The following is a 55,325-nucleotide window of genomic DNA, read 5'->3' as shown; positions in this document are numbered from 1 at the left end:
CTGACGCCTCCGCGCGACAGCACGTGAGTCGCACGAAAGCCCTTTCGGCCGAGATCAAGAATTCGCCCTTCCATCTGTGCCTTTCGCCTAGATGACTGTCTGAAGCCTGCAACGAGGAATGCGACAACGCCCACCGGTATCACGATCCACAGAAACAATTCCATTTACGTAAGCTCCCTCAAAACGGATTCCTATTCGTCAACGTTAACGGCAGGCACGGGCAGACCCTTGAATTTGAACGTCTACTCGATGTCGGCATGCCGCTTGTCCGTCCACGAGCCGGAAGCGATGTGATTCCAGTGATAGAGGTCAACCACGCCGATCCGCATCGCCCATCCTGAGTATCGGCCGTAGGCCGGATGCTCGGGGGTGGTCCACTCCCATTCGTTCGTCGTGACATGGACGCCGAGCCGATTTTTGGCCTCGCGATGCTCGTCGTACCCCGTGTGGATCAGCGGGAAGTCATCAGGGAGGTTAGCGAGTGCCGCGCGTAACTCACCGACCGTGCGCGCGTAGGTGCTCTGCCAGTAGCGGCGCGCTAGCTCTTGCTCCTGCGATAGCGGACGAGGCACACCAAAGAATCGGTAGATGCTGGCTCGGGATTCGAACGTGCAAAACTCCAAGTGACCGGGGAGTTTGCACCGCTCGACAGCGGGTTGGACGTTGAATGCGACCAAAGACTTGTCGCCGCGAATCAGGTCGGCGGCGGCCCGATAGTCGCCTTCGTAGCTTGCCGTCACCAGATACGGCAAGTCTTGCCCGCCGACTTCGTGATCGGCGTCTGTGTCGTAGATCTCTATTAACTTGATCGGTGAAGGATTCATAGCTGCATTCATGTCTTTAAATCCACAGTGGTCATCACCGGTTACCGGCTGCCGAAAGCAAAATCCGCATTACATGGTTGATATCGACCGCGAAAAACGGATGTACCCGAAAATTCGATCGCGTCTAGTGAGACTGCGCCACTTCGACACGAACAACGTCGCCTGCCGCAAGCCGAGCCTTGATCGTTTCCTCCGCTATGCGGATATCGGCCTGCGTTGCGCTTTCTACCTGCTGATCGTGAACTTCCAGCGCAGCACCGATCGCGCGATACATTTCCTCATCGACATGCCATCGGACACCACGTCGCCCCTCGGCACCCATGCGCACGAGGCATTCTTGTGCCCGATGAATGCAAGATTCCTGCTCGGGTCCAAATCCTTGCTCGCACAGCACAAGCGCAAGGTTCAGTGCATAGGCAAGCTGATTCATGCCCGTGTCCGTTCCACGTCCCTTCCTCATTTCCTCAAGAGCAAGGTGGTAGGCCAACCCGACTTTTGTGGCGTGGCCTGCCGGGATCAGGGAGCGATCTCCGAAAAGACGCACGAACGGAGTCGGATCTCGTCTCGTGTGCTGAATTCGATTACCCCGCTTTCGCATGCTCGCCTCCACTCAGTATCGAAGCGCGCGCACGAGCGTCCGTGCAGCGTCACGCGCGAGCCGCTCATGCGCCCAACGCTCCCGCGTCCTGCCTTCTTCGACAAGCGGAGCAACAGGGCCATACACACTGCTGATCTGACTCGACGGACCGAGACCCAACTGCCCCTCCTGAACGGAGCCGACCGAAAGTCGTTGCCCGCCCGGCCGTGGCGTCGGCAGCGCCATCGCCGTCTCTTTCACCTGATCCGGCAACGCCGGAAAGGGATCTACGCCAACGAGCCGCGTCAGCTCCGCGATCGAGATGACCGCATATGCCTCGCCCGCCTGATTGCGCGTGACGTAAGCAGCGGCACCGCGACGCGGGTCGTAGATCGCCTTCCATACATGCGTGGGCACCTCGACGCCTCGGCCGACCGACGCACGCGGGCCAATAAAGGCAGGGCCGGTCACAACATAAAGATCGCCGTCATACTTTGCGAGGGCACGCGTCGCAATCTCGATGCCTTGCCATAGATGCCGATTGTTGTCAGGAGACTGCGGGATCATGTTCGCCAAAGAAAAACTTTCGTATTGCGAACGTTGGTCAGGCATATCGCCACTTGGCGACATGTGCCCCTCATCCCTTCCTGAGCCAAAGTAGTCTTCGCGCTCGGCGCGATCGCGCGGACTGATCGCCGATTCAGCATGGAAAGCATCGACGCGATTTTGCTGATGCGCGGCTTCGACAGAAGCACGCGTCAGATGCTCGCCCGACCAGATTGCGGTTCGACTTACACCTGACTCCACGACGGAGTAGAAACTAAAGCACAGCACATGCCCCCGCTCGGCGAGATCGGCCCGCCGAAGATCCGGGGCCTGCCCGCCCGCGAAAAACTGCGGACACGTCGTAGGCGACGCGCCGGCCGCGCCCGAGACCACCAGCGCAAACAACAGTCCAACCACATTCGCGCGGCGCAGCCTCATTGCGATACCCCGATCGCGCGCGTATCGACGGCCTCCGCGCCGTTGCTTTCATAACGCCATGACAGATAGTCCTCGACGCGATAGAAGCCGGCCGCAGCAGCGTTACGCTCCAGGCTCCACCACGTCTCGCCCGGCTCCAGCATCTGGTGGTACTTCTGATCAAGCCGACCTTTTGCGTCGTCCTCTTCCTCTTGCATCGCCCGGATCTCTGCCTCGATCTCTTCCGGCGTCGGGTAGTGTTCGTTGTTCAGATCGATGTCGAGTTCGAGCGCAAACTCCCTTTCCCACGGCTTGTCTTCCCACACGAAGTGAAGTTGATCTTCTTCGAGATAGAAGAGGTCGCTCCATGCCACCGGATGAATGTCTTCGACTGCCACGCCGAGGATTTTTGCAATTCGCGCCATCTCCTCGCGATCGTGTTCATCACTTTGCCTGGCACACTCTTCCCTTTCGATCATTTCCATGCGCCACTCTTCAGCACGTCGCTCCTGTGCCTCGCGCGCTTGCTGACGCACCGCAGCCCAATCGGGCGGAGGGGGGCAGGAACCGCTTTCGACCAAAGCCGCGTTGATCACAGCAATCAGATCGGGATCTTCGGCCGAAGCCGGTTGCTTTAGGAGCGGATGCGCCGACAGGTCTTCGATGACAGGCGCGATCTCGCGCTTCTGACGCGCCGTGTTTGCCCTTTCGACCAGCCTTTGCTCGTACCACAGTCTGCTGCGGTCACGCTGCCCCTCGCCCTCCATGCTGTAAACGTACTTTTGCAGAAAGAGGTGCAAGTACCGCTGCCGCTCGCACGCCAGCGCAATGGATATATCGTGGTATCGCTGATAGAACGCCTCATCGTGGCCGCAGTCGATACTGTCTCCCTGATGCGCGACCTCATGTTCCGTGAGACTCAACAAGTAGCCGGCGATCTTGATCGGCTCCTTCTTCAGGCTCTTGACCACGTTCACGTTGAACGCGATGTAGGTATCCCCATCAGTCCATGCTTCCATGGTGTTGGATTCGCCCAGGAGAATATGTCGAGCACGCTCTCCGGCATATACACGCCCCGATCTGCTCATCCTGTTCGCACCAGCGCACAATGCGGCATACTGCTCGATACACCATCGCATCGCTACCCACATACGGCGCGTTTCTGCATCGAGCGCCTTCTTCTCGGAGACGATCGCCGATCGCTCGATAAAGGCTTCACGCAGCGTCTTGAAATCTATGAAGTCGGGCACCTTGACCTGATCGATCCACTGCGAACGATCTCCATATGTCGCCTTCCATGCGGTCCGTACAACCTGAAGTATGCGATCGATCGACTCTCGGAAATCATCCGTGCTGTGACAACCAAATCGCGCCAGCGTACAAGGATGGACAATCTGCGCGATCTTCTCACGCGCAATCGCCTCACCTTTTGGAACATCGAAAGCGCTTTCCACCACGCTGACCTGACCACCATGCGTGCGCTCGGTCAAATCAAAAAATCGAGAGAGCGAGATGTGCCGTTTGCCGGGCAGCAACGTGATGACCTCCTCATGGCGATACGTATCGAGGATATTCACGTCGCCTGCGAGCAGGTCATGCGCGGCCTTTTCACGGCGTGCCTCGGTCTTCCTGTGCTCGCCTAACCTCGCAGAGATCTCGCGCGCCATGGAACCAAACTGTTTTGCGATCGGCTTCCATATCTCGCAGGTTTTCCGCAAGATCTCGGTGCGTGAAACGTTCAACGCAATCGCCTTCTTCGATACGATGATGCCGCCTGCGCCCCACTGTTGAGGTGCGTCGTGGCGCACCAGGACACCCTGGTTATAGATGGAAACAGCGCCCTCGACCTTGACGCGATACCACGCGAATTCGTCCTCGTGATCCCATTTTTCCGTTCGCGGATCGCGCGAGATCGCTCGCCCATTGAGTTCGACGCTGACGGGTGTGTAGCGAACGAGATCGCGTATCTCTTGCGTTGCCGAGAGCAATTCGGTGTCCGTCAACGGCTCGTACCACTTGCCGCTGATGTCGCATCCCTGCACACGATCGGCATCCGCGATATTGTCCAGATCGTAGCTGTATCCCATCGAACGGGTATCGACGTTCATCTGCCAGAGATTGGACCTCCAGACGGTGCTTGCATGCGCCATGATCTGACCTCGCCCGAGCCGGAAACGGCCGTAAGTCGCGTCTCCCTCCTGGTGAGGCGTGCCGAATCGCCCGAAGTAGCGCAACACGTCTTCACGGGTGGCAAACCCACGCCCATCGTCCTTGCAGGTGAAGCCCTCTTTCGACATGGATAGCACGACCGAGCGCGCGTCGGCGTCCACCGAATTCATGATCAGTTCGATAACGGCCTTGCCGATCGATCCGGCCTGTGAGTAGATGATGTGATGAATGATTGCGGGATCGAGTTCGAAAGGAAGTCGCATGGCCGGTTCCTGATTGATATTGACCGCTGGTGTGATGGGTACACTGGCTGTTACCGCCGACGCGCGGCGGAAAGGGTCAGTGCGCCTGGTCAATCGCGCTTCGGCGCTGCGCCCATTGAGCAACGGTCCACACACCACCCTTACAGAAAGCCGGATCGCCGCCCCGAATGGAGACGATCCCGTTGGGCGCGCACCTTTCGGCCTCGCCCACGGAGACCGCGCGTCCCTGGCCGGGCGTTGCGAACTCGATCTCCGCGTCGATCCTGCCCACCTTTCCGCCCTTTCGGATCACGTCGAGGTGAACCGGCTCGCCGGACTTCATGAGAATCGTCTGGTCAAGCGCAGCCGTCTGGATATCGGGAAGCTGGACGGTACTACCGCCGATGGTCGCGTCTCGCAGGCTTTCGAGCGAACTGTCTTCAACCTTGAAGCGAACGGCGACTTGCCCGCTCTCGTTGATACGTCCCGGCTCGGCATATACCGACAGACCGGTTTGCAGCGTCGCCGGTCGAATCTCCGGCACCGGAGGCGTGTTATCGACCGACTGGATATACGAGCGGCGGTTGAAATCGCCGTAAGTCACCGCATAGCCTTCCTTTGTCATAAGCCGGACTTCCCGCTTCTCGCCGTCCGCGCCGACCAGCGTCAACTTGATCGAGATCTCCGCACGCGGCTTCGCCGCGACCTCTGGCGGAAACGGCATCGGCAGCGGTTCCGCCACATGTTCAGCCAACCCGGCAGCGCTCGCCGTCGCAGCGCTCATCGCCAAGGCCGACGCTGCCACCATCAATGCAATCACGGTACGTTTGTTCAATGCTTTTCTCCGGTTATGTGAATTCGTATGATACTTATCATACGTAGAAATCAGGCGATGAAAATTGAAGGTCTATTGCACGCAGTCGATTCGCGCCTGGCCCGAGATCTTCACTCCCGACGAGATGGAACAGCGCTCCTGCGCATTGGTTCGCACTGCATTCGCGGCCCAACCGCAGGCAAAGGCCACGATGGAAACGAACACAGCCAACCTGACGGCACTACTCTTTTTCATATGGAAAATCCCCTTCAAAATCGATTTCGTTGACATTGATGCCGCGCTTAATGTCGAAAATTCTGCACCGCTGAAACGGACCCGCAAGGTAGACGACATACAACGTCGCGAGGACGTACCATGGCGACGAGAACGCTGGCCTGTCTCCGCCGAGATCGGTGTACACCTGATAGCGGCCTCTCACAGAAATGCCCTTTCGCTCAGGATCGCGTGCTCAGCCGGCCACGACTGCGTAACACCAGCAGCGCACACAGCCCCGCGAACGTACCCACGATCAACGTCACGAAACGTCCCGCGCACAACAGCGTCCAGCGCATTAGATCCTCCGCCGACATGCTTGACAGTGGAATCGCAGCAAGGCGAACGCGCTCGCTTGCCATCGCCCGCATGGAAGGATCTTCAGACAGTCGAAGCGACGCACGCTCGATCGCGACAACGCGCTCGCGTAATTGACGGGCCTCCCGTCTATTCGGCGACGGGTCGGCCGAGAGCGTCTCTGATACGGCCGCGCGCGCAGCCGCGTTGTGCGCGGCCAGCGCCCGCACCTCGGCGAGTTCCACACCAGATGCGGGCAGTTGATCGCGCAGCCACATAACCGCCGTCAGAACGACAAGCGCGAGCAGAGCTTTTTCCACCATGCCTAACCTGGAAAGTTTTCGCACCGGATAGCTCCTACTGCAACTGGACGTTGTTGAACTTCGAATTCATCGACCCCTTCTTGTCCATATAGACGGCGATGGTCCTCTGCGGGGTAATGAACTTCAAAACGCTCTCATCGATATTCAGCTTCTTGCAGGATGCCGTCCAATAGTAGCTGTCGATGCCGAGAAGAATCTTCGTGCTCACCGTCGTGATCACGCCCTCCGGAAAGTCCGATGGCGTCTGCGCCACACACCAGAGGGCAAGCCCAAACTTCCGCAACTCCTTGGCGATCTTGTTGTAGATACTGTCGGGATTTTCATCGAACACGACTGGTGATTCGTCCAGTCCGATGATTTCCTTGATTTCATACTGCAATCCACCGAGCTTGCGCTTGCGGGCGATGTGCTGCGCGCGGACCTTTGCGAAAACGAACTTGTCTTCTTCATCGAGATTCGTCAGGTCGTAGGACCACACCCTTGCATTCTCATCGAACGGTGGCGGGTTGCCGTTGAAAATTCCGATTGCCTTCAGATTTTTCAGGCGATCAATGACGCCCTTCAGGACTTCCTTGGAGTCGTATTTGATCAGGTCGTCAAACTCGCGCCCTGTCTCGATCGAAGACACATAGTCGTTGACACGCTCAAGGTACTTGCCCTTGGCTACCTCCAACTGCTTTTGCGCCTTCTCCTTGTCCTCGATGTCGATCTTCTTGTTGCTGGTCGTCACGGCACGATTCATCTGCGCCGCAGCACGGTTCATCTCCTCGAGCGCGGCAACCGCACGATTACCTTGCTCGTTCATGTTCAGGCCGCCATACATCGCCTTCAACTTGCGCTCGGCGAGTGCGATTGCATCTTCAAGCGTCGGATAGTAGCGCTGCATATCCGACCACCGACGGCTTGCCCACATCTCGGCACGCATCGTCTCGGTCATCTCCTCACGAGTCCAGGTATCAGGCTCTTCCTCGAAGATCCCGTAAGCCGCATAGACATCGGAAAGGATGTTTCGCATGCACGCTTCCTGTCGGTCCATCAGCTTGCGAGAAGTCTGGTTGATGGTCGAGATCAGGAAGTTGATTTGACGATCGACACCCCCCGACTTCGGATTAGGGTCGAGCACAAGCGGGTTGTAGCCATACCGGGTCGCACGCGAAAATTCGACGCGGGATTCACCGGGCACGATCAGATCGCCATGAACGTCGAGGTTGTGATATCGCTCGAAACCAGGTCCGGCCGTCTTCAGCGCTTCGTCTATGAAACGAAGCAGTTGGTACGATTTCCCGGTGCCTGATTTTCCACACAGGATGAGGTGCGGATTGATGAGCGTTTCCGAGTCCCAATAGACCGGAACGTCCTTGCTTTCCTTCTTGCGGAGGTAGTCGTTATACCCGAGGAAGATCTTCATTCTTCTGCGTAGCGTGCGTTACAGTGACGTGCGCGCGAAGCTGCGCGCCGGGATCTGCGAGTCAGCGTGACCGCTACGATGGCGAAGACCCCAACCATCCATAGCGCACCTATCAGCGCCTGCATCACGCGGTACACCACCGCATCGTCGGCCATGCCACCGTACAAGGCTTCGACCGACTCGCAAATCACAAGAAAATGCGGAAAGTGAATCTGCGCGAGAAACGCGCACAGCGCGCTCCACGCCACAAGCGTCACTGAAATCAACGAGCGCGTAGTCACGCCACCCGCTCTTGTTCCGCCATCGGAACCGAGTGGAGGATTGTCGCGGCAGCGGGCGAAAAGACCGATGCGCCGTCACTGCTGTCGAGTAGGTTAGGGACGGTGCGTGTCAGCAGCCCGTTCGCCGTCGCCCCCTCCTTCATGGCCAGGGTCACGTATTCGATGTTGCCGTGAACCATGCCCGTTTCGAGGACCACTACGCGATCGGCAAACACGTCGCCTTCGACCGTCCCGCCGATCACCGCCGTGCGCGCGCGCAATGTCCCGTGAATACCGCCCGTTTCGGTCAACACCACCTGATGGTCGCCCTCCTGAGTGACGTTACCCCGCACCACGCACCGCAGCACGATGCTTTCTTCGATCGTCAGGTCGCCGTTCAGTTGCGCCGCCGCAGGGATCACCGTGTGAATATCGGTCTCGTTCGCACGAGTGGGCAATCCATCGGGAATCTGCGGCGCAGGGGCGGCCGGAATCGGTCGGGATGGCTGGATCGTTGAGGGTGCCGGTGCCACGCTTTGACGCGGCGCGACGTTAGTCGCTGCCCGCGAGGGCGCAGCGGCATTCCCCGCTTGCGGAGACTGCACCCGTCGAGCCTGGCTTGCCGGCGCGACCGGAGCTTCATTGATGGTCTGCATTCTCACTTCTGGCACGGTTCGACGGACAAGGCCGAGACCGATACCAACACGGGTCAAGAAACGAGATTCGCTCATCGTCTACCTCAATTCGTAACGTTGATGATGCGGCGGTTGGTGACGATCGATCTGCTCTCAGGGTCGATCGCCACGATCGTCTCGCCCTGTTGCAACGATTGCCCAACTGAAAGCTTCTGGTTGCCAATGCCGACGACGCCCTTGCCGAACCCGGTGAGGTTCATGGCTTGGGCCGTGACGGTCTCGATCGGTAGCGACGCAACGTCGATCGACGCAGTAGCCTTCGCGGCATCAGCCGCCTTGTGAACAGCCTTCGCCCCTTCGGCGACTTCATCCCTGGCAGGACGCGGAGGCGTCGGCATCTTCTGGATTGCCTCCACCTTTGCGTCGAGGGACTGCATTGCCGAAGTCAAGTCGGCAAGCTGCTGTCTGCCCGCCTCCGAGACCGCGCGCCATGCAGCAACCTGGATGGCGCGCTCGTGCCGCTCCTTCGAAAGCTCCTGCGACACCTGATCCACGGTAGGAGCACCAGTCGATGCCTGTGAGGGTCGAGGCACTGCGGGCGTGACCGGTCGCGCCGCTGGATGGCTGCCAACCACAGCCCCGTGCGGCCCGCTGGCCTGCCCCTGGTAGTAAGTCCAACCCGCAAACGCGAGTCCGATGGCAACGAGTACCATGACCAGCTTGCCTAACGGCGTCATCTCGACCTTCGAGTCGCCCTGCGCCGCCGAGCCTTGGTCTCCAGGCAATGTGTTTTCCATGTCAATGCTCACCTTGCGATATCCACCTGACTAACGCTCCACGGCGTCGCGCAACGCCTGGAGCGGTTTGATTTTCACGACCTTGCGCGCCGGAACCGGGACAACTTCACCAGTGCGCGGATTGCGCGCTGTCCGAGGCGCTCGCTCGACCAGAGAGAACGAACACAACCGATGGATCTTCGCGTAGCCGTTGCTGCGAATGCTGGCCGTCAAGCCATCAATCACCGCTTCGAGAGCATTCGCGGCCCGAGCCCTTGATGCGCCGGTCCGCTCCGCGATCAGGGCAACCACTTCGTCTTTCGTCATAGCCACCTCTCCTGTTTTCCGTATCGCATCAACGATACGCAATTTACGCCATGTTCGCAATTATTTGCCTGACAGTCAAGAAATTTGGTAGGAGAACAATTGGGGATGGATCGAGCGTCGAGCGCGCGGCCCGAAACGCCCGCGCGGTCCCCGCACTCTTCGGACGGGCCGCACCAGGCGCACTTTGTGCGTCAGCCATAGCGACTCCGTAGGGGACACGCAATGACGAAGGCACGACCTTTTTCGTCACCCACTGGTTGAGGCGCTATGCTTCGAATCGAGTCAACTGACCTGATGCACTCGACACTGCGGCAGCGACCTTTCTCGGATGAAGACTGGCTGTACGAATGGAAGTACGACGGCTTCAGATGCCTGGTGAGGAAGGAAGGCACGCGCGTTGACCTGATCAGCAAGCAGGGAAAACCGTTCAACCGTTCATTTCCCGAGATCGTGGCGGCTGTGTGCGCTCTACCCGGCGATTTTGTTTTGGATGCCGAACTAACTGTCGCGGACGCGAAAGGACCGGCGGCATTCAAGCGTCTTCAGGACCGTGCGCGCCTGTCCGTCCTGAAAAACGTCGTTGCTGCCGCGCGTCGCGACCCCGCGAGGCTCTACCTCTTCGATATGATGGCGTCGGGCGACGCGGATCTTCGCGACCTCCCCCTCGTTGAGCGCAAAGCTCAACTCCGCGACTGCTTTGACAACACCGACATGCTTGTGTATTCGAGCAGCGTCGTCGGCGACGGCGAGCAGGTTTTCTCCCTCGTGCGGCAATACGGCTTTGAGGGAATGGTCGCGAAACGCATTGCATCTCAATATCGCGCCGGCCGCTCGACCGACTGGATCAAAATCAAGGACCGCGACTATGAGCGCCGTGCAGCGCATGGGTGGAGGAAATGAAGGCGTGGATCGACCGCTGTTGAGCCACGACCTACCCCCCGATCGGAAACGGTATAAGCGACACCGTTGTCGGAATGAAGCCCTTGCCACGCGCGAGCGGATGACTCGGATATCCACCATTCGTTAATTTCAACGCATACGGCGTCACGCCTGCTGCGCGCATCAAGGCTGAAACGATCTCCACTCGACCCGGCAGGAGCGTTGCGTTTGCACCCCACGCGCAGACTGTCGTATGTGCATCACTCAGCATCCGTCGAAGGTGCGCATCGTTCTCTGGACCAACCGGATCAGACGCATGACGTAGTTCACCCGGATCGGACGAACGGAATGCCGCAAGATTGCCCACGTCGAGGCGGCCGAACCCGAGATTGCGCGCGATCGCGATCGACTTCGTGATTGTGTGATCGTCGCGCCTGTGATCGGCCCTGCTTGGATTCAACATGAGCAGCAGCATCGTCGGCTTCGATGCGTCCCATTCTCGCCACAGGTAGTAGCGGAACGTGCCGCAAGGCGATAGCACCGCGCCGCGCTCATCGGCAAACAAGGCCATGGTTCGCCCTCTTCTGTTGAGGTTATTTGGTCGCGCCTCGCTTGCTTAGCGAGCCTCCAACTTCACAGAGACTATAGTCGTCGTATCGATGCCACCGATTTCCGCTGTCACGAACCAGTCATGAGGTCCATCGTCCTCGATCCGTTGCCTGGCAGCGGCAGCAGATTCAGCGTCAACGACAACCTCCGCGTAGGTCACGCGCTTCAGTTTGACGCGGAATGTCTTGTCAGCCATGCGATTCCCCTTCTAGATGGTACTTCTCGCCCCACTCATGCGGCAGATCGGCTTGAGGTTATTTGGTCGCGCCTAGATCTGCCAGCGTTGCCGTGCCTCTCTAGCAGAGGACCGTCTCGGTCCCACCGACCGGAACTGCGCCGATACGCTGCCACTGGAATTCGTCTTCCGAAGCAAGCTCGCGAACGCGTTCCTCGAAGTCCTGGCCGGATTCGAATTCCTCACTTGATGCGATGATCCGCACCACCTGGCGGGAGTCGTCCAGCGGCGTCTCCGTCACGAACTCGTGTCCCTCGACCTCGAAGTCTCCATGCAATGCCTCCTGCAACCGGTCGAGCGCGGCTCGCCTATCCGCGCTCGGCTGATGAAAAAACAGCACTTCCAGAATGTCGTACATGAAGTTACTCGCTCAGTTAGTTTTCAATGAGGGCTTTCCGACACTTCGGCAAGCCGCGCAGTGCGTCGTCGTCGCGACGCTTACGGTCAACATTGTTGATCGTGCGGCTGATGTACTCTTCCGAAAAGCCCCACCAGAACGCAAGGGCTTTGTTCGACCATCCCTTGCGTCGCAAAAGCTCCTTCGCCTCGTCAGGCGTCAGAACTGGATACGTCGTCGCCTGTTTCATTGGTCCCTATTGAATCGTCAACAATCAGCGAATGGAGCGCGATGATGCTCTGGCTATAGTTCTGCAATCCCTCGCCCGCTGCGCCGAAGAGAACGGGTAATCTCGCACCCGTCAACGTGTACACAACGGTCTCATCTCCCGGAAAGCGATGCCGAACGACTCCGACCAGCTTCTCACCCGAAAAGACGCCGACTGTCTTCCGATTCGTCAGCATCCTCATCGTCCGGTCGTCAAAGCCTTTGAGTCCAGACACATCGACCGGACCCACGCGATAAAGCGTCACGATTGCTCGTTCTGCCTCAGAAAGCTCGCGAGGAACCGGCCAGTTGATCGGCTCGTTCCTGCCGAACATCGTTACATGATGTCGATTTCCCATCGCAGGTCCGTTCATTCGTCGGTCAGCGTCAGCGTGCCGCCATTCATATCAACGCCGAGTGCTGCCGCTCCCGCTCGGGTCATGCGTGATTGGACGTAGCCATTCACCGCGATCTTTGCCTGCTCCACTTGTTCTTCCATGTGCTCGCTAAACTGGTCAAGCACGAACGGCAGGCTACTATTCAAGCTCGACCGGATGCGCTCCGCCGTTTTCGCAAGTTCGTCACGCTGCTTTTGCGAAAGCTTCGTGTCGGAAATCATTTGCTGTAGTTGGTCGATCGCCTGAAACGCCTCTTTGCAGGCTTGCGCCGCCTCCTCATTGAACTTCTCACGTCGCGGTGTCGGCTTTGGCAGCGACGGCACCATCTTGCCGTCGCGACGCGTGAGCGTACATGGAACTCCATCGCCTATGTTCATGCTCGACACGAACGTCGCCCATTGCGCCTCACTCATCTCGACTTCGATCAGCGTCCGGTCGGAGTGGTAGCGATCATAGGAGAGATCCCGGTGTAGCTCGCTAGTCTGAATAGCAATACGGATGCTTCCTTGATGCGTGAAGTCTGACCCATACAGCACTGCGCCACCATTCACACGATTCGCGCCGATCTGTGCGTAGCAAGGATGCGTAGTGACAGTGCGTCCCTTCAGAGCGCCATCCTCAATCGTTCTCGTTACCGGTTCTTCAATCGTGCGCGGCATGTCATTGCTTCCATGATCGGTTCAGAAACGCCCCGCACGCGCGGGGCATGAAAAGCTCAGCAGCCCATGCGCCGCTCAGCGGCGATTTCGGCCGCCATCTCGCGGCTGAGCCGACGCTCTGCGGCCTCTTCGCGCAGGTACTTCACGTATTCGCGCTTTTCACCAAACGACATGCGCGACACATCGGGCACCTGCACCTTCCCCGTACCCTTGCACGGATCGCAAGCCACGTCGTAGCCACCGCTCATATACGTCTCCTGTTCTTCCGGCGTCCATTCCGCCCACTCGCTCGACGTAATGCCGTTGGAAAATGCCGGGTGCTCGCGCTTGCAGTTACCCGCGCAGGACTCACAAATCACCCACTTCAGATGACGCGTTCTAAACATGACTAGCTCTCCGTATCTTGGTGTACTACAGCGCAAAGCGCTTTTGTGTTCCTACTGCTATGCGTCGCCGTCCGCGCCGCAATAGCGGCAATAGCAACGTCCCTCGCCGAGGTAACTTTCGTCATCACCACCGTAGGCCGTCCCGCTGTAGCCCCAATCGTGCCCGCGCTCCGTTGCGCACTCGAACTGCACAGGCGTCAGTCCCTCGTCATCCCGGATGTAGCGGTGGATCGTCAGTGCGCGCATCGTTGGATGCGACTGACGCAACTGGAGATACTGCGCAGCGACCGCGCCGAATTCGGCCGCCTGAGCAAGCGTTCTGAATGCCATATCACCCCCGTCGTCACAACACACATTGTCAAACCATAACCAGCGCCTAATTATTGATCTATAGATCAACCATCGTCAAGTACTTTTTTGACCTATAGATCAACCAATCTCGGGAACAGTGAGGCACTTGTTACAAGCGATATGTTCGACTCTCGCTGATGCGAACGTGGAACGCGGACCACTCCGTTTCGGCGAGAAGTGTTTGCAGTTCGGTTTCAGTACCATCGAAGTACACGCTGACGATCCCCGACGTAACACGATTTATCTGCACACCGGGCAGAGTCCGCAACTGATCGAGCAGATCATCGGGAACAGAGGTCCGAAGACCGGAGCACAACAAGCAGAACTTTTTCATCCTCATCTCCAATGAGCACCATGCCCACACTCAGACATGGCAACGACATCGGAAAACCGGCAACGCGGTTACAAGTTTCTTTGCGCCGACGCCCAAAATAGAAAAGCCCCGCGCATCGCTTGATGCCGGGGCTTTGGGAGGCGTTACCGTGCTGCGCTACAGAACGACTTCGATATCCGGGTGGAAACGCGCGGACGCCTGTTCGATGTGAGAGTAGCCCACACGGAATGAGGTCGCCGTCAACGGACGGTCGCTGTATGCGGTAATCACAGGATGCGTTACCACATTGATGTGCGAGAACGTCTTCAACTTCAGCAGCCGGGGCAGCAAGTCCGGCCGCCGAGCAACGAAGTCGGTCGGCCGGGACCAGTCGTATGTATTCTCGGCTGATTCCCCTTCGTCTTCCTTGACCCACTTCTTCCAGTGCGCAGCGATCTCGGCAATCAGGCTTTTGGAAACCCGGAACAGATTGAGCACGTCATGCTCTGACACGAGTTCGGGCGGCAGCACCTTGGGATAGATCGGTTGCGTAAACCCGACCAGAAGGTCGATGACTATCATTTCAAGTCGCTTTGCATCGGCGTACTGGCGAGCGTACATCATGCCATCGAGGCGCTGATGCCCCGACAGGCCCGTCGTATAGCCACGTATCGATCGAGACAGCGGCAATGTTACTTCCTGAACGCTGATGCGTGCAGGCACGCTGCCGGGCTTATAGAAGAGCACCACTGTCACGTCGATACCAGGGCGCTTCGTTTTTATCATCACCCCTCCCCTAACTTTCTTTAGCTCTCACGACGCCACGACCCTCGCGATAGTGGGTCGCGAACGCCCGCGCGTTCCGCAACCTCCATCGCAACGCTTTCGAGCACGTTTCGCTTCTTCTTGCCCGACTCCGTGTGCAAGCGGTCCAGCGCCTCCAAGAGGCGTTCAACCGGCTTGCTCACGTTTCCCTGTCCATTTACCCACCGGTACACCGCTGCGGCCTCACGGCCAGTGGCTCCGGCAAAGCACTTCTTGTCCTTCGGGTTGTCCGGATCGTAGCCAAGACTGACCATGCGCTGCCTGATATCGATTACTCGCGTGATCGGCATCGTTTCAGGATGTCGCTCGTACAGAGTGAGAAGCGCACAAACAGTTGCGTCATCAACCTCTTTGTCCGGTCTCTTCTGAAGCTCTGCCCACGTTGCACGCTGCAAACCAAGCAGTTCGCACGCCGCGCTGATGGTCAGGCCGTATTTGGTCCGCCACTTTTCGAGATCAAGTGAACGGATCGGTCCTTCCTTTAATTTTTGACTCATGGTTTCGGCGCAGGCTTGGAAGCCCTGTCTTTCTTGAAGAAGTCGCCCAGGTCATCCCCGTGTGCGTCCGCTTCCAATTCAAATTCCGATTCGTCACTCAGTGCAGCGTCAACGACGACAGACTGCGCGATTTCCTGCGCTGCCTCCCGCTCGATAACACCCTGCTCAATAAGCAGATCGACCGCTCCTGCAACAGCGGGTGACAAAGGTTGGCCTTCCATCGGCGTGTAGTCCGCAGGCACGTTCGAATCCGACGACTGACGGTAGTCAGCCATCGAAACGACATTGGCCGATGGAGGCGAAGATGTGGCCGGCGAGGCGGTCTCAGGCATTGTGTCGGCCGGCTGAGCCGCCACCGCTTCCGCCTTGAACAGGAATTCCGTGTCGAGACCTTGCGCCGCGACCACGACCGCGAGTTCCTCGCGGGTGTACGCTCCGGCTTCCATTGCGCGAGTGCAGATCGTGCCGCGCGCTTTGGCGAGCGCCGCGAGCGCCGTCTCCAGCCGCTTCAACTCGGCAACATGCCCCCGGATTTCACTGTTGGGATCTACGCGATCTGCGATTGCACCGCCACCGTTCTCGAGATCGGCCCGGAACAGCGTCAAGGCCGTTTCCTTATCGATGCCGTATTCGTTCGCAAACGGCTCGATCATTTCCTCGATCTGGCGACGAAGCTCTACGCGAACCTCCCGCATCTGGCGTGTGTCGCCAAAGTTCTGCTGCAAGAGCACGCGAAATGCCTGGCGACGACCAAGCTCAGGCATCGCAAGAGCCGCCTTCAGAGAATTCGGAAGCGTATCGCCGACCGCCACGTTGACCATCTCATCGATGGTCTGCCGGACACGATCCAGACTGGATTCAGGCAATCCGTCGATCACGAGTTCCTGATCTGTCTCGGACATCGCCGGCGACGACTGACCACCCTGCGGCGATACGGCGAAGCCATCTGGACGACTATTGTCTGCCACCGACGAGGCGAAGAACTTGGAGGGGAGGATTGCCCGGCATAAGCGGGCGAAGAACTGCCTGATTGCGGCAATCAGGCGCAGAAACAGACCGTCATCGTCGGAAGCCACGCCAGGCGCGGCTTGCGCCCTAGCGGACAGTGCCGCCTTGTTGACGTGGAGTGCTCCACCCACGAGGGTTGTGATCGGTTTCTGGCTGAAAAATGACGGTGCCGAGGTTGCGCCGCCAGGAATTGGACCTTGTCCCGCAACACTGGAAACCATACGGTACTCCGTTGTGGATTATGTATCGCATTGATTATACGCATCTAAAGGTGCGTTGCACATAATCCGTAAGGAGGTAATTTCCCGCAACAATTCGTCAGACGCGTGTGTGCGCGAGCGCACGAAGGAGCGGGAGCGTTTGCGACCCAATACCCTAGTAGGCCCGCCAGAATTTGACGTCCCCACGCGTGTCGATGTGCGTGAAGTCGCGCAAGTAGATGCCAACACCCCCTTGACGACAGAGACAGGCGAGCCTACCAAGATATTCGCCCGAGACCGAGGGGGAACTGAAATCAATGGCGCGGAACCTCATGCTCAAGTCCGGCAGATGCTGCGAGTCCAACTTACCTTCGTAGCGTTTATTGGTTGCCTTGGTTCTCAAGCCGGAATGAATGTCAAACCGAGCATGCGTTCCATATGCTGCGAGCCACGCCTGCATCCACGACCACAACTGTAGCAGCGACCAGACCGGGGCACCGACCACACCGGCATCCACGTCGCGCAGCATCCACGAGATCGCACGGAATCCCTCTTCGGTTGAATAATCGACCGTTACCTCTTCCTTCCCTCGACGGACCCATAGCAGCGTCGGCACGCCCTGGCCTGCCTGTACGCTCGCCCTCGCGGGCGAAACCAATGGAGCCAGTGTCGCAGCCGCAGCGAACGCCTTGCAAAAGTCCCTTCGACCGATCATCCCTTCACCCTGTTTGCCGACCGACTGATCGTTGCCTCGATGTCGCTGAACATGTTATCCAGATCCGCTTCGGACATCTCGTCCACCGGCTTCGTCCACTTCAGTTGAGCGGAGATCTCGGCCTCGGTGGTCTTCATGGATTCCACCGGGTTTTCGCTGCCGAGAGCCTCTTCGATCTTCACCAACGTTTCGGCCGTTTTCTCGGTGAACCCGATCACAACCTCTTTTGCTTGCCGTTCGCCGACGTTCGCCGCCAGCGCCGAATCCAGATCTGCAACCACCTCCTCCGCAAACGCACCGGCAGGCGGTTGCTCGGCCGCGTGCGTCACCGGTTCGCTCGCCGTCGAATCGGCCACCGTAGAAGCGTCCGCAGCACCATCGACCTCGGGCGACTGGAAGCGCCGCAAGAAGGCATCCAGATCGTCGTCCGCTGCCGGCGCACCACCCATCGGATCGACAGCCGGTTCAATCTTCTTCGAACCGGCCGACGTATCGATCCGCGCCGGCGAGACCGCCTGGGCAGCGTCGTAATCGGGCGGCACAAACGCAGAGGGATCAGCCTGCTTCGCTTCGGACGGTGCCTCGGTAAATTGGCGGACGAGATCTTCGAACGATTCGCCTTCCTTCGCCTTTTCCTGCAATGGCGGATCGTGATAGACCGGATTGCGCGCACCATCCTGCAACGCTGAATCTCCCGCAGCAGGGCGAGCGAAGGCCATCGGTGCGTCTTCTTCACCTTGCACATCCATCGGCGGCGCATCATCAAGCGTCGATGGATCGACCTCGATCGGCTCCCAATATCGCCCTGCCTCGTCCGCCTTGTGCTTGCGCATTGCTGCGACGGCAGCAACGTAATACGCGATACCGCGATTGACTGCGGTTTCGTTCGGATTGTGGGCCTCGATTGCGCGGTAGGTATCGAGCAAAGCATCAACAACCGGATCGATCGTTCCAATGTAGGTAGGCGCTCGCCCGAGCCGGATCTTTTTCATGATCCGGTCGATCGTGGTAAAGCGAGCGTCCGCCTGGTCAATGGGCTTCAGTTTATCGGTCAGATCCTCTCGCTTCGGGCGGTCCACCTGAAGGAAGCGGTTGAGGCGGAAAGGCAGATCCGAGAATTTGGTTGAATGGAACCACGTGAAGCTGCGTGCGCGCGTCACCTGGTCCTTGAAGATCAGGACGCCCTGCATCTCCTTGAGCGCCTTCAACTCCTGCAATTCGATGCGATCGCGCCGCTGGATAGAACCGGTAAGGTTCTGCCTATAGCTAGTAGAAGTGAAGTTGTTCACTGACCCCTCGTAGGAGCCAGTCTCGACGGTAATCGCCTGCCCGGCGACCTTCTTGAAGACATCGAGCGTCTTGTCGGGATCTTCAAGTGCCAACGTGTACTTGATCTTCGTGTTGGCGATCATCGAATCGACTTCTTCCTTATTCTCTCCCTTTGCCATCGCAGCAATATCCTGCCCTGCCGCGATCATCATGAAGCCCAGGCTTCGGGCCTGCGCGAACATGAGCGCAATGCCTTCCGCGAAGTAGTAGCCAAGCTCGTCCATCGTAATGATGTACGGTGCCGGAGACTTCGTGGCTTTCGTGTCGATGATGTCCTTGTATGTTCCTTCGAGCTTGTGCCCGAGGTTCATCGCCATCATCAACCGGATGCTCGACACAACGAGCTTGCCGAGGTTTGCTGCCTCTTGAGACGACTTCTCCAGCGTCGGAATCATGACCACGAGAATGCGCCGGTTCAGCAGCACATCCATCATGTCCACTTCGGAATACTTGTCCTTGAAGATGTACCCGTAGGTGTCCATCAACATCGACAGCGTGCGGGCATACTGGCCGGTCAGGTATCCGTGCTGGTCCCATACCGTCTGGTCCCACTTGTCAGGCTTGTCCGCCTGATCCGGTTTGAAACCCGGCAACCCGGTTTCCAGATAAGCCTTAATCGGCAGGAAAGCAAACTCGGGAATCTCTCCTTTCTTGCCCTTCAGGTACAGTTTCACCAGATTCGGGAGCGCAAGGTACTCTCGGATCACCCCGATCGAAAGCGTGATGTTGCCAACCGCGCGCTCGTAGCACAGCGTCCGAATGAGCGCGTCCATCATGTTGACGGCCTTCTGCTGCCACTGCGCACCATCGCCGCTCGCCTTGGGCAGAAGCGAAGACGAAAGCTGTGACAGAAAGTCCGGCCCACCCTCAAACCATGGATTCGTGCCGTTCGAAGTCTTCTCGGTGGATTTCTTCTTCTTGTACGGGTCCGCTCCGCCCGTCATGAAGTTCAAGACGAGGTAGTCATCCTCGCGCCCGACGCGGCGACACAACGACCAGACTGCGGCGTGCAGACTCGAATCAGCCTTGCCGTCAGAATAGAAAAAGCCCGACCCCCACGCGAGGGCATTGAAACACAGGCTGAGCAAGGTGACCGTTTTGCCCGAGCCGGTGGTTCCCATCAACAGCATATGGGTCCGGGCGTCCGAGTTGGTCACCCATAGCTCTTTGAGATGTTCGGCCCTGTCGATCGAGCGCTGGTTTCCGATGTAGAGGATGCCGTCCGCCTCGTTCCGCTCGACAATCTCACCCTTTCCTTTCGGGTTCGGCTTCTCGACATCCAGCGAAGGATCGATACCACCCAAGTCCTTTGGGTAGCGCATTGGCATCTCGTGCCGCTGCCACGAGAACCAAATCTGCAAGAGCACCATGAAGATGGTGATCGGCAACCAGACGAAGGCCAGAACGCACGCCAACACCGCCATCGAGATCTGGAAGCGCGCATAGGTGCGCGGGTGCGTCAACGATCCGCCAACACGTTCGAGGAACGTGCGCGGATCTAGTGTGATACGCCGTTGCGATAACTCCTGGCGTTGCGAGGTGCCGTATTGTTGTGCCATGCGCCGGTCGATTCGTGTCGGGTGTTCGCGCGGGTTTTACTTCTCGGCAGCTTGCAGACGGATCATCTTGGCCGGTGCCCCTTCCGGGAAGATGAATCCGGTCCCGCTGACAACACGCGGCGTCGAGTTGAAGCCGAGTCGCTCGAACTGCTGCATGTTCGCCTTTACGCCGGTATAGCCAGCGAGACAATCGCTGCCGTCCGGGAACACAACTCCACCAAGCGCGCTGACCCATGCGCCTTGCTGATCCTTGGCGCACAGTGCGTCAGCCGCCGCCTTGCCGTGGTCGTCTCCCTGATATGCAACCGGCAGCACGTAGACGGAAAAGTCCTTTGCCAGATCGGTGATATGCGACTCGAACTGCTTGCAGGCCGGACAGTTCGGGTCCGAATACACATACAGCGTCTTTTCAGGCGGCTGGTTGTCCAATCCGAAGTGAATCGACGCCATCTGCGAGACGGCGGCCACGCCCCCCGACTGCTTTGTATCTGCAACAGGCGCAGGCGCACTCGCCGCGAGCGGCAGCAGTTGCGACATCGCCTGTTGCGAGGTGTTCTGGTTCGCCTGCGTGCCACCCATTGTTCCTGCCGCACGCATGATTGCGTTCAGCGCTTCCAGCGAACCGTTGTGCGAATCGAGGTAGCGCACCATCGCCATCCCTACGGCCAGCACAATAAACGGCACGCCGACATATCTCAGGAGGGTTCGCCAGGCACGTTTGCGCCGCTCGTTCACGACGTATCGGCGCAGCGAACGATGAACCATCGACCATGCCGCCTCCGCATCGTCCTTTGTATGAAAACGCTCCAGGATCACGATCTTTTCGTCCCCGGAAGCTTCGCTGACGAACGTCAGTGCATGCATCGCATCGCTATCTTCGCCATCCTTCGGTTGCGCCGACGACACCATGAAAGCGCCTGTGGCCGCCGCATCACCGCTCGCATACCGGGTCCGCGAAACCGCCTTGATGAAGCCGGTCTGCATGAACGACATAAACACCGTTCCGTCCGGTTCAACCAACACGCAATCCTTCGGCACCGGAGCGCTTCTCTCAAGACTTAGCTTCATTTGGATTCCTCAGTGTGAATTCGTTTTTCGTCGGCGCGTCGAGGATGCCTGTCTCTTCGAGGTACTGCTGAAGACCCTTTATCGCATCATCAACGTGCGGCTCGGTGAGCACGCAGTTGTTGTCCCACGCTACTTCTTCAGCCTGCATCTGGTTGAAGACTCCGGCCGACTCCATGAATGGCACTTTTCGGCCAGCAGTGTTCAACGGATACCAGAGGGCGCGGTCCAGGGGCTTCAGCCAAATGAAGTTTGACGACGGTAGAACGCCCATCTGCCTGGACTCGATAAGCAAGGCCATTAGAAGCGTCCTTGGATACGGATGCTTCATAAGCCATTTCTTCGCCGGCTTCGCACACGCGCAACGCGCGAACGCTTCTCGCGCCAAAGCGAAATTCGGCCTCGATTTCACGTTGATCGCGCTGTAATTGAGCGCATCAATCAATGCCTGCGAAGCCTTCGTGTCTTTGAAAAAGACGCGCAGTCCGAAGATTGCGAATAGCGCTTTCTCGTGCGCTTTCAGCTTCCCGAGCGATGTAACCGGCTTCCCTAGCTGCCTCACCAAAAGATCTCTGGTCCGATCGATCTCCAGCCGCTCGTTGACGATCAATCCGTGCTCTGCGACCCACTCCTCGGGATGCATTGAAGAGGCCCATTCAGGCGATGGGTCATCCGTCAGATCGCGCAGAAGAATCGGCGCGACTGCGGAAAAAGATTTGCTCTGCACTTCGAGCAGGGACTGAACTGTATGGACGCGCGTTGCCAGAACGATCGGATGCCGCAGCGCCTTCCATGCGATCCACGCGCTCATTCCGATCGGTATCACCACATAAAACGCGCCGATCTGCCACCCGAGGATGAAGACCTCCTTGAACGTCATCACCCGCGCGTAGCGAAAATAGAGAACCAGCCGTCCTTTTAGCTCGTCGGCCGTCCCCGAAAGGTACGAAACCGGCAAGACTTCATATGCCTTCCAGATCAGCAGCTTTTGCGTGATCACCTCGTGCTTGAGATGCCACATCAGCACCGTCGCGCATCCTATGATGATGGCCGACAGGATGAAGAGCGGGGCAGAACTGCGGTTGCTTACCTGATCTGGCATCCGAACCTCTCCGCTTCAGCAGCGACTTTTCTCACGTACCGGTTGTGCTCGCCCGGCGTCCGGCTGTGGTAGTTGCCGACGCCCGTCCAGAAGTCACCGGACGCATTGATCTCGTAGCGGATGATGTAGGCGGCACCATTCACGGCAAGGCACGCGTTGTCGGCGAACTGCGTCGCAGAAATGCCGAAGTTCCGCTGGAAATAGTTGGTCCACACGGTGTTGATCTGCGTCACACCATAGTCTTTCGTGCCGTTCCGGTTCGCACGCACGAGACCGGGACTGAGAGCGCCGGACGACTCCGTTTCGTGGACAGCGCGCAGAATGCAGGAGGGAACGGCGTACTTCTGCTCGGCCTGAACTACGCACGCCTCAAACGATTGTTCCTGCACGGGGAAAGGGATGTACGGCATCGCTATTGCCTCGCTTCGATTTCGGCAATGCATGCGAGCACGTTCTCGATCTTCTCGGGGCTGAAGATCATGGCGTACTCACCGCCCTTGCGAATCAGATCGAGCCGTTGATTTGCTTCCGGCAGCGTCTCGATGTGATGTGGCCACTTCAGTTCGATCTCTACTGCTACCGGAATCGCTTCGCTAAACGGGACCAACCGGAAAAAGGTATTCAGTTGCGCGTGACACGCTTCCATCTGGTCGCGATCCATCGCCCTGACAATCTCGACCATACGAACAGCCGCCGACCGGACAGCCTTGCTCGGCTTTGCCGTGTCATAACCATGTGCATCATCAATTCGACGCGCGACCATCCGGCCGACCTCGGAAGTGATCAGGTCGATCAGATCGCTGCGCGGGTTTCCAAGGCCACGGACCATTGTGCTAGGATCGGTTTTGGTGATTGCGTATGATATCGACGATACGCAATCACGTCAATTTTTTGCCTACCAGTCAAGGAGGTTCTGGTGAATGCCCCAATCAAACCCAAGCTGAAGCCTCGTCCAGCCGAGCCAGCCAATACTCCATCGACACCGATCGTCAGGCCGTCCGCAGTTGCTCGAGTCGCTGTGTCCGAACTGGAAAGCGGCGAAACGGAAGGGCTGAATCACCTCGCCACGCTCGGCGGCCTTGGACTCCTTGCCGAGATTGCCCATGCGGGCGAGCACATTGCCGGTTCATCCCGAACCGTCGTGGCCGACACGACCACACAGGCGATCGACCCGCGCGACAAGATCGACCCTCGCAAGCGCTTCATTCCCCGCTAAGTCGCGAAGCCCTGCCTCTTCCCTGCCCTCGTTCCCGAAAAACAACACGCAATACAACGGCCGCGCTCGGAGGCGCGGCCCAATCGGCGCGGGCGTTCGCGCCGTCCTTTAGGCCGGTTTCCCGAACTCGGCCCCTGTGACCTTCCCCTTGTCACTTGGCTATTCATATTCGTTTGACGTATGATCTTCCTTGACATAATGGATCGTATTTCGTAGATTACGTATCGTTGTATCTATACAGAATCTCTGAGCCGCCTCGGGAGCATTGCTCATGTCCGAAACCACTTCACTCGCACGTCAAAGCGTCAATCGCAGCGCCAAGATCATCGACACGTCCACGGAGATCCTCTCCGCAGAACCACGGGACGACGAAAAAGCTTTCGGCGCAAAGTGCCTGGTCTCGGCTTCGCTCCCGTATCGCAATCCCAAGCCCGAGCAGCTTACTAACGGCGCATGGGTTCGCAAGAACGGCGACTACACCCTCTGGATTCAGGGCGACCCTCTCAAGGGCATCCCCTTCGGCACGTACCCGCGCCTGTTTGTTATCTGGCTGACTTCGGAGGCCGTTCGGACAGGCAGCCGACGCATCAGCACAGGTGGAAACTTCGCAGAGTTCTGCCGCAAACTGAATATCGACCGCAGCAGGGGGAAGAACGGGGCCGGCCGCCGACTCATCGACCAGGCAGACCGCCTTCTCAACGCGCGCGCGGCGTTCATCACCGGCGACTTGGACACGGCGAGGATGAAGAAGACGGACCTCCTGCAATTCGCCGAAGATTTCACGCTGTTTTTCGATCAAAACGAGAACGAACGTCAGGATTCGCTTTTCCAGAGCGAGATCACCCTCACCGAGAAGTTTTTCCACGAGATCACCGCTCATTGCATACCGCTGGACCTGCGTGCCGTCCTTGCGCTACAGCAATCGCCTCTCGAACTGGATATCTACCAGTGGCTCGCCTATCGGATGTTCTCGCTGAGAAACGCCTCCCGCCCGACGTGGCAGCAACTCTACAATCAGTTCGGTTCGAGCTACGGGCGACTGCGCGACTTCCGCGCAGATTTCCTCAAGGCGCTCAACTCGGTCAAGGCTGTCTACCCACGACTCAATGTGGACTACAGCGATAGCGGTCTCGTTCTCCTTCCGTCTCCCACCCCGGTCGCGCCCCGCCTCGAAGTCGTCAACGGCTGATTCTCCGGTCAGGCTGTGAGGTTATTTGGTCGCGCCTTGCGCGACTCGTGCCCCATTGTCCGTCTTTTCCGCAGCGCTTCTCGCGCGAGAGCGGGCACTTACCTCCCCTTCCCCCTCCCCACCGCAAGCAAGCACTCACCTCGTTCCGATGAGGTTATTTGGTCGCGCCCATCCCGCATAAGACCAATGACGCAGAATCGACGCACTTTCGACGCACCCGCACTTACCGCGCCATTCGCTGTTTTGAGGTTATCTGGTCGCGCTTTGGCGTCCGGTTTCGAGGTTATTTGGTCGCGCCAGGCGCCGTGAGGTTATTTGGTCGCGCTGGCTTGAGGTTATTTGGTCGCGCAGCAATACTCGCGGGTTATCTGGTCGCGCCTGGGGTGATTTGGTCGCGCTTGAGGTTATCTGGTCGCTCCCTCGCCCGAGGCGGTTCGAGGTTATCTGGTCGCGCGTGTTGCTGTGGATAAACTCTGTGGATAGTCCGATTTATGCAGGGTTATTTGGTCGCGAGATTTAGAGTTATCCGAGGTTAATTAGTCGCGCATCCGGGGTGAACTGGTCGCGGGTATGAGGTTAATTGGTCGCGCCCATGAGGTTAATTGGTCGCGCCAGTTGTTCGCAATCCCTTGCCCGTATTGGGTTTCCGGTGTCCCCAAGTAGTTTACGCCTTTAGGTTTACCCTGTCGGTTTACAAGTATTTATTTCTATTCAACTAATAAGGAGCAGTTTTCCGTGAATAACTCAGTGGTCTGCTGGCCTATGGATTTGTGGACAGCCCTGCTTCGCAGGGTTCCCGCCTAACCGCTACGCGGTTCCCTGTTGACAAGGATGGACAACCCTGTGGGTTGCCCACCCCTTGCCAACAGGTCGGCGGCTGCCCACAAGTCCACAGGCTTCGACTACGAATGAGATAGAAAACCTTGAACACCGATCGCTTGATGACACGAGGGGGCGACTTGAGCGAGCCAACAAAACGGGCTGCATGCCGATGCGGGCGGTCTCTGAATGGCAATGAGCGTCCGACGCCCTCCGAAGCCCGCCTGAGCCGTTCTACGCAGCGTATGGGCGATACGCAACAGCGTGAATTGCTGCGATTTGCTAAATTGGATGTTGCGAGGTCCGAAAATCTTGCGCTATAGTTCAAACCAAGCCGGTTGTTCGGCGCATCGCAGGAGCGAAAAATGGACGCAGTGATTTTTGGTCGGGCACAGGCGGCGCATCGCAGCGCAGAGCAGTGGAAAGCCTACGCCGAAAACCTTGAGCGTCAGCTTCGCATCAGCCAGGCGAACGCGGCCGGATTGGAGGCGTTGAAAGACGCGGCCATCAAGGAACTCGCCCGCGTGGACCCGCGTAACTACCTACTCGTGCAGCAGAACCGTCAACGGATCTTCGACGGTGGTTTCAACCCCGTCGCGAACGGCAAGCGCGCGGCGTAAGCGTCTAGCCCGTTAAGAAGTGAAAAAAGCCCGCTCGCGCGGGCTTTTCGCTTTCTGGCAAGGCGCGAGCGTTACACCTCCATCTTGCCAACAGGCGCAGTGCTTGCCGGTCCAGCAGGCGTGCCCGGCCCGCCTCCGCCGAGCGACGTTCCAAGCCCGCGAGCATTGCTGCCGCCGTGCCCAACGCCCGTACCGAAGAGCCGGTTCACACGATCCTCCAGTTCCGGCATACGCGACGCCATCTGGCCGCCGACCCAAGAGAACACCTGGTCGGGAACGATGTGAATCAGGCTGAACGTGCTGTTGCACAACGTCTGACACATACCGACATAGAGCACGATATAGCCGATGATGCTCACGAGGCCCGTCGTGGAATCATATTGAGCGTTCTGCATTGCAACGCCGAACATCGTGTTCAGCAGTGTGCCAAGCACGACGATGCCGGCTCCTGCGAGGACGAAGCCGATCTCCATGAATACCGGCCGGAACATGACGTTGAGCAGAAAGATATAGCCGTGCGTCGGCCGCTGGCCCATACCCTCCCCTTCACCGTCGAGGTGCGTCATCGCCCAAAGCGGCGACGCAACCATCGACTCGCCGACGACGGCGTACCACGACAAAACGCCGCTGAACCAGATGATGAACGGAAGCATCGGAATGTAGATCGACAGCATCGCGCCGAAGAAGAACAACGTGATGCACATGATCACGACAAACGGAGCCAATGCATCGAGGACGCCCTTTGCTGCGCCCTTGGCGGCACCGAGCATGCCGCCTGTCGCCACGTCGCCGACCACGCCTATCAGCTTTCCAACATTGGAGTCCGAAGCACCCTCCAGACCCTTCCAGACGGCATACGCACCGAGCGCAGTCCAACCAGCGTCGAGGATATAGTCGCCGAGGTTCTTCATGCCGATGAGCGGATTTGTCGAGCCTGCCGGACCTTGCCCGGAATTCAGATTGATAGCCATCTGGACGATCTGCTGACCAGGGAAGATCTTCGAGAGGAAGTTCTTCGGGTCCGTCGTCCCGGTCGTCAGGTTGCTCACCAGGCTTTGCGTGGTTGAAGTCGAGGCGTCCTGTTGATTCTGCTGCGCATACGTCGCGCTGACCTTCCGGTATAGCTGCGGGTACGGCATGTTGTCGGCGTCGGTGCCTGGCACAGCGGCGGCCGTCGCGTTCGCGAGCGTCGTCACCTGCGAGTTCGCCTGCGCAAAAGTCTGATACCACGCGCCCATCATGATCCAGCCGTCGCGTTGAAGGTTCGACTGGATCACACTCGCGAGTCCGCTGATTGCTGTCGAGGAATTGGATATCGCCTGCGAAATCGTAGCCTGGTACTGGAGCGCGGCCTGATTGATAGTGTTCTGCGGATCTGCCGGCTGAGTCTGCCCGTTCACGGATGACACGTAAGCTTGCGCAGCGGCAGACAACGTGGACTGGAGCGTGCTCAATGCGCTCTGATGTGCGCTGAGCATCTGCGAGTAGATCGACCCAGGGTCGAGCGAATAGACGGCCATGCCGTCATACGATGGCAGCGTCGGCGGTTGTGTAATGTCGATCTCTGCTCCGCCGCACGAAAGGCCGCGTTGGTTCATGAGCACGACCTTGTTGCTCGTCGTGATCGCGGTGAAATTCTCGGCCGGATCGACGGACACGCCGCTGTCGTTCGGCATATTGGCGATCGCCGTGTTAGCCGCCTGCGCGCACAGGTTCGCTTCGAAGAGAGCCTTCGCCAGTGTGGTGGCCTGCGGCGAGGCTGGCGTCGCGATCATCGATCCACCGCTGTTGAGCACTGAAACTGCCGCGTCGAGCGAAAGGTTCGCAATGCCCACGCCGAGCATCGTTCCCCACAGCATCACCATCTGCGCGCCGCAATACCCGCCGAAGATCGGCACCAGTCCTGTGAAGCCGACGCCCAGGCGGATGATGAACCAGGGCGAGGACTTCTTTTGTCCCATGAACTCACCGTCCTGCCCGGTCGCGATCATTGCGGAGCCAAAGTGATACATGGCCCAAATCGCACCGACCGCGAGCATGCACGAATTCAGCACAAGGAAAAGTTGCGCAATCATGCCGCCCGACCCACCACCGGCCGCAAGCGGGTTGTGTACCACCGACCCGTAGACCAGTTCCAGCAGCGACATCGACTTGTCGCCACTGCGGTTTGCCGCGTTCTGAATGTCGCCCATGGAAACCGACGACTGAGCAGACGCGGCCATCGAGATCAAAAATAGGCCGAACGCTGCCGCTCTTGACCCCCACCTTCTCGTAAATGGCTTCATTGGTCTTCCTCTTGTGTATCGATACAACGATACGAATATATCAGGACATGAGATTGCCTAGAAAAGGCGGGGATTCAAAATCCGCTTTAGCACGCCGCGCGTGGAAAAAAACTTGCGGAAGCTGCCAAGCGGTTCGTCGGGTGCGACTTTGCCGGTTTCCATCTGCCAAAGGCGGTGCTCGTACTTGATGGCGAGCATCAGGCAGAACACCACAAACAACCCGCCGAGGAACGTGCCAAAGTAGTTCCCTCCGACCGTGCTGCCAAAAAGGAATGCCGCCGAAACGGTTGCAACGGCCAGGAAGAAGCGCTTGTGCCTAACGCTGGACAGTTCGATCGCCTCGAGCGGGAGCGACTCGGGCGTCCGCTTGGCAAGCGCCTCGTTGTACGTTACGACGCGTGGATCTCGGCGTTGCTCTGCCAGTTGCCGGTTCCGATCGGCGAGGGTCTTCGCTCCCAACTGGACGTTCTTCTTCAGCGATGCCGCTGCCTTGTAGATCGGGTAGCCGGGTATGAGCGATAACAGTCCGAAACGGACGACCTTCCCTGCCCGGCTACGTTGTCTCGGATTGCTCATGCTGCACGCTCCGTCGTTTGTGTGTCGAGGTGGTACTTCACGATCAGTTCGTTGGCTACGGTGTCGATGATGTTGTCGTCATCCTTAGCGCCTTGTTCTGCCTGACGTGCTTCCATGTACTGCGCTGCACTTCCGCTCGGAAATTCCTTGGCAAGGATCTTCCGCGCGAGCGCGGGCGGCATGCGCTTATAGAGCCGTCGCCGCAGTCCAACGTCCTTCGCCGTGGTCGAAAAAGCCCACAACTCGATCGCACCAGGTGCGTTGTGCAGCACCTGCGTGACGACTCCCGTCTTCGTTTGGTGCCAGGCGAGGAACTTGCCCGCACCGCGCACGTCGCGCTGCAACGCCGCGATCGCAGAGTCCGACAGGCCGAACATGTCCTTCGCCTCTTTGCGAGACTTCTGACTGCCAGCGTTCATGATGTAGACTGAGAAAGCCGATTCGGTGATGGATTCCCCGTCAGTCTCGAAGTCGCCCATGAACTGAGAAGCGAGCGACACACGGATGCCGTGCTTGCGGCCTTCACGGCGATCGAGCGAAAGCAGACGCCGAATCGATTTCTTCCCCGCCGTCCGGTGAAGCTCGTCCATGCACATCGCCTTCATCTCGTCCTTGATGTCTTCGTACTTCTGCTTGTGCGCCTCGTGATAGATCGAAGGGGCAAGCTCGGAAATGTCCTCCGGCAAGTAGTATTGCCGCGCTGCGATCTGTCGCGCGAAGACATACATGATCTCTGCCCTTCGTTCACCGGTCTCGCCCGAACCTCGTGTCACCTCTTCCAGATCGAGTGCCACCACGCGGGATTGATCGCTCAATTCGAATCGAGTGTGCGACGCGATGATCGGGAAGTCACGGAGCGCCGTGGTAATGACCATTTGCATGGCGTCGAGCAGATCCATTCCGTTTTCGACCTTCGCCTTTGAATCCTCCTTCGGCGAAAAGATGGAACGCACGCTCTCCGCTCCGAGTGCTTCGATAACGTCAGAAAGAACCGGGACGGCGAATCGTTGGGCCAGCCGCGCTTCACGCGTTTTGCCTGCAACGGTCAACGCATCGGTCACATTCCACCACGACGTGTATTCATCGTGACTGAAACCTATCGCTTCGAGCGCAGCATCGACTTCCGTGTCGATCGTCGGTTCATAACGCTTCTCGGAACCGGCAGAACCATATTTCTGATACACCTCATCCACGAGCATGCCGGCCAGTTCCGGTGCGTTCGCGTAAGGCTCTTTCTTGCCGACCGGAGTCGCGAGCGCGGTCAGCAACGACACCAGGTATTCGCGATCCATCTCAGTCGGGAATCGGCAACCCGGCAACGTGTCAAACGGGTTGATCGCGAACTCGGCGTTGTTCCTGAGTCGAATGTAGATGGCTTCATGCTTGCGGTCCTCTGGCAACGCATTTTGCAGAAGCTCGATGAGACCACTCGAACTCACGCCCACGTCGATGATGGTGATCAGCGGCAGGCGGCGCAGGCCGGGCGACAGGATCGCGCCGAGATTCAGCGTGTTGAGCCAAACGGACTTGCCCGACCCCATGATTGCCCAAATCAGATCAATCCATGCGGTCTGCAACGACGAGTTCGGCTGGAACGGATACACCTTTCCGTCGAGGGTTCGAAGCAGGATCGATCCACCCGCATACCACGGCGATGCCGCACGTTGAATAGGCAACAGCCGAACGATGTCCGACAAAGGCGGGATCAGCTTGGGCGCGATCGACTTGTCGGAAAAGCCCGGAATGGTCGATGCGAGACCTTGGATAGGATCGCCGGTATCCGTGCTGATCTGCGCGACGCCCCAACCTTGCATGGCACTAACCAGCGCCGACAGCCGGTCTTCGCACGTCTTCTTGTCCGGCCCCCATGTCGAGGCGGTGATCCGAACCGTGACGATGCATTCGTTGTTTTGACGAGCCTGCTCGATCGCGTCGAACGAACGCTTGATAGCCTTGTTCGTGTTGCCCAGGAACCCGATGACGCTAACCATTACGTTCTTGAACTTGTTCGCTTCGAGGCCACCCGGCTCAATCGCGAACTTGATTCGCCAGGGAATGTCTTTCCCCACGCGATTGAACAACATCATGAAGTCGTGGATCTCTTGCGGGCCGACTTCCATGTATGCCGAGCCGTGGTACTCGCCGTTGATGTATGCGAAGTCGCCGTCGGTGTACATCTTGCCGGAGCACATCTGCTCCTGAAGCTTCGGCAAGTAGTAGCCGCTTGCGGAACCGTTGCGGAGATTCCGAGGCGTGAACTTGTCGCCGGGCAGCACCGGCTTCCATTTGTGATCCGTGCGGCGGCGATCATACGATTGACGGATCGCTCGCGCTGCTTCATGCGTTGAGAGTCTTTCGACGTGAAGCTTCGCATGCAAAAAGTCGCGCTCCATCGCATCGACAAACGTCTCGTGCCGATGCAGCAGTCCCTTCAGGATGGCGGTCACGGACTGCGCCTCAAGCATCGGTTGCACCTTGTTTTCCTTGATGCGCAGCTTGTGCGTCTCCATCTCTCGCTTCAGTTCGTCGGGAGCCATTGAGGACAGGTGCGTGTAAAGCATCACGTAACAGGACTCATGCGAGCACAACGCGGCCACGCGATCGCACCGGTCATCGAGCATGTCCTTCAGGTCTAGGCCGACACGATCGCACGTGTCATAGGCCGGTTGCATCAGGTTCTTCACTTTCGAGCGGATCATGTCCGGGTCGCGCTCGAAAGTGATCTCGACCGAATGCCCCGCTTTCTGGAAGTACGAGGTCATCGCCCGGCGCAGATCGTCTGTGATCTGTTCGAACTCGGCGTCACCAACCACGTCCATCGAACCCGTCAGTTCGAAGACCGTCAGCATCGCGCATTGGCGCGTGATGAGAATGTAAGGGCGCGCCCCTTTCGGGTCCATCGCTGCCATCTGCTTTGCGCGTTGGTCGTCAGGGTCGAGTCCAATCGCCGTTTCAAGCTGACAGTACGACGGAAGATCTGCGCCGAGTGCGTGGCTCGATATCCACGCGATGAGCGACTCAACGTTGTCCAGAATGTTCGATACGATGGTCATGGATTCGATCTCCGACGCATGATTTCATTACGCATGGTGTGAACTGCTTTCGTTTCGGTTAGAACCCTCGCGATATCGGGATCAGCGGTTGCCGATTTGCTGATCACCATCGTCGCGTGCATCGCTCGATCGGACATTGGCAACTCGGCGATCTTGTCCAGCGCGAGCAAGTCTCCTGATCGAATCGCTGCGGCGCACATCACCTCGGCCAGCAGCGCGAAGTCAAGAGGCGCGTTATCCGGTGGCTGCATGAACGTCGTCCTCCTGGATGATTCGGTTGAAATTCGGGCAGACCACCTGATTCTCGACGGCAAATTCCAAGGCGTGCAAAAGCTCCGACCGGAGAAGCCGGACGCGCACTGCCCCGGCAGAGTAGCCAGTGACGGTAAAGCCATGGTCGAGGGCCTTCTTCGCGAGCGAAAAGCACAACGCGCGATCAGCCGCTCGAAGCCATACGGCTCGCGGAGTCAGCGACTTCTTTCTTGTGAGACGGTGGTATTCATCGCTCGCGAGCGAAACCCAATGATTCTCCGCAAGGAGACCAGCGGAGTAAGACAGTTCCATCAACGGATCTTCCGTCAACGTCTGTGGAAGCGCCGTCCGCTCGTGCAGCGCCTTGTACTCGGCGGATCGAAACACGGACTTGATTTCGATCGGCGCAAAACGAGACAACCAGATGAGTTCAGGGTGCGATACCCATTCGCGCAGGACCATGCGGGATGCAACCTTCTGTCCGAATGCGGCCAGCGCAGCGTATTCGGAGTCCGCGCGCGTCATATCCATTACCACCTCAGCAAGGATTGGCGTGTCGTGTTTCAGACAGAAGGCCAGGCGCTCGCGTTGGCCGGTAGGCAGTTTTACTTCGGGTATGTGCTCCCACGCATCGTCAGGAATCGGGCAGGAAAGCACCTTCTTTGCATGAGCCAACCTGTTCATGCGCAGCGTCAGGAACACGGAATTCGGCACGAAGTCCGCGCGCGTGATCGCCGAATCGGTCTGGTACGCGGCACGCAATGCGCGTTCGAGCGCCGGATTGTTCGACGGGTACGTGTCACGCGGAAAGCGCGACTTGATGTTTTCGTGAAGCGAGTCCGCGTTAGCGATCTCGCCGGGCTTCCATTCGTAGCTCGCAGCCGTGAGCTTGAATACGCGCGATGCGACCTCGGACAGAACTGGAGCCGCATCGACGGCGTGTGCTCCTGCCAATTCGTATCCAAGATCGGCAGCGATCTGGTGGACTTGCGTGCGAAGAAAGGTATTACCGCGCAGGTTGTGGACGTTCCGATGGCCGAGCGTGATGAACTGTCCGTAATCGGCGTTCGTGATCCAGATAACGTTGTTTGCAAGGTCGGACGGCTGCCGCACGTGCGTCGGCCTCGAACCGTTGACGGATGCGTGCCCCGAGGTGCATTCCTTCGGGTTGTCGTACAGCATGATGCCGATATCGGGGCAGGCGACAGCAGTGTCTTTTGGGTCCGAGGTCGCGAGAGCACTACCTTGCTGCTCGTGCGCGCTCATGAATTTGACCCCACATCTTTAGAGGAAGTGACTTGTAGCTCTCTTCGATCCACTGACCGATGTACTCCATAAAGCGGACAGGTCGGTACAGCAGTGCCATTCCAGCGAAAGCACTCACACGCTTTTCGAGATCCTCGTCATGAAGCCGCAGTAGTGCGTTCCCGAAGTCCGAAGGGTTCGCACTACCCCATTCCGAGGCGATCAGTTCGGCACGACTGGCGAGGTGTTGCAAGAGCGCGCGCGCGTCGGACTTCTCCTGCTCGCTTCCCATCTCCAGTACCACGGCGATCGTGCGCTGAAGATGATTGACCTCAGCCTGCGGCAAGCCTTCGAGGTTGATGAAGACGCCTTGTCGCTGACTCCCCACCTGACCGATGTGTTGTGTGCCGTGGCACAGCGGATCTGCAATTTCGAGGTTTTCGTCGCGGTTGTCGGCGTGATTATCGTTACAGTGGTGGACTTCCGTGTGCTTCGAACGAAAGCCACAGAAAACACACTTGTTGCCGCCCTTCACCAGAACGGCCGGGCGCTTCTTCTTGTATTCGGCGTTTGCCGACTCCATACCTTCGTCGTCCTGTCGCCAGATCTTCCGCTTGACGGAAAACACAATGTCCTTGTAGCGACGGGTGACGAAGTTTGCCCCGAGATTGGGATCGGGAGCGGCCATGCCTTGCGTTGCTTCCTCCCACGAGACTCCGGCATTGCGCACCGCATCCTCGTCAAGCGTGGCGTACTTACGCGAGTCGATTGGCGTGTTCATGATGTGGGTCTCGTGGGAGGGGGTATTACAGGCCGCCCGGCAGCTTGTTCATGCTGCTTGCGCCGCCGCCCATGGATTCAGCGGCCGAATCCATGATGTAGCCAACCATGCCGAGGGCTGGTCCGCCGAGGCCGTAGCCAAAAATCGAGCCGTTCGTCACCTGTTGGTCACCCTTCGATTTCTTGATGCCGTTGTTGATGCCGACGCCGGTACTCGTGATGCCGAGACCGTAGCAGCCATACACAATCGCGTCGTAGACCGAACCCATATCGTTCTTCAGCGCGGTCGCGATACCGCCGATCGAGGTCGCATCAGCGGGTGCCGCGAACAGCAGGCTCGTTCCGATGAGCGAAGCGAGCGCCGTGAATGCGAGGCGCGCATTCGAGAGCCGCAGGCGCTGAGGCAAGAGGTAGTGCCACGTGAGTGCGATCGCGATCGCAGCAATCGAAATGGCGAGCGGCAGATTCGTGAATGACAGGCGGCCCATGAAAACGGACACGAGAACGCCTGCAAGAACGATATTGGGATGCGTCAGTGCGTAGAGGTGAAGACGCGCGAGTAGTCGTTTCATTGGTGTTGCTCCATTGCGGTTAAGAGGTTAAGCCGATCGTTGCCTTGAAAGCATCCAGTGTGGCGGTGATGTTCACGAGAGCCGCACCGCCAAGGATGTGAATAAAACCTTTCCATGCGTAGTCTTCGTACCCTCCTCCCCCGCCTCCGTTCGAGGCCCTTCGCAACATCGTCCATCCCTTCAGTCCATACCACCAACCGAAGGTAGAGATAATTGTCAGCACGGCATTGACAGCAGGCGCGAACGCTCCAGCGGCGGACGCTCCTGAGTAGGAGACCAAGCCATAGGTCGCGTCACTCTCGCCCATCGATTCAAGCGTGCTGTTCATTGCGCCTGAGAAGTGAACGATCAGTGCTCCGATAAAGAACGCGGCAAAAATACTTTGGCCTGAAATGTCGGCACCCGGCGATGCCGATTTGCGCATCGCGTCTGCTATGGCTTTGCTGCAATAGAAAATGCCGATACCGACAGCGACCGTCTGCGCGAGCGCCTGGAACGCAATGATGTCCTGGGCAATGTTGACGACGATCGTTGTCAGGTCCATTACTGAATGACTCCGGCAGTCGTGTAAATCTTGTAGTTGTCCGCATCGATCCGAGTGACTTCGGCCGCGCCGATCTTGTCGCCCACCGATACGACGGTTTGCTTCCCGCTTCCCTCGTCAACGATCCAGCCTTGGCCGGGGATTACCTGCTTGATGTGATAGCCAAGCTGGATCTCGATGCCGCCGTGCTTGCGCTTGCCCGTATGACGCGTGCGCGCGGGTGCCTTTTTCGAAGGCGCGTCAGTTGCCGCGTCCGCATCGTCGGATGCGCTGGAGTCGGACTGCGCGACGGTCACAGCGGCCGTGCCCGTCGCGCCGCGCGAGCCACGATGCGCCAACGCGTTGCGCGCTTCCTTCAGTTCGCGCTTGAGCTTGCGGATCTCGGCATCCTTCGCATCCGGCGCTGTAGCAGCGGTAGACGATGCCGTTGTCGTGACGGAACTCGCTTCATTCAGAATGCCCCCTGCCACGCCGCTCGATACCCCGGACGCGGGCGTCGCTGCGGTCGCAACTGGCGATGAAGCGGCTGTGGGAACCGTGGTGTTCGCGCTCGCGGCCGGCGATGATGCCCCCATGTCGAGCGGCAGGCCATTGGCCTGCCCGCTCGGCGTGCTGGTAGCCATGGAATTGGGCGCGACGGTCGGAACGGGACCGGTCGGCATGCCCGTATTCGCTTGTGACGGCAGCGGAGTTACGCTGCCTTGCGAAGCATCCGGCACAGCCCCTTGCGGTGGCAGAGCCGAGGTGGGCGACGCCGATGCCGTGTTGGGAGATGACGGAATCATTCCACCGGTATCGGCCGGAAGAGCGGTAACAGGCGCATTGGTGAACTGCGTGTTCGGTTTCGCCTTGAAAAAGTGCTTGTAGCCGAACATGACCGCAATCACGAGCACTGCGCCGCCTACCATCAACACGGGCGTGGGAATCGAGCGTTTTTTCTTCGGCTCGGTATCGAAGGTGTCGATGTCGGCAGCTTCGTCGGTGGCATGGTCCGCGACATGGGGATGCTCATCGACCACCTGCTCATCCAAGTTGGCCGAGAAATGATCGTGTTCGCTCATATGGTCGCTCGTTGTGAAATACGTATCAAATCAATTATACGTAAATTATCGGACATTGAAATGACGACTATTGGATGATCACGTCCTGCTTGAATAGGATCAGGATCGGCGTGTTCATCTGCACGCGTCCGGTAATCGCCGGAATGGCGGAGACTTCCTGCTGAATGACGCCCTGCATCCCTTGAATGCCGCCCGAAACGCCAGCGCCAATGAGTTGTTTGCTGGACGGGTTGGGGTTGTTGACCTGCGTAACACCGCCAATCGCGTTCTGAGTCACGGTTGCTCCCGCGTTGTTGTACACACTCCCTGCCGCGCCGAGCGCGCCAAGAACGCCCGGAATCAGCACGCGCTCCGGTATGTGATGGTCGATGTCTGCGGGAAGTGCATTGCTAAGCGTGTGGTCATTGAGAGCAACTGCGTTGACTGCCACGGTCCTGCCCTGGCACGTCATAGTCGTGAAAGACGCGCTGACACTCTCGTTCGTCAGTTTGCCCGTACCGCGCAGTTCTGAACCCTTGCAAGGGCCTTGGTCGAGGATCGCCAGAACGTCCGAGGGCGCACCCGTGTCGATGCCGTTTTCGAGGTGCGCATAGTACTTCTCGCTGTCCTTGATCACAGGCGTCTTCGTTTGCACCACGGCCGAGGGCGCGCTCGCTGCATCTCGTTGTGCTGCTGTCGCAGCCTGCTCCGCTTGCTTCTGCAAACCGAGCACTTCTTGCGATTGCGGCGGGTTGTCCCATTGATTCGCCAGGATCTGGACTTGCTGGCTTACGCCCGGAGACGGCGCGGGCAGCGGAGGAAGCTGCTGTGTTTGCGCTTGCGGCGACTGCGGAGAGCCGCCCGGATGCTGATAATCGATCCGCTCGGGAGGCGTGTTGTTGTTCCGTTGCTGAAGCTGTTGCTCCAGTTGGTTATTGTCCGAAAGCGCGGGCACGAATGTGCTCCCTGTCTTCTGCGCTTTCGCCAACTCCTCCTGATTCTGCCGATTGAGTGCCTGCGTGTAGTGAGGCGACTCCTGCGAGGGCGTGCCGCCCTGCGAATCAACAGTCGGAATGTCAAATTGCGCCGCCTGATCCTTGCGGTGTTTCATGGCGACGATAGCGACCCCCGTGCAGACGACGGCCAAGACGAAGATTCCGCCAATGAACTTTGCGTTGCGCAAGAAGCCGGGGTGCAGCTTTCGAGAACCATTGCCGGCCATCGTTACTCCAGATCAAGAATGATGTTGCGGGTTGCGCCGTTGGCGCTGACAGTGACGACAGGCGTCTGCGGGATCTCGTAGACGTGCGTGCCATCAGCGGCCGTCAGAATTCCATAGTAGGCGGGGTTGTTCAGCGAAAGACTGGTGCGCAGCACGATGCGATCGCCGATTGCCCACGCCTTCATGTCGGAAGACGCGTTCTCGATGCGAATAGGTTTCGCGCCAGGCGTTTCCACACCATCCAGCAGGGACTGCATGTAGTCCCTGGGCAGATCGATCGCAGCCGTTCCGTGAACGGGCGCGATCGCGTTCGGGCCACGGCGAGGAATGCGCACGTCGAGACGGTAATCGGTCTCCTTCTGCCCGGCGATCATCTTTACGACTACGGGAAACGGGAGATCCTTCAGGAAAACCGCCACGTCGCCTTCAACGTAGTCGCCGTCAGCAGTGATCGTGATCGATGGAATCGACGGAACAGGCTTCAATACCTCGAAGCGACCCTTCGCCATGTTGTTCACTTCAACGATGTCCCACGGCGCGCCAGTGCTATCGATGAAGTTTACCGTCGCACCAAGGTTGCTCACGCGCACGATCGGCGGCGGCGCACCCGGCGAGAGATCCACCGTAATCGATGACGAGACAGGCTTTGAGGGCGTTCTCGCACTGGTGGCCGCAGCGCGCTTCGCCTGATCGATACGCTTTCGCAGGGCCTTGATCTGGTCGCCAGTCAAGGGCGACATCGTGTTGACGGCCGCGTCATAGTTGACGGTCGCTTGATCGACCAGAGGCGGAAGCGGTCTCGGGGCATTGGGGTCCGAATACACGTTCCCTCCCGCGTTTGGGGCCGCACCTGCTGCGCCTGCCGGATACGAGGACTGACCGGTCGGGGGCTGCCCTGCTGCGCCGGAATTGTTGGGTTTCTGGCCAGCTACGCCTGCCCCATACGGGGACTGCCCTGCTGCGCCTACCGCATTCGTCTGCGTCATTTGTGCGCTTGCAAGTTGCGCTGCGCCGACAAGCGCGAGCAAGCACATGGACCTCGTGAGTGCGCTCGTCATCGATTTCGCCTCAGAACGGATTGCCGGTTACCGCCGCGAGCATCTTCCGGTAGTCCATGATGCCCGTGAGCCAATCCTGCGCGCGGCGATTCGGAGCCGTGCGCCACATTTCTTCGAGTTCGGCGCGGGCAGCAATGAAAGGATCGAGCAGGTCGAACACCTGATGCCACTCGGTGCCCTCGACACTTGCCAGCGGGTGAATGCCTTCCTTTTCCTGCGAATCCTGAGCAATGTCGATTGCCGTGGGTAGGGGTTTGAAGCCGTCAGTCATTCCGTCACCTAGTTGTTTGCGCCGTTGCCGAGGAATCGGGTTGCACTTGTTGAAATGCCATCCGGGCTATCGACAGTCGGGACTCTCTCAATATTGGTCTCGATGATGAACGAGTACGATCGTTTCTCCGTCTGACTGACCAACGTGATCGAAATGGGCTGTTGCACAGTCCACTTGTAAATTGGGTCACCACGTTTCGAGGTAGCCGTTACGACGCCAGCACCGGTCGCAACAACAGAGGAGATTTGACGCCGCTCACGAATTTTCGCGATCAGGTCGGAGAACCCTGGATCTGCCATCAGTGCCTGATACCCCTGATCCGTGTAGCACCCTTTGGTGCCGTGGAGTGAGTTCAGGTGCTCTTTGAGATCCTTGTCCACGAAGGTCAGCGTGAACGATCGCGAGATGCAGTCTTGCGCAAACTGCACCACCTTTTCCTGTGAGACGAGCGGTTCATTCAGCGGGACGAGCCGAATAAGACGGCCATCCGGCGTAACTGCAAAATAGACAGGCGGCACTTCACGGTTGTATTGGACCGCGTTCAGGCTGATCGAGACCAGCAACGCGATCGCGAGGATCATGTTGCTGCCGAGCAGCTTCGGCCAACTGAATTTATAGAGAAAAGTCTCTGAGAGCAGTCGCACGGCGGGATGTACTCCCATCCAACCAGGCGCGGATGCCCTCGCTTTCGGAGCAGGCGTCGTTGCCATCAGGCCACCCCTACCTGAAAGCGCGCCGGATACAGCAAATGTATTTCCCGGATGCCCTCGCGCGCGAACTCGGGATGCCTCGCTGCAATCGACATGATGAGTTGTCGGGCGCATTCAAGCATCTCGATCTTGGTGGACTGCGCAGAGGGCTGCGTGGCGCGCGCGCAATCTTGATCCTTCAACACCTTCACCAGACGTTCCGCGATTTCGGGACTCGGAATCGCGCCTTGCTCCAGCCTGGTCAAATACGGACGCGAGATGTCTGCCTTCGTGCAGATCTTGTTCGTGTCGAGGTTGTTGACGATCCGATACGCCTTCAACAGTGTAAGAGGCTTCGAGTCGGTGGCCATGTGGATTGTGTGTATTCTATATCGTTATAACGGTACGCAAATTATTCTCGCCGCCTTATTGCTTGTCAAGCAATTTTCGGTAAGGTCAAGCGCTGTTGCGTTTGGTTACACGAGCGAAGATTGCGGCACATGCAAACTTGCGTGTGCCGCGACTCACTATCGGACAGCCGGTGTGCGGGCGAAGAGCTTGAAAACGACGCAGTTCGACGCCCTTGATGTGTGGATGCGTCAAAAACGACGCATCGTTGCGTCAGTGGCGTGAGGCAAACGAGGCCAGCTTTCCCGCGCCGGCTTCACTCTGTTCGCCGTGGGAAGTAGCGGGCGCTGCGTTTTTGTTGGCGTCGGACATGCGCTGCACCGCGCGAAGCAAACTGCGGATGCTTTCGTTGAGTTGAAGCGCGCGCTCGGCGCGAGTGGCAGCAACGTACAGCAGATTCAGTTCCTCTTCGGGTATCTTATCGGCAGGCAGCAGGATTTCTTTATCGTCAGTTAACTCGAAGAAGTCCTCGGTTAGCAAAACCTGGTCGAATTCCAACCCTTTCGAACTGTGCGCCGTCGTGAAGACAATGCCGCCCTTGAGCGTTTTCGGGGTCACAGCGGCGTCGTGTCGGCTCTTGAGTTCCTCGATCAGTTCGGGGATGCGCTCGCCGTAGGTCTCCGCGATTTTCGCGAGGAATTTTAGTTCGCGATCGTCGGTGTCCTCGGCGGCCGACTTGAGGTCTGCCAGGGTTGTGAACTGCTTTATTGCTGCGTCCTTGATGAGATGGTGTTCGCCCGTCGTCAGGTAGTACGCGTCCATCATCATGTCGAAGCGGTACTTTTCGGTGCCGCCGATGAAGTGATACGGCTTGCCCGATTCCAAGCTGGAAACGGCCGCGTCGAACAGGGCTGCGTTGGTGCGCGAGATCGTGCAATAGGTTTGTGAGCGGTCGATCTCGAACTGCGTCGTTCGATGCTTGCCCAAGCCGGTGATGGGGCGCGGGATCTTGCGGAAGGTGCCCAGGAGCGCAGTAGCGACCGCCGCGACGCCGGACCCGAAGCGGAAGCTAGTCGTAAGGAAATGGCGCTCGTCAACGGGGATCTGCCGCATCGCGTTCGTGGCACCCCGAAACTGATAGATGGCTTGGTTTTCATCGCCGATGACGAGCAGGCCAGTCTTCTGGTTTTTGAGGATATCCAGTACGGTCGGATTCAGATCCTGTGCTTCGTCGCAGATGATCGAGGTGTACTTGCGCGACAAGTCGGGGCTGGTGAGCTGCCAGAGCTTGAGGTAGCCATCGTGCGGAAGAGTGACATCCGCACATTTCGGGTCGCACATTTTCGCGAACAGATCTTTGGCACCCTGCACGACCATCGCGCGCTGGCCGGCTGGCACCTTCAGATCCTTGGGAATGCTCTCGTCGGTGACAGTCTTGTCGGCCGAGCAGAACCACGACTCGAGAGTGGACTTGATCAGCCGTGCCATGCGCGGATTCACTTGCATCGCCTTCGCGATCGCCATCGGACGCATGTCGCCGAGCTTAGCGCCCCACCCTGCTTTTCCGAGATCGGCGAAGAGCCGGGGCACGATCGCACCGTAAGCCAGCGAATGCATGGTGCGGCACTCGACCCATGCAGGGAACTTCGTCTTCGCTTCCTTCGCGATACTGGCGTTGTACGCCATGTACAGGAAGTTCTCCTGCGGGCGTGCTTCCGCGAACTTCACGGCGGTCGTGGTCTTGCCGGTTCCAGCATAAGCGTTTACGCCGACGCGCCGGGCCGTCGTGCCAATCACCTTCGCCTGCTCGGGAGTCGGCTGTGAGGCCGACTTGGTTTCAACGCTCATGGACGCCTCCGTTACGTATCGTACACATGATACGTGCGATATCGGACGGCGGCAATCCGTGTGATGAAGGCGATCTCGGTCAGTTGGGCTTCGGCGTCGGATCATTGGAAACGACGGGTTTGGCGCTCTGCTTGAACTGGAGCCAGGCGGACCGGCGTGGCGCATAGTGTCGGCGCGCCGTTCTCGTTGAACGGTGTCCGAGAAGTGCGGCGACCTCCTCCGGCGAGGCCACGGCTTTCGAATTGGCGGCGAACTGGTGCCTAGCGGAGTACAGCGCGTACCGCTTTGAGGTGTCCCTACCCCAAATGGTCTTGCACGCGCGATTCAATGCCTCGCCACAGCGGTTGTGTATCTGGCTGAACGTCAGGCCCTTGCCTCGTAGCTCGTGCAATGCATCGAGGTGCGCGCGAATGACCGGCAGGTCATCCGCGCGCACGGGAACGGTGCGGCTTGCGCCTGTCGCACGACCATTGGTCGCCTTGGCGTTCTGGACGACGAGTGCCGACTCGTCCTCCGATAGTTGGGCCTTCTGCCATTCGCAAGGACGCAGGCCGGTAGCGAGCGCGGCCATCAGCCAGAGGGCGGCCCGTTTCGCGTAGTCCCCGCCTTGTTTCGGATTCGACAGGTTGGCTACGAGCACATCGTAGTCGCGCTTCGGGATGCCCTTCCTTTTTCGCGATGACGTTCGGCCCGGTTCGCGTTCCGGTTTGCAATCCGAATAAGGCAGTCCCCGGATCTCGTCTGCGGTGGCCTCGAATATCTGGTCGCCGCTGCGTTCGAATTCGATTTGATAGCGGCATACGAGGCTTGCCTGGTACTGCCGGAAGGTAGACCACTTCCACTCTTGTGCGTGCCTCTTCATGTAGGCAACCACATCGCTCGGGGCCGGATAGGCGTCCTCGGGCAACTGCATTTCGTCCGCGATCCTGCTTAGCAGGCTGTCGGCCCGCTTCAGGTAACGGGCCACTGTGTCGTCGGTCCGGGTTTGATGCCGGGCGCGGTCGGTCTTCATTCTTGTTCGCTTCCTTCTTGGTGCGGTCCCGTTGCTGGTTGTCGGCTTCGACGGTATCCCGTCCACTCGATTTCGTCCCTGTCCGTCTGCTGCCCTGTTCGCTTCCGACGGGTGGTGTCCTGCTTGTGGACCGGTGACGGTCGATCGGGTGCGGGCGGTTCGGTTCTCTGCTCGTGTGGTGTCCTACCGGTGTCGTGTCCTGTCGTGGCGAGTTTTCGTTACACGATGAGGTATCACGTAGCGGCTATATTCCATATAGCCGCGTTACACACGCATCTCTGCTGCGGTGTAACCGCCACATAGGGTTCTGTTTCACGCATGATACCTGCAACGGATTGAAAACGGTCGGTGTTCGTGACCGGGTGTTGTTGGGACACGTGCGAGGAAGTTGGCGCGATACGTCGAGGGCGAACGTGCGGCGTGTGCCTGGCGAAGCAGCGACCTTGCTTGACGGGGTGCGACTGGTGGTCTGAGTGACCGGACGAACGCGCGAAACGGATCGAGTGGAGAGCAGTCGGAGAGCGACGGCGAGGTGATTTGGTCGCGGGTTGCGGTGGGTGGTGACGCGACGCGGATATCGGTTGTTACCACGCATACAGCGATGCGTGGTAACAACCGATAGGTCACCTCATGATGTTGAGATTCATCTTGTCCATCAACGACAAATCCACTTTTCGCGTGGGCGGCTTCGTGTCGTGAACAGGCTCGGGCGTGTTGCGCTTTTCGGCTGTTACCACGCGCGAATTCTGTTCGATGGTCGGGGCCTTTGCGGGTGTCGGAGGGAGATCTTTCGGCGCGGGAACCGGTGCTTGTGGAAGCGCGGCGGCGACGACCGGACGCTGCGTGGTAACGGGCAGCGCGCCCTGCTCCACCATCAGTCCGAGCGCCGCAAGCTGCCGCAGCCTGGCCATCCGTTTGTACAGGCTGACTTCCGACAGAGCGTTGTACAGCGCCCTGTCGGTGGCGTCGTTCACCGTGCCGTTGATCCTCAGCGGCTTGCGTTCGACTTCAGCCATTGTTCACCCAGCATTTGGAAGCCGCGGACGTTGGCGAACACGGGATCGGTGCCTACATGCACCTCCAGATTGGGGAATCGGGCCTTCACGGAGTCGAGGTACAGGTGCGTCGCCCCGCCCACGAGGATCACGTTCTCGATATCGACCACGCCCTTTGCGCCGCTGATGAGCTTGTTGACCGCGCCATCGGCCTGCTGACGTACCAGCGGGCGGTACTTTTCGAGATCGACCTGTTTGCCGTAGACCCGCAACGGGCGGCCCGTGCGCAGCGATTCATCGATGCGCATGATGTCGCCCGGATCGCATTTGAGGTCGGCCTCGATGGCTTCTCGCACCGAGGCAAGGATCGTGGACGCGCCGGCGTCGTTGACGGCCGCCGAACGCGAATCGATTGGGCGATCGCCCTCCGAAGTGACCCAATCCAGCGTGTAGAAACCGGGGTCGATGATGAGGTTTCGTTCATCGAAAGCGTTGCTCATGCCGTTCTGGACGACGTAATCATAGAAGCCGCCCATCGGTTGAGGAACTACCGTAACCTTTTGAATCGTTACGGTTTTTTCGCCGAACGTGTGCTCGCCACAAACGAACTCTTCGAGTTGTCGGCGCTTCGCTTCGTAGGTCGTCAGAGGCAGGCCGAGGACGAGGCACGCGATATCGTCCACCTTCATGTACGCCAGCGAGGCCCGGACCAACGCCAGGTAGCGGTTCGAAAGGCAGAAGTTCTCGTCGAGCACGCGGTCATGGCTGCCACCACCGAGCGCCAGGCGCACTTCCTTGCCCACCTCGTAGGTCTCGCCGTCGAGCGAGATCTTCACCGTGTCGCGTTCCTGGCCGATCGCGTGTGAGAAGTTGTTCTGCAATGCAGTCGGCGTCAGCGACGGGAACATGTCGCAGATCTCGGTGAGACCTTGGTCCAGCGCGCCAACCGTGAATTTCGTGTTGCCGTAGCCGACATCGACGGCGCGAACTGCCAATTCCTTACCCATTGTCATAGCCCTCTCAGTACGTTCAAAGGAAACGACGCACCTCTGCGTCATTGCTCCGAATCTTACGTATCAATACAACGATACGCAATAAAAACTTGCGTCGTTTGTCGATGCGCGCCGGACGCGTGACGCAAAAACGACGCAAAGATGCGTTGTTGAATTCGGGTGTCGGGTCCAGCTACCGAGGATGCGTGAATCGAAACGACGCACGAATGCGTCGTTTGTGCGTCGATAGGCGTCCAGGCATCGAAGTGCGAAGCGGGCGGGGTGGGGTGGCAAAGTGCGTATGAATTAACGGATACGCAACAAATCGTTGATCGAGACTTTTACGTATGCTACGCTTGATACGTAATTTATTCGGCCGCTCGGCCGGACTACAGATAAGAGCAAATCTATGCAACTGACACGCGTAGCACTATTCATCGCAGTCAGCGGGGTTGCGGGTTGTGCGTCGCAGCCGCCTGTCGCGGTTGACCAAACAGGCCGGATGCTGGACACGCAACTGAACGAGTCCGCTCAAAAGATTGATCGCCTGCTCGGAGATATCTCGCGCGCGGGCGGTCTGTCGTCTGTTGCGCCCAAAACGGGAACGGTGGTCGTGAAGGGTGATCTCGTGACGGTCGATTGGCAGGGCGACGCGCCCGAGGTGCTGCGCAAGCTTGCCGACGCGAAAGGGCTGAAGTTCTCCATCCTCGGTCGCACCGTTCCCGTGCCGATCTCCATCGACGCCACGAACGAAAGCTTTATCGATGTCCTGCAAAACATCGGCACGCAACTAGGTGGCCGGGCCGATGTGGTGCTGAAAACTGACGCGCTGGAGATCCACTACCGTGCGATTTAAGCGGACGGCCCTCGTATGCGCGTGCGCAGCACTATGGTGCGGCCTCTCGGCCGAACCTGCGCGCGCGGATATGTCGCTGGATGATCTCGCAAACCTCTCGGTGGATTCGCTCCCCGCTGCCGCTGCCATCTCGCCCGCACGGGCGAACATGCTGAGCGAAGTGGCGTTGCCTCTTGGAAGTCACAAGGGCCTGGCGGACCGCTCCGCAGTCCTGGTCGCGGAACTTGAGGCGCGTGCGGCGCGACTCGACACGCTGTATCGGTTCAGCGCTCTCGTGATGAAGAACGGCATGCTGCCTCCCGTCATCAGCGAAGCTCGCGACGCGGTGGAAGCAACGGCAGACCAGATTCGTGCGGCCGATCGCATGTACAAGATCGTCGCGCCCGCGAGGTTCGTCACGATCGCGCCTTCATGGCGGGACTATCTGTTCGTCGGTCTCCGTATCAAGCAATCGCAAGACCTTCCGTTCGCTGCTGTCTTGCCGAAGACGGCGGCTGAGCGTGCCTACTGGAAGGACCAGATCATGATCGGCTACGCGCAGGGCCAGAAGCTCGCGGATCAAATTCTTGAGACAAACCGCGCGCGTCTCGATCGCGACTATATGGGAATGCTGCGCTATTCCGAACTGCTGAACAAGGGCATGGTGTCTGAGCCGACCGTTGCGGTCGCACCGAGCATCGTTTCCGGCGATCGAAACCATATCAATGTTGGCGACACGCTGTATCGGGTGACGGACCACGGCGGCTTCGTGACGGACCCGAACAAGTGGCAGGCGACCATCGCGCCCGGCGCGTCGGATGCGGCGGCCACGAAGGGAGGGGCCAAGTGATTATTCGCCCCGAGCCGTTCAACCTCCAGCCGAATTTCGGGCTGGACAGCCTTCAGTCCTTTCTTTCCTACTGCAACGAAGTTGGCTCGTCGGACATCCTGTTTCAGACGGGCGACGTAGTGTGGGGCGAAATCAAGGGTCGTCAGATCCCGCTCACCACACGGACCATCAAGGACGGCGAGATCAAGACGCTGCTCTCTATTGCGTTTGGGAGCGAGGTGATCGGCGTCATCAAGGGTGGAAACGACGCAGACCGGCCTTACCGGTTTGTTGTCGAGCGAGACACGCGCCGCTACCGCGTCAACATCTCCGGTGCTCAAGTGGGGGATGCGGAAGATGGTCTGTCCATCACGATGCGAACGATTCCCGAGATTCCGCCCCCATTGGATTCCCTCGGCCTTCCGCCCGGAATCCGAGAAAACCTGTTTCAGCCGAAAGGGCTTGTGCTCGTGTGCGGCCCTACCGGGTCGGGAAAAACGACGCTGCAATCGTCTTTCTATGCCCACACGTCAGAGACGGATGGCGACGTAAAGATTCTGCTGTATGAAGACCCGATCGAATTCCTGTTTACGAAGGTCAAGAACGCCGGTCCGAAGATTCGTCAGATGCAGGTCGGCCGCCACATCCCGAGCTTCGCTCGTGGCCTCCGAAATGCAATGCGGTGCAAGCCGACGTTGATTGGAATTGGCGAGGCGCGCGATGCGGAAACGATCAGCGCAACGGTCGAGGCGGCGCTTACCGGGCACGGCGCATACGCGACGATGCACACCGAAAGCGTCCCGGAAACAATCAGCCGCGCAATTCAGGTGTTCCCTGCTGACCAGCACTCCGCGATCGCTTCCAAGATCCTTGGTTCGCTGCGACTGATCGTGGTTCAGATTCTGGTGCCGACGCTTGACGGCAATCGCCACGCAGTACGCGAGTACCTCTATTTCGACCGCGACATCAAGCGCGAGATGAGCGAAATGCCCTACACGCAATGGGGAGCCTTCCTTCGAAAGATCATTGCAGAGAAGAAGCAGGACATGGCGGCCGGTCTTCAGGTGCTGCTCGATCGAAATCTGATCGATAAGAAAGCGTATCGGCGCTACGCAGGCGAGGCGGTCGCATGAAGATGCGCCGTTCGATCTGGCGAGACGCCGCCTTGATTCCGCGCATCGGGCCGATCGATGCGCGCGCTTTCTTCCCCCTCTTTGGCGCGTTGTTCTATCCGCGCAAGTGGTCGTTCGCGTTGGCGGTGCTCGCGATTGTGGGTTTTTTCATTATGGAGAAGCGGGGATACACCCTTCCGGTGCTCCTTCGCGCAATTCGCCACAAATTGCGTGGGGCCGTGGTCCATGCGCGTGCTTGGTGGCATCACCGGAGATATTACGAATGAGAGGGTGCGAGATGCACAAGACCAGGATCGTTATCGCCCTTGCGGCGTTCGGGATCGGTATGGCCTGCGTGCCTGCCGCGCATGCAGGTTTCGTGAACGAAGCTGCGCAGCAACAACAACAGCAGCAGCTTGCCGCTGCTGGCCCGGCTCCCGAGATCAAGTCTAGCCCGCTGCCGGATACGCCGGCCGTGCCCTCGTCGGGGCGGAAGGTCACGCAGATCGGAATGCGTCCATCCAGCGTGAGTGTGCCGCGTGGCAAAGGAACCGATATCGCATTGGGCGACATGGTGCCCGTCGTCGTGCCGCGTGAGTTCCGTCTCGATCTGAGCAACGTGAATACGCAGCAGCTTGTCGCCTGGAACGGCGGCAAGCCATGGGATGCGGTCCTGACCGACGCCATCATGCCGCTTGGCAACGTCGAGGCAACGATCGACTGGAGTCAACGTGCCGTTACGTTGCGACGCGTCGCGTCCACGGTTTCGATGGTCGCGGCCAGTGGCAACGCGAGCAATGCAAATGACGTTGCTGCGAAGCCAGCGATCCCGCTGGCAGTTGCGATGCGGTGGGAAGTGAAAGCGAGTGACGTGACGTTGCGTCAGACGCTGATCCGTTGGGCGAAAGACGCTGGCTGGCAGGTGTCATGGGAGATCGGGTACGACTACCCCGTGCAACTGGAGGGGTCATTCACCGGCAGCTTCGAGGATGCGGTGGATCAGTTCATGGGTTCGCTTCGATATAGCGACTATCCGGCACTCGCCTGCATGTACGAGGCCAATCACGTGGTTCGTGTGCTTCACTACGGGGACAAGAAAGAATGCGACAAGTAAATAAGCGCGCCGTCGCTGCGGCCGCTCTCGCACTCGCGCTGTCGGCATGCAACACCATGCAGCGCGACGTGGACCATCAAACCGCTCAGGTTACGGACCAGATTGGCGCCTACAACCGTATAGCGACCATCCAGAACGCGACATCCAACGTGCGCGTGGTCCAGCGGGTCAGTGGCGCTTGGTTGGGCGGCCGGGCGGTGCCAATGACGGCGGATGCAACGCTGCCCGAAATCTTCAAGCGGAACGACTTCCAGTTTCAGTTCAAGGACGGTCCGGGCGATCTCCAACTGCTGGCTGAGCGACTGACGAAGCTGACGGGCATTCCCGTTCGTGTGCAGCCGGATGCGCTGATGCCGCTCTCGGCGTTCATGGACAAATTGGGTGGTGGCGGAGGCTCGGCATCTGCGACCTCGGGAGGCGGTGCCTCGGCCCCCGCGACGGTTCAGCCGATTCCGAATGCGACGCTGCCGCCATTGCCGAGTCCTGCTGCGGGCGGTTCGCTCGCGGCGGGCCTGTCCTCCGCGTCGTATGGCGGTCGAGCGGACGAGACCAAGTACAACATGAACTACGTGGGAACCCTGCAAGGGTTCCTTGAGTTGACCTGTGCGAAGGGTGGTCTGTCATGGGATTACCACGATGGCGTCATCACCATTCGCCGGTTCGTCACTAAAGTCTTGTCGCTGAAGGCGTTGCCTGGCTCGTCCGGTTTCGATGCCTCGCTCGGCCGCGAGGGGCAGACTCAGACCGGCTCGCAGGGTGGAGCGCAGGGCAGCACTTCGCAGAACAACGGCGGCTATTCTTCGAACACTAAGATCAAGATGGATTCGGCCTATAGCGTCTGGACCTCGATCGAAGGGCAGATCAAGGCGATCAAGACTCCGCCAGGCCGCTACTGGATTTCCGAAGCGACGGGAACTATCACTGTCACTGACACGAAGGCCGCCGTTGACGATATTTCGCGGATCATCGATCACGAAAACGGGCTGCTGACGCGTCAAATCGTGATGCGCGTGGAAGTGCTGTCAGTCAAGCTCACCAGTGCTCAGCAATACGGCATCGACTGGAATGTCGTCTTCAACAAGGTCACCAATATGGTTCCTTGGGCACTCTCGTTCACGTCGCCGACTTCGCTTGTTTCCACAACCGCAGGCAGCCTGGGGGCGTCGGTGCTGACCCCGACCAGTGGATCGCCCTCCGCGTGGTCCGGCTCAAAGGCGATGTTTAATGCGCTGCAAGAGTATGGACGGGTGAAGGTCGTGACGACGGCGAATGCCATGACCGTCAACCGTCAGCCGGTGCCTGTGGCCATCACGCAGCAGACTGGCTATCTGGCCGAGATCACTCCTGCACCGGCCGGCGCGTCGGGCAACGTCGGCGGCACGCCTGGTCTCACGCCGGGAACAGTCACGACCGGCTTCATGCTCAATCTGCTGCCGACGATCCTCGACAGCAATAGCATCCTGCTCCAGTTCTCTATGGGGATTTCATCGCTCGATTCGCTGGACAAGCAGACCTCCGGCACCGGCAGCAACCAGGAAAGCATCCAGACGCCGACGATTTCGAGCACCGATTTCTTGCAGAAGGTCGCGTTACGTCCGGGCGATACGCTCGTGCTCTCGGGCTATGAGCGTGAACAGGGACAGTATGACAAGCGGACGCTGACGGATAAAGCGCCTGTGGGTCTCGGCGGCTCGTTCAACGGCTCGACGGACCGCGAGGCAGTCGTGATCCTCGTGACGCCTGTCGTTGCCGAAGGCGCTATCTAAGGCGGGCTGCTATGTCTGTGCGACTCATTGCCGTTGACGGCTACCACGTTGTATTCGGCCTCGATTGGGTGCCGCTGACTGGGGAGTCCTCCGAGAAGAAGGAGGTGCAGGCACTTGTCTCCGATATGGATGCAGCGTTCGAGGTTCGGTACTCGAACGATCAGGCAATCATGTTCGGCTTCCTTGCGGATAGCGAGGTGCCGGAAAGCCTTCCAAAAGCGGCCAAATCCAAGCTGCTTTCTGCCTCCGTTCTGTTGGCGACGTTCCCGCAAGTCACGCCCAACGCGATCTGGATCGAGATCGACGGGCAGTCCGCGCGCATGGCCGTCCTCAAGGACGGACTGCCGATGCCTTCCGGTGACTTTTGCGGTGATATCGGTGACGCGGAAGAGCGCATTCGACAGATCGAAGCCGACAGCGGCGGGGTGACGTTCACATTCTTCGGAAACTATGAGGCTGTCTACGGAAGCACGATTCCGATCACGCTGGAGGAGCTTGTTCGCGAAGGTGGCGTCGCGGCCGCCACGCTCAAAAAGGCGAGCAAGGGTGTCAATCTCAAGCAAATTGCCTTGCTGGTTGCGCTTGTTGGGTTGGGTGCTTATTTAGTTTTGCCTAACTTCCAGACAAAGCCGCACAAGACTGCGGCCAAGCAGGAAGATCCGAACGTCACGTACCAGCGAACAATCGCTGAAAAGCTTGCCGCTGCCGGCGCGCCCATCACCGCGGCAGCGCCCGCGCTGCTCGGAACCTGGCACATCGATCCGCTTCAGGGTGGTTGGTTTCTCTCGAAGATCTCTTGCCAGGTGTCGGCATGTACCTACACGTGGACCATCCAGGGCGGGAACTTCGAAACGTTGGTCGCCGCGCTTGGTCCGCACGACTATGACCTGTCTCTCGATGGGAAGACGGCTTCTTACACTGTGCCAAATGCGCCTTTCAAGGCTGTGTATCTGGAGAGGGCAACGTTCCCGACATTTCCGCAGTTCAAGTTGCGGGAAGGTTCTTTGGCACAGGATCTCGCGCTCGCTGGCGTAACGCTTACGTTCGATCAGCCAACGGTGTTTGGCGCTGATCCGAAGTGGAGTGTGACTGCGCTTCATAACGTTGTGAGAGCGGGGGCGGTGACGGGTGCGGGACCGGCTGCGCTCCTGAAGGACACCATCGCGCGCTTGCCTGATTCTATGTCGATCGATGAGATCGATGTGAACACAACCGGGCTTGATCCGAAATTCACGTTTCAGGGGAAATACTATGTCAAAGACTAGCGGACTCGTGCTGATTTTTTCGTTGGTCCTGTTCGCCCATGGAGCCGTTGCCGACACGCTCGATGTGCTCGTGGACAAGCAACGCCAGGCGTTGGTACACGAGATGGACAAGAGGTTGCAGGATGACAGCGGCACTAAACAGGCGCAGGGACAGGCCACTTCGCAGGGCCAGTTGCCGTCCGCTCCTGCATCGGCGGAAGCTGACGCGAAGAAAGCCGCGCACAATCCCGTGGACGATCTCCGGGTGAATGCCATTTACGGTGTGAACGGCATGACGACCGTTGATGTTTCAATCGGCGACGGTCCTTCATACCCCATCACGAAGGACCGCTCGATCAAAGGTTGGACGATCGCCAAAGTCTCGCCCTCGTCCGTGACGTTCAGGAACGTGAAGACGAAGGCGCTCAAAACCATCTATCTGGCCGAGCCGACCACATCGCCATCACCGACCTCGCAGACGACGATGGCCGGCGGGATAATTCCGCCTAGTGGCATGTCGGGTGGCATGCCGATGCCGAATTTCCCGCGCATGATCGGCCAGTAAAATCGTGGGCACGCCAAGGGCAGCAGATATGGACACGTCGTCGTACCTGGGGAAATGGTTCGGCCGCTTTTTTGTGGATGCCGCGCAGAGCGCGCATCCGCAGAAAGCCGTAGTGTCGCGAGCCACGGCCGCGAAGACCGTTCCTGCTCGCGCCGCAGCGCACGCGCAGGCGAAGACGTTGCCGAATTGGACCCGCGTGCAGTCCGTGGCAGAACTGCCCGCCATTCACCGCATCTACACGGCTGCAAAAGCGGACTTCGAAGTAGCGGAATCGCTGAGGACTGTGCTCGTCGTGACCGGGCACGAAGGTGGGACGGCCAGCGTTCTGATCGACCCGGCTTCGTACAGGCAGGCGTCCATGCACGTGGACAGTCTGCGTGAGCGCCTGCGCAAGGCTCAGATCCGTGTCGTGAAATCGGCGTTCGCGGACCGAGACCTCATAGCCGCCATCTACAAAACCGAACATCATGAGGCGCTTGTAGATGACATCGCCTCGAGTTCGTCGGAAGAGAGTCGCTTATTCGACACCTTCATTCGATACGGGATCGAGAACGGAGCAACCGACCTTCACGTCATCGTCAAGGGGCAGCATGGCGTCGTCAAGTATCGTATCGACGGCGAAATGGAAGTCATGAAAGGGCCGACGAAGGGCGTGTACACACGCGAGCAGTTGCATGGCGCGTTCGGCTACGCCTACAACAAGCTGATGGCAGACCGCACCGGTTCGCATTCCTCGTTCACCAGCGAGGATTTCCAGTCATGCATGATTCCTTATCGTGTTGGCGAGAAGGCGATGAACCTCCGCTGGCAATCGTCGCGAGGCTTCGAGGGTTTCACGGTCTACATCCGCTTTCTGATGAAGGACAAGACGTTCAAAGCGGACCGCTTCCAGGACTTCGGATACGAAGACGACCAGGCGGAGATGTTCTCCCGCGTCGCCCGCACGCGCAAAGGAATGATTCTGATCGTCGGCGAGACAAACTCAGGAAAATCGACCGCGCTCACGCACTACATTGAGACGCTTCCCGATCGCGACAAACTCAACATCATCATGGTCGAAGATCCGACCGAAAAAGCTGTTGACGGAACGTCGTTGCAGATCTCGTTGCAACGTACCCTGTCGGTCGATTCCGACAAGACGCCGTTCAGGGAAGTGCAGGGCGTGTTGATGCGTAGCGACCCCTGCATCATCGCGCAGGGCGAGATCCGCGATATCGACTCGGGAACCTGCGCGAAGACGCTTCTGGAATCCGGCCACCAAGTCCTCGCGACCTCCCACGCGCCCGGCGTGATGGACGCTTTTGTGCGGCTCGCGAGCAGCGAAATCGGCTTCTCGATGGAGACGCTGACTCGCCCGCGTTTCTGGTCTCTTGTCGTTGCTCAGTCGCTCGTGCCGAAGCTCTGCTCGTGTTCATGTGACCAGTACGCGGACGAAACGATACCGCACATCACCGCATTCATCCGTGAGCGATTCCAGATCGAAACGTCCAAGATGCGCACGAAAAAAGAAGGCGGATGCCCCTTGTGTGGCGGGCGTGGAACGAAGGGGTTGACGGTCGTCGCCGAGATGTATCAACCATCTCGAAACTTCCTTCAGGCCATGCGCGGCAACGATGATTACGGCGCTGAGCGCATCTGGAGATCCGAGAGCGACAAGCGTTTCGACTCGCCGAATATGCGCGGGAAAACCATGTTCGAGCACGCGCTTTACAAGGCGTACACGGGTTTGATCGACCCGCGCCAGGTGGAGACGTTCGAACTGTTCGATCAATACGAAATCATGTTTGAGGCTGCTTAATGAGCATCGATCTGAAACGGCTAAAACGCGAGGCACGTGAACATTTTAATCGTGTGAAGCTCGCTTTCACTATTCGCCGCTTCCGCAGCACGCGGGAGAAGTTCTACGTCGATCTGGCGGAGGCAATCAAGGACAAGGAACCGACCGCGAAGTTTCTTTCTATCCGCCTCACCCGCGCCATCAAACAGAAAGACCCATACGGCCGCTTGTACCAGATCTTCCTCGAACGGCTCGACCAGAAGGGTGGTTCGCTCTCGCACATGATGAGCGGAATCGTCCCTGACAGCGATCTTCTGGTGATTGCTTCAATCGAGGCACGTGGCGATCTCGATGAGGGTTTGCGGTTCCTTGCGACGACGATCAAGAGCCAACGCGCGATGACGGCAGAAATGGCCTCTGCCCTGCTTGTTCCGGCTCTGGTGACGACCGTATGCCTTGGCTTCATCGGCATGCTGAGCTTCTTCGTGATCCCGGTGTACGTGACGATCGTTCCACCAGAAAAGTGGAATTCGATGGGCAAGTCTATCTACGCCGTCTCGTATGTCGCGCGGCATTATGGCCTGGTCATTTTCATCGCGGCCGGCGCGCTTCTGTGGTGGTTCAAGTGGTCGATCCCGAACTGGCGCGGACGCCGGCGTGCCAAGGCGGACAACTACATTCCCTATCGCGTCTTCCGTGACTACCATGGCTCCATTTTCATGGTGGCGCTGGCGTCGCTCATGGTGTCAGGCGAAACGTTGGTGCGGTCGCTGGAGAAGCTGAAGCGTCGAGGTAAGCCGTGGTTGCGGTGGCACATCAATACGATCCTGAATCG

Annotated in this window: 61 protein-coding genes (2 of these 61 only partly in view); 15 read left to right on the top strand and 46 right to left on the bottom strand. The window is 58.8% G+C overall.

Annotated elements, in window-relative coordinates:
• The 6 genes from AB4Y31_RS29985 to AB4Y31_RS29960 all read right to left on the bottom strand — a co-directional run.
• Positions 1 to 164, bottom strand: the 5' portion of a protein-coding gene (locus AB4Y31_RS29985; RefSeq protein ID WP_368677190.1) for a hypothetical protein. It extends 244 nt beyond the left edge of the window; 164 of the gene's 408 nt are visible here — the first part of the coding sequence; it begins with the start codon at positions 162 to 164; the stop codon falls past the left edge of the window.
• Positions 165 to 242: 78 nt separating this feature from the next.
• Positions 243 to 836 (bottom strand): hypothetical protein, encoded by a 594-nt coding sequence (locus AB4Y31_RS29980; RefSeq protein WP_368677189.1) that lies wholly within the window; start codon positions 834 to 836, stop codon positions 243 to 245.
• Positions 837 to 948: 112 nt separating this feature from the next.
• On the bottom strand, positions 949 to 1,368 hold the full coding sequence (locus AB4Y31_RS29975; RefSeq protein ID WP_368677188.1) for a hypothetical protein: 420 nt from the start codon (positions 1,366 to 1,368) through the stop codon (positions 949 to 951).
• A gap of 66 nt (positions 1,369 to 1,434) precedes the next feature.
• Entirely contained in the window at positions 1,435 to 2,385 is a 951-nt protein-coding gene (locus AB4Y31_RS29970) for a DNA/RNA non-specific endonuclease (protein WP_368677187.1), read from the bottom strand.
• Positions 2,382 to 4,889, bottom strand: coding sequence for an ATP-binding protein (locus tag AB4Y31_RS29965; protein ID WP_368677186.1), 2,508 nt, complete (start codon positions 4,887 to 4,889; stop codon positions 2,382 to 2,384). Before AB4Y31_RS29965 ends, AB4Y31_RS29970 begins: the two co-directional genes overlap by 4 nt.
• Positions 4,873 to 5,445, bottom strand: coding sequence for a hypothetical protein (locus AB4Y31_RS29960; protein ID WP_368677185.1), 573 nt, complete (start codon positions 5,443 to 5,445; stop codon positions 4,873 to 4,875). The genes AB4Y31_RS29965 and AB4Y31_RS29960 overlap by 17 nt, the downstream gene beginning before the upstream one ends.
• 1 nt (position 5,446) lies before the next feature.
• Between AB4Y31_RS29960 and AB4Y31_RS29955 the strand changes: the two genes are divergently transcribed.
• Positions 5,447 to 5,641, top strand: coding sequence for a hypothetical protein (locus AB4Y31_RS29955; RefSeq protein ID WP_368677184.1), 195 nt, complete (start codon positions 5,447 to 5,449; stop codon positions 5,639 to 5,641).
• A gap of 403 nt (positions 5,642 to 6,044) precedes the next feature.
• Here AB4Y31_RS29955 and AB4Y31_RS29950 read toward each other — a convergent pair whose 3' ends face one another.
• The 6 genes from AB4Y31_RS29950 to AB4Y31_RS29925 are packed head-to-tail and all read right to left on the bottom strand — an operon-like array spanning position 6,045 to position 9,888.
• Positions 6,045 to 6,506, bottom strand: coding sequence for a hypothetical protein (locus AB4Y31_RS29950; RefSeq protein WP_368677183.1), 462 nt, complete (start codon positions 6,504 to 6,506; stop codon positions 6,045 to 6,047).
• A gap of 10 nt (positions 6,507 to 6,516) precedes the next feature.
• Positions 6,517 to 7,890, bottom strand: coding sequence for a DUF87 domain-containing protein (locus tag AB4Y31_RS29945; RefSeq protein WP_368677182.1), 1,374 nt, complete (start codon positions 7,888 to 7,890; stop codon positions 6,517 to 6,519).
• Positions 7,887 to 8,171, bottom strand: coding sequence for a hypothetical protein (locus tag AB4Y31_RS29940; protein WP_368677181.1), 285 nt, complete (start codon positions 8,169 to 8,171; stop codon positions 7,887 to 7,889). Before AB4Y31_RS29940 ends, AB4Y31_RS29945 begins: the two co-directional genes overlap by 4 nt.
• On the bottom strand, positions 8,168 to 8,881 hold the full coding sequence (locus tag AB4Y31_RS29935; RefSeq protein ID WP_368677180.1) for a polymer-forming cytoskeletal protein: 714 nt from the start codon (positions 8,879 to 8,881) through the stop codon (positions 8,168 to 8,170). Before AB4Y31_RS29935 ends, AB4Y31_RS29940 begins: the two co-directional genes overlap by 4 nt.
• A gap of 8 nt (positions 8,882 to 8,889) precedes the next feature.
• Positions 8,890 to 9,582, bottom strand: coding sequence for a hypothetical protein (locus tag AB4Y31_RS29930; RefSeq protein ID WP_368677179.1), 693 nt, complete (start codon positions 9,580 to 9,582; stop codon positions 8,890 to 8,892).
• Between the two features lie 30 nt (positions 9,583 to 9,612).
• Positions 9,613 to 9,888, bottom strand: coding sequence for an HU family DNA-binding protein (locus AB4Y31_RS29925; protein WP_368677178.1), 276 nt, complete (start codon positions 9,886 to 9,888; stop codon positions 9,613 to 9,615).
• Between the two features lie 294 nt (positions 9,889 to 10,182).
• Here AB4Y31_RS29925 and AB4Y31_RS29920 point away from each other — a divergent pair, with 294 nt between their 5' ends.
• Positions 10,183 to 10,788 carry a DNA ligase gene (locus AB4Y31_RS29920; protein ID WP_368677177.1) on the top strand — a complete coding sequence of 202 codons (606 nt, stop codon included), beginning with the start codon at positions 10,183 to 10,185 and terminating at the stop codon, positions 10,786 to 10,788.
• Positions 10,789 to 10,819: 31 nt separating this feature from the next.
• On the opposite strand, the gene AB4Y31_RS29915 is transcribed toward AB4Y31_RS29920, so the two are convergent.
• The 16 genes from AB4Y31_RS29915 to AB4Y31_RS29840 all read right to left on the bottom strand — a co-directional run bounded on the left by AB4Y31_RS29915 (position 10,820) and on the right by AB4Y31_RS29840 (position 23,451).
• Positions 10,820 to 11,338 carry a DUF1643 domain-containing protein gene (locus tag AB4Y31_RS29915; RefSeq protein WP_368677176.1) on the bottom strand — a complete coding sequence of 173 codons (519 nt, stop codon included), beginning with the start codon at positions 11,336 to 11,338 and terminating at the stop codon, positions 10,820 to 10,822.
• Between the two features lie 45 nt (positions 11,339 to 11,383).
• Positions 11,384 to 11,572, bottom strand: a complete 189-nt coding sequence (locus tag AB4Y31_RS29910) for a hypothetical protein (RefSeq protein ID WP_368677175.1) — start codon at positions 11,570 to 11,572, stop codon at positions 11,384 to 11,386.
• A gap of 100 nt (positions 11,573 to 11,672) precedes the next feature.
• The gene (locus AB4Y31_RS29905; protein WP_368677174.1) at positions 11,673 to 11,969 is read right to left on the bottom strand and encodes a hypothetical protein; all 297 of its coding nucleotides are present in this window, start codon (positions 11,967 to 11,969) and stop codon (positions 11,673 to 11,675) included.
• 191 nt (positions 11,970 to 12,160) lie between these two features.
• Positions 12,161 to 12,589: a hypothetical protein gene (locus AB4Y31_RS29900; protein WP_368677173.1), complete on the bottom strand. Its 429-nt coding sequence runs from the start codon at positions 12,587 to 12,589 to the stop codon at positions 12,161 to 12,163.
• Positions 12,586 to 13,272 carry a hypothetical protein gene (locus AB4Y31_RS29895; RefSeq protein ID WP_368677172.1) on the bottom strand — a complete coding sequence of 229 codons (687 nt, stop codon included), beginning with the start codon at positions 13,270 to 13,272 and terminating at the stop codon, positions 12,586 to 12,588. The genes AB4Y31_RS29900 and AB4Y31_RS29895 overlap by 4 nt, the downstream gene beginning before the upstream one ends.
• A 56-nt stretch (positions 13,273 to 13,328) precedes the next feature.
• Positions 13,329 to 13,658 carry a hypothetical protein gene (locus AB4Y31_RS29890; protein WP_368677171.1) on the bottom strand — a complete coding sequence of 110 codons (330 nt, stop codon included), beginning with the start codon at positions 13,656 to 13,658 and terminating at the stop codon, positions 13,329 to 13,331.
• Between the two features lie 57 nt (positions 13,659 to 13,715).
• Positions 13,716 to 13,988: a hypothetical protein gene (locus AB4Y31_RS29885; protein WP_368677170.1), complete on the bottom strand. Its 273-nt coding sequence runs from the start codon at positions 13,986 to 13,988 to the stop codon at positions 13,716 to 13,718.
• 511 nt (positions 13,989 to 14,499) lie between these two features.
• Complete coding sequence (locus AB4Y31_RS29880) at positions 14,500 to 15,108, bottom strand: hypothetical protein (RefSeq protein WP_368677169.1); 609 nt, start codon at positions 15,106 to 15,108, stop codon at positions 14,500 to 14,502.
• Positions 15,109 to 15,128: 20 nt separating this feature from the next.
• Positions 15,129 to 15,644 carry a hypothetical protein gene (locus AB4Y31_RS29875; RefSeq protein ID WP_368677168.1) on the bottom strand — a complete coding sequence of 172 codons (516 nt, stop codon included), beginning with the start codon at positions 15,642 to 15,644 and terminating at the stop codon, positions 15,129 to 15,131.
• Complete coding sequence (locus tag AB4Y31_RS29870) at positions 15,641 to 16,873, bottom strand: hypothetical protein (protein WP_368677167.1); 1,233 nt, start codon at positions 16,871 to 16,873, stop codon at positions 15,641 to 15,643. The genes AB4Y31_RS29875 and AB4Y31_RS29870 overlap by 4 nt, the downstream gene beginning before the upstream one ends.
• A 154-nt stretch (positions 16,874 to 17,027) precedes the next feature.
• On the bottom strand, positions 17,028 to 17,468 hold the full coding sequence (locus tag AB4Y31_RS29865) for a YcbK family protein (protein ID WP_368677166.1): 441 nt from the start codon (positions 17,466 to 17,468) through the stop codon (positions 17,028 to 17,030).
• Positions 17,469 to 17,563: 95 nt separating this feature from the next.
• A complete protein-coding gene (locus tag AB4Y31_RS29860; protein ID WP_368677165.1) occupies positions 17,564 to 20,455 on the bottom strand; it encodes a TraM recognition domain-containing protein in 2,892 nt (963 codons plus the stop codon).
• A 36-nt stretch (positions 20,456 to 20,491) separates the two neighbouring features.
• On the bottom strand, positions 20,492 to 21,523 hold the full coding sequence (locus AB4Y31_RS29855; protein WP_368677164.1) for a thioredoxin fold domain-containing protein: 1,032 nt from the start codon (positions 21,521 to 21,523) through the stop codon (positions 20,492 to 20,494).
• Positions 21,507 to 22,541, bottom strand: coding sequence for a conjugal transfer protein TrbA (locus AB4Y31_RS29850; RefSeq protein ID WP_368677163.1), 1,035 nt, complete (start codon positions 22,539 to 22,541; stop codon positions 21,507 to 21,509). Before AB4Y31_RS29850 ends, AB4Y31_RS29855 begins: the two co-directional genes overlap by 17 nt.
• Positions 22,542 to 22,606: 65 nt before the next feature.
• Entirely contained in the window at positions 22,607 to 23,032 is a 426-nt protein-coding gene (locus AB4Y31_RS29845; protein WP_368677162.1) for a lytic transglycosylase domain-containing protein, read from the bottom strand.
• 2 nt (positions 23,033 to 23,034) lie between these two features.
• Positions 23,035 to 23,451 carry a hypothetical protein gene (locus AB4Y31_RS29840; RefSeq protein WP_368677161.1) on the bottom strand — a complete coding sequence of 139 codons (417 nt, stop codon included), beginning with the start codon at positions 23,449 to 23,451 and terminating at the stop codon, positions 23,035 to 23,037.
• A gap of 189 nt (positions 23,452 to 23,640) precedes the next feature.
• Here AB4Y31_RS29840 and AB4Y31_RS29835 point away from each other — a divergent pair, with 189 nt between their 5' ends.
• The 3 genes from AB4Y31_RS29835 (at position 23,641) to AB4Y31_RS29825 (ending at position 26,466) form a co-directional block, all read left to right on the top strand.
• Entirely contained in the window at positions 23,641 to 23,838 is a 198-nt protein-coding gene (locus tag AB4Y31_RS29835) for a hypothetical protein (RefSeq protein ID WP_368677160.1), read from the top strand.
• A gap of 271 nt (positions 23,839 to 24,109) precedes the next feature.
• Complete coding sequence (locus AB4Y31_RS29830) at positions 24,110 to 25,027, top strand: replication protein RepA (RefSeq protein ID WP_368677159.1); 918 nt, start codon at positions 24,110 to 24,112, stop codon at positions 25,025 to 25,027.
• 1,184 nt (positions 25,028 to 26,211) lie between these two features.
• Positions 26,212 to 26,466: a hypothetical protein gene (locus tag AB4Y31_RS29825; RefSeq protein ID WP_368677158.1), complete on the top strand. Its 255-nt coding sequence runs from the start codon at positions 26,212 to 26,214 to the stop codon at positions 26,464 to 26,466.
• A 71-nt stretch (positions 26,467 to 26,537) separates the two neighbouring features.
• Here the strand turns inward: AB4Y31_RS29825 and AB4Y31_RS29820 are convergent, their stop codons facing one another.
• The 18 genes from AB4Y31_RS29820 to AB4Y31_RS29735 all read right to left on the bottom strand — a co-directional run bounded on the left by AB4Y31_RS29820 (position 26,538) and on the right by AB4Y31_RS29735 (position 45,263).
• On the bottom strand, positions 26,538 to 28,751 hold the full coding sequence (locus AB4Y31_RS29820) for a DotA/TraY family protein (protein ID WP_368677157.1): 2,214 nt from the start codon (positions 28,749 to 28,751) through the stop codon (positions 26,538 to 26,540).
• A gap of 57 nt (positions 28,752 to 28,808) precedes the next feature.
• Positions 28,809 to 29,327, bottom strand: coding sequence for a hypothetical protein (locus tag AB4Y31_RS29815; RefSeq protein WP_368677156.1), 519 nt, complete (start codon positions 29,325 to 29,327; stop codon positions 28,809 to 28,811).
• The gene (locus tag AB4Y31_RS29810) at positions 29,324 to 32,380 is read right to left on the bottom strand and encodes a hypothetical protein (RefSeq protein WP_368677155.1); all 3,057 of its coding nucleotides are present in this window, start codon (positions 32,378 to 32,380) and stop codon (positions 29,324 to 29,326) included. The genes AB4Y31_RS29815 and AB4Y31_RS29810 overlap by 4 nt, the downstream gene beginning before the upstream one ends.
• The gene (locus AB4Y31_RS29805) at positions 32,377 to 32,631 is read right to left on the bottom strand and encodes a hypothetical protein (protein ID WP_368677154.1); all 255 of its coding nucleotides are present in this window, start codon (positions 32,629 to 32,631) and stop codon (positions 32,377 to 32,379) included. Before AB4Y31_RS29805 ends, AB4Y31_RS29810 begins: the two co-directional genes overlap by 4 nt.
• Complete coding sequence (locus tag AB4Y31_RS29800) at positions 32,615 to 33,898, bottom strand: hypothetical protein (RefSeq protein WP_368677153.1); 1,284 nt, start codon at positions 33,896 to 33,898, stop codon at positions 32,615 to 32,617. The genes AB4Y31_RS29805 and AB4Y31_RS29800 overlap by 17 nt, the downstream gene beginning before the upstream one ends.
• Positions 33,873 to 34,658, bottom strand: coding sequence for an HNH endonuclease (locus AB4Y31_RS29795; RefSeq protein ID WP_368677152.1), 786 nt, complete (start codon positions 34,656 to 34,658; stop codon positions 33,873 to 33,875). The genes AB4Y31_RS29800 and AB4Y31_RS29795 overlap by 26 nt, the downstream gene beginning before the upstream one ends.
• Positions 34,659 to 34,683: 25 nt before the next feature.
• Positions 34,684 to 35,229, bottom strand: a complete 546-nt coding sequence (locus tag AB4Y31_RS29790; protein WP_368677151.1) for a hypothetical protein — start codon at positions 35,227 to 35,229, stop codon at positions 34,684 to 34,686.
• 19 nt (positions 35,230 to 35,248) lie between these two features.
• Positions 35,249 to 35,773: a conjugal transfer protein TraQ gene (gene traQ, locus AB4Y31_RS29785; RefSeq protein ID WP_368677150.1), complete on the bottom strand. Its 525-nt coding sequence runs from the start codon at positions 35,771 to 35,773 to the stop codon at positions 35,249 to 35,251.
• Positions 35,773 to 36,834, bottom strand: a complete 1,062-nt coding sequence (locus AB4Y31_RS29780) for a hypothetical protein (RefSeq protein WP_368677149.1) — start codon at positions 36,832 to 36,834, stop codon at positions 35,773 to 35,775. Before AB4Y31_RS29780 ends, traQ begins: the two co-directional genes overlap by 1 nt.
• 67 nt (positions 36,835 to 36,901) lie before the next feature.
• Positions 36,902 to 38,035 carry a DotG/IcmE/VirB10 family protein gene (locus tag AB4Y31_RS29775; protein ID WP_368677148.1) on the bottom strand — a complete coding sequence of 378 codons (1,134 nt, stop codon included), beginning with the start codon at positions 38,033 to 38,035 and terminating at the stop codon, positions 36,902 to 36,904.
• A 2-nt stretch (positions 38,036 to 38,037) separates the two neighbouring features.
• Entirely contained in the window at positions 38,038 to 38,859 is an 822-nt protein-coding gene (locus AB4Y31_RS29770) for a DotH/IcmK family type IV secretion protein (RefSeq protein WP_368677147.1), read from the bottom strand.
• 244 nt (positions 38,860 to 39,103) lie between these two features.
• A complete protein-coding gene (locus AB4Y31_RS29765) occupies positions 39,104 to 39,364 on the bottom strand; it encodes a hypothetical protein (protein WP_368677146.1) in 261 nt (86 codons plus the stop codon).
• Positions 39,365 to 39,372: 8 nt separating this feature from the next.
• On the bottom strand, positions 39,373 to 40,074 hold the full coding sequence (locus AB4Y31_RS29760; protein ID WP_368677145.1) for a DotI/IcmL family type IV secretion protein: 702 nt from the start codon (positions 40,072 to 40,074) through the stop codon (positions 39,373 to 39,375).
• Positions 40,074 to 40,424, bottom strand: a complete 351-nt coding sequence (locus AB4Y31_RS29755) for a helix-turn-helix domain-containing protein (RefSeq protein ID WP_368677144.1) — start codon at positions 40,422 to 40,424, stop codon at positions 40,074 to 40,076. The genes AB4Y31_RS29760 and AB4Y31_RS29755 overlap by 1 nt, the downstream gene beginning before the upstream one ends.
• 250 nt (positions 40,425 to 40,674) lie before the next feature.
• Positions 40,675 to 42,249: a UvrD-helicase domain-containing protein gene (locus AB4Y31_RS29750; RefSeq protein ID WP_368677143.1), complete on the bottom strand. Its 1,575-nt coding sequence runs from the start codon at positions 42,247 to 42,249 to the stop codon at positions 40,675 to 40,677.
• Positions 42,250 to 42,328: 79 nt separating this feature from the next.
• Positions 42,329 to 43,261, bottom strand: coding sequence for a site-specific integrase (locus tag AB4Y31_RS29745; RefSeq protein ID WP_368677142.1), 933 nt, complete (start codon positions 43,259 to 43,261; stop codon positions 42,329 to 42,331).
• Between the two features lie 623 nt (positions 43,262 to 43,884).
• Positions 43,885 to 44,277, bottom strand: coding sequence for a hypothetical protein (locus AB4Y31_RS29740; RefSeq protein WP_368677141.1), 393 nt, complete (start codon positions 44,275 to 44,277; stop codon positions 43,885 to 43,887).
• Positions 44,250 to 45,263, bottom strand: coding sequence for a PRTRC system protein D (locus AB4Y31_RS29735; protein ID WP_368677207.1), 1,014 nt, complete (start codon positions 45,261 to 45,263; stop codon positions 44,250 to 44,252). The genes AB4Y31_RS29740 and AB4Y31_RS29735 overlap by 28 nt, the downstream gene beginning before the upstream one ends.
• 394 nt (positions 45,264 to 45,657) lie before the next feature.
• Between AB4Y31_RS29735 and AB4Y31_RS29730 the strand changes: the two genes are divergently transcribed.
• The 10 genes from AB4Y31_RS29730 to AB4Y31_RS29685 form a co-directional block, all read left to right on the top strand.
• Positions 45,658 to 46,104 carry a DotD/TraH family lipoprotein gene (locus AB4Y31_RS29730; RefSeq protein ID WP_368677140.1) on the top strand — a complete coding sequence of 149 codons (447 nt, stop codon included), beginning with the start codon at positions 45,658 to 45,660 and terminating at the stop codon, positions 46,102 to 46,104.
• Positions 46,105 to 46,174: 70 nt separating this feature from the next.
• Complete coding sequence (locus tag AB4Y31_RS29725) at positions 46,175 to 46,933, top strand: type IV secretory system conjugative DNA transfer family protein (RefSeq protein WP_368677139.1); 759 nt, start codon at positions 46,175 to 46,177, stop codon at positions 46,931 to 46,933.
• Positions 46,930 to 48,045 (top strand): type IV pilus twitching motility protein PilT, encoded by a 1,116-nt coding sequence (locus tag AB4Y31_RS29720; RefSeq protein WP_368677138.1) that lies wholly within the window; start codon positions 46,930 to 46,932, stop codon positions 48,043 to 48,045. Before AB4Y31_RS29725 ends, AB4Y31_RS29720 begins: the two co-directional genes overlap by 4 nt.
• A complete protein-coding gene (icmT, locus tag AB4Y31_RS29715) occupies positions 48,042 to 48,311 on the top strand; it encodes an IcmT/TraK family protein (protein ID WP_082201489.1) in 270 nt (89 codons plus the stop codon). Before AB4Y31_RS29720 ends, icmT begins: the two co-directional genes overlap by 4 nt.
• Positions 48,312 to 48,322: 11 nt before the next feature.
• Positions 48,323 to 49,138: a toxin co-regulated pilus biosynthesis Q family protein gene (locus tag AB4Y31_RS29710; RefSeq protein WP_368677137.1), complete on the top strand. Its 816-nt coding sequence runs from the start codon at positions 48,323 to 48,325 to the stop codon at positions 49,136 to 49,138.
• Entirely contained in the window at positions 49,126 to 50,904 is a 1,779-nt protein-coding gene (locus tag AB4Y31_RS29705) for a PilN family type IVB pilus formation outer membrane protein (protein ID WP_368677136.1), read from the top strand. Before AB4Y31_RS29710 ends, AB4Y31_RS29705 begins: the two co-directional genes overlap by 13 nt.
• An 11-nt stretch (positions 50,905 to 50,915) precedes the next feature.
• Positions 50,916 to 52,169 carry a type 4b pilus protein PilO2 gene (pilO2, locus tag AB4Y31_RS29700; RefSeq protein ID WP_368677135.1) on the top strand — a complete coding sequence of 418 codons (1,254 nt, stop codon included), beginning with the start codon at positions 50,916 to 50,918 and terminating at the stop codon, positions 52,167 to 52,169.
• Complete coding sequence (locus AB4Y31_RS29695; protein ID WP_368677134.1) at positions 52,156 to 52,713, top strand: hypothetical protein; 558 nt, start codon at positions 52,156 to 52,158, stop codon at positions 52,711 to 52,713. Before pilO2 ends, AB4Y31_RS29695 begins: the two co-directional genes overlap by 14 nt.
• A 28-nt stretch (positions 52,714 to 52,741) precedes the next feature.
• Complete coding sequence (locus AB4Y31_RS29690; protein ID WP_368677133.1) at positions 52,742 to 54,511, top strand: ATPase, T2SS/T4P/T4SS family; 1,770 nt, start codon at positions 52,742 to 52,744, stop codon at positions 54,509 to 54,511.
• A protein-coding gene (locus AB4Y31_RS29685; protein ID WP_368677132.1) for a type II secretion system F family protein crosses the window boundary here: on the top strand, positions 54,511 to 55,325 show its 5' portion. It continues 313 nt past the right edge of the window; 815 of the gene's 1,128 nt are visible here — the first part of the coding sequence; the start codon lies at positions 54,511 to 54,513; its stop codon lies off the right edge, out of view. Before AB4Y31_RS29690 ends, AB4Y31_RS29685 begins: the two co-directional genes overlap by 1 nt.

The organism is Trinickia sp. EG282A (assembly GCF_040965455.1).
GTDB lineage: Bacteria > Pseudomonadota > Gammaproteobacteria > Burkholderiales > Burkholderiaceae > Trinickia > Trinickia symbiotica.
The sequence above is the reverse complement of the archived record's forward strand: the minus strand, read 5'-3'. Positions and strand labels throughout refer to the sequence as shown.

What these genes read in the sequence shown, in the direction of transcription:
- AB4Y31_RS29875 (WP_368677168.1), bottom strand. Translation starts at nt 15,644, where the DNA reads ATGAGTCAAAAATTAAAGGAAGGACCGATCCGTTCACTTGATCTCGAA.
- AB4Y31_RS29845 (WP_368677162.1), bottom strand. Translation starts at nt 23,032, where the DNA reads ATGCCGTACATCCCTTTCCCCGTGCAGGAACAATCGTTTGAGGCGTGC.
- AB4Y31_RS29855 (WP_368677164.1), bottom strand. Translation starts at nt 21,523, where the DNA reads ATGAAGCTAAGTCTTGAGAGAAGCGCTCCGGTGCCGAAGGATTGCGTG.
- AB4Y31_RS29925 (WP_368677178.1), bottom strand. Translation starts at nt 9,888, where the DNA reads ATGACGAAAGACGAAGTGGTTGCCCTGATCGCGGAGCGGACCGGCGCA.
- AB4Y31_RS29760 (WP_368677145.1), bottom strand. Translation starts at nt 40,074, where the DNA reads ATGGCAACGACGCCTGCTCCGAAAGCGAGGGCATCCGCGCCTGGTTGG.
- AB4Y31_RS29725 (WP_368677139.1), top strand. Translation starts at nt 46,175, where the DNA reads ATGTCGCTGGATGATCTCGCAAACCTCTCGGTGGATTCGCTCCCCGCT.
- icmT (WP_082201489.1), top strand. Translation starts at nt 48,042, where the DNA reads ATGAAGATGCGCCGTTCGATCTGGCGAGACGCCGCCTTGATTCCGCGC.
- AB4Y31_RS29765 (WP_368677146.1), bottom strand. Translation starts at nt 39,364, where the DNA reads ATGACTGACGGCTTCAAACCCCTACCCACGGCAATCGACATTGCTCAG.
- AB4Y31_RS29810 (WP_368677155.1), bottom strand. Translation starts at nt 32,380, where the DNA reads ATGACCATCGTATCGAACATTCTGGACAACGTTGAGTCGCTCATCGCG.
- AB4Y31_RS29790 (WP_368677151.1), bottom strand. Translation starts at nt 35,229, where the DNA reads ATGAAACGACTACTCGCGCGTCTTCACCTCTACGCACTGACGCATCCC.
- AB4Y31_RS29750 (WP_368677143.1), bottom strand. Translation starts at nt 42,249, where the DNA reads ATGAGCGTTGAAACCAAGTCGGCCTCACAGCCGACTCCCGAGCAGGCG.
- AB4Y31_RS29885 (WP_368677170.1), bottom strand. Translation starts at nt 13,988, where the DNA reads ATGGCATTCAGAACGCTTGCTCAGGCGGCCGAATTCGGCGCGGTCGCT.
- AB4Y31_RS29780 (WP_368677149.1), bottom strand. Translation starts at nt 36,834, where the DNA reads ATGAGCGAACACGATCATTTCTCGGCCAACTTGGATGAGCAGGTGGTC.
- AB4Y31_RS29705 (WP_368677136.1), top strand. Translation starts at nt 49,126, where the DNA reads ATGCGACAAGTAAATAAGCGCGCCGTCGCTGCGGCCGCTCTCGCACTC.
- AB4Y31_RS29690 (WP_368677133.1), top strand. Translation starts at nt 52,742, where the DNA reads ATGGACACGTCGTCGTACCTGGGGAAATGGTTCGGCCGCTTTTTTGTG.
- AB4Y31_RS29735 (WP_368677207.1), bottom strand. Translation starts at nt 45,263, where the DNA reads ATGGGTAAGGAATTGGCAGTTCGCGCCGTCGATGTCGGCTACGGCAAC.
- AB4Y31_RS29870 (WP_368677167.1), bottom strand. Translation starts at nt 16,873, where the DNA reads ATGGTTTCCAGTGTTGCGGGACAAGGTCCAATTCCTGGCGGCGCAACC.
- AB4Y31_RS29905 (WP_368677174.1), bottom strand. Translation starts at nt 11,969, where the DNA reads ATGTACGACATTCTGGAAGTGCTGTTTTTTCATCAGCCGAGCGCGGAT.
- traQ (WP_368677150.1), bottom strand. Translation starts at nt 35,773, where the DNA reads ATGGACCTGACAACGATCGTCGTCAACATTGCCCAGGACATCATTGCG.
- AB4Y31_RS29820 (WP_368677157.1), bottom strand. Translation starts at nt 28,751, where the DNA reads ATGAAGCCATTTACGAGAAGGTGGGGGTCAAGAGCGGCAGCGTTCGGC.
- AB4Y31_RS29860 (WP_368677165.1), bottom strand. Translation starts at nt 20,455, where the DNA reads ATGGCACAACAATACGGCACCTCGCAACGCCAGGAGTTATCGCAACGG.
- AB4Y31_RS29900 (WP_368677173.1), bottom strand. Translation starts at nt 12,589, where the DNA reads ATGAACGGACCTGCGATGGGAAATCGACATCATGTAACGATGTTCGGC.
- AB4Y31_RS29805 (WP_368677154.1), bottom strand. Translation starts at nt 32,631, where the DNA reads ATGCAGCCACCGGATAACGCGCCTCTTGACTTCGCGCTGCTGGCCGAG.
- AB4Y31_RS29930 (WP_368677179.1), bottom strand. Translation starts at nt 9,582, where the DNA reads ATGGAAAACACATTGCCTGGAGACCAAGGCTCGGCGGCGCAGGGCGAC.
- AB4Y31_RS29980 (WP_368677189.1), bottom strand. Translation starts at nt 836, where the DNA reads ATGAATGCAGCTATGAATCCTTCACCGATCAAGTTAATAGAGATCTAC.
- AB4Y31_RS29850 (WP_368677163.1), bottom strand. Translation starts at nt 22,541, where the DNA reads ATGTGGCATCTCAAGCACGAGGTGATCACGCAAAAGCTGCTGATCTGG.
- AB4Y31_RS29710 (WP_368677137.1), top strand. Translation starts at nt 48,323, where the DNA reads ATGCACAAGACCAGGATCGTTATCGCCCTTGCGGCGTTCGGGATCGGT.
- AB4Y31_RS29890 (WP_368677171.1), bottom strand. Translation starts at nt 13,658, where the DNA reads ATGTTTAGAACGCGTCATCTGAAGTGGGTGATTTGTGAGTCCTGCGCG.
- AB4Y31_RS29815 (WP_368677156.1), bottom strand. Translation starts at nt 29,327, where the DNA reads ATGAGCAATCCGAGACAACGTAGCCGGGCAGGGAAGGTCGTCCGTTTC.
- AB4Y31_RS29915 (WP_368677176.1), bottom strand. Translation starts at nt 11,338, where the DNA reads ATGGCCTTGTTTGCCGATGAGCGCGGCGCGGTGCTATCGCCTTGCGGC.
- AB4Y31_RS29935 (WP_368677180.1), bottom strand. Translation starts at nt 8,881, where the DNA reads ATGAGCGAATCTCGTTTCTTGACCCGTGTTGGTATCGGTCTCGGCCTT.
- AB4Y31_RS29740 (WP_368677141.1), bottom strand. Translation starts at nt 44,277, where the DNA reads ATGGCTGAAGTCGAACGCAAGCCGCTGAGGATCAACGGCACGGTGAAC.
- AB4Y31_RS29880 (WP_368677169.1), bottom strand. Translation starts at nt 15,108, where the DNA reads ATGATAAAAACGAAGCGCCCTGGTATCGACGTGACAGTGGTGCTCTTC.
- AB4Y31_RS29920 (WP_368677177.1), top strand. Translation starts at nt 10,183, where the DNA reads ATGCACTCGACACTGCGGCAGCGACCTTTCTCGGATGAAGACTGGCTG.
- pilO2 (WP_368677135.1), top strand. Translation starts at nt 50,916, where the DNA reads ATGTCTGTGCGACTCATTGCCGTTGACGGCTACCACGTTGTATTCGGC.
- AB4Y31_RS29945 (WP_368677182.1), bottom strand. Translation starts at nt 7,890, where the DNA reads ATGAAGATCTTCCTCGGGTATAACGACTACCTCCGCAAGAAGGAAAGC.
- AB4Y31_RS29840 (WP_368677161.1), bottom strand. Translation starts at nt 23,451, where the DNA reads ATGGTCCGTGGCCTTGGAAACCCGCGCAGCGATCTGATCGACCTGATC.
- AB4Y31_RS29730 (WP_368677140.1), top strand. Translation starts at nt 45,658, where the DNA reads ATGCAACTGACACGCGTAGCACTATTCATCGCAGTCAGCGGGGTTGCG.
- AB4Y31_RS29695 (WP_368677134.1), top strand. Translation starts at nt 52,156, where the DNA reads ATGTCAAAGACTAGCGGACTCGTGCTGATTTTTTCGTTGGTCCTGTTC.
- AB4Y31_RS29775 (WP_368677148.1), bottom strand. Translation starts at nt 38,035, where the DNA reads ATGGCCGGCAATGGTTCTCGAAAGCTGCACCCCGGCTTCTTGCGCAAC.
- AB4Y31_RS29895 (WP_368677172.1), bottom strand. Translation starts at nt 13,272, where the DNA reads ATGCCGCGCACGATTGAAGAACCGGTAACGAGAACGATTGAGGATGGC.
- AB4Y31_RS29755 (WP_368677144.1), bottom strand. Translation starts at nt 40,424, where the DNA reads ATGGCCACCGACTCGAAGCCTCTTACACTGTTGAAGGCGTATCGGATC.
- AB4Y31_RS29795 (WP_368677152.1), bottom strand. Translation starts at nt 34,658, where the DNA reads ATGAACACGCCAATCGACTCGCGTAAGTACGCCACGCTTGACGAGGAT.
- AB4Y31_RS29800 (WP_368677153.1), bottom strand. Translation starts at nt 33,898, where the DNA reads ATGAGCGCGCACGAGCAGCAAGGTAGTGCTCTCGCGACCTCGGACCCA.
- AB4Y31_RS29830 (WP_368677159.1), top strand. Translation starts at nt 24,110, where the DNA reads ATGTCCGAAACCACTTCACTCGCACGTCAAAGCGTCAATCGCAGCGCC.
- AB4Y31_RS29910 (WP_368677175.1), bottom strand. Translation starts at nt 11,572, where the DNA reads ATGGCTGACAAGACATTCCGCGTCAAACTGAAGCGCGTGACCTACGCG.
- AB4Y31_RS29745 (WP_368677142.1), bottom strand. Translation starts at nt 43,261, where the DNA reads ATGAAGACCGACCGCGCCCGGCATCAAACCCGGACCGACGACACAGTG.
- AB4Y31_RS29825 (WP_368677158.1), top strand. Translation starts at nt 26,212, where the DNA reads ATGGACGCAGTGATTTTTGGTCGGGCACAGGCGGCGCATCGCAGCGCA.
- AB4Y31_RS29970 (WP_368677187.1), bottom strand. Translation starts at nt 2,385, where the DNA reads ATGAGGCTGCGCCGCGCGAATGTGGTTGGACTGTTGTTTGCGCTGGTG.